The organism is Sinomonas terricola (assembly GCF_034931225.1).
Taxonomy (GTDB): domain Bacteria; phylum Actinomycetota; class Actinomycetes; order Actinomycetales; family Micrococcaceae; genus Sinomonas; species Sinomonas terricola.
On the sequence record NZ_JAYGGQ010000004.1, the window covers coordinates 167,031 to 222,176 of the forward strand.

General features: G+C 69.3%; 57 protein-coding genes, 3 tRNA genes, 1 pseudogene and 1 riboswitch (2 of these 62 running past the window's edge). Of the genes and pseudogenes, 20 read left to right on the forward strand and 41 right to left on the reverse strand.

All coding sequences use genetic code 11. The features are described from left to right. Positions 1-459 carry the 3' portion of a M23 family metallopeptidase gene (locus SPF06_RS07820; RefSeq protein ID WP_323278465.1) on the forward strand. Its footprint begins 108 nt before the window's first position, so the window shows 459 of its 567 coding nt (coding positions 109-567); its start codon lies beyond the left edge, outside the window; the stop codon is at positions 457-459. Positions 460-512: 53 nt separating this feature from the next. Here SPF06_RS07820 and SPF06_RS07825 read toward each other — a convergent pair whose 3' ends face one another. Next, a complete protein-coding gene (locus SPF06_RS07825; protein ID WP_323278467.1) occupies positions 513-1,697 on the reverse strand; it encodes an acyl-CoA dehydrogenase family protein in 1,185 nt (394 codons plus the stop codon). Positions 1,698-1,924: 227 nt separating this feature from the next. Between SPF06_RS07825 and SPF06_RS07830 the strand changes: the two genes are divergently transcribed. Then, positions 1,925-2,227 (forward strand): protease inhibitor I42 family protein, encoded by a 303-nt coding sequence (locus tag SPF06_RS07830; RefSeq protein WP_323278468.1) that lies wholly within the window; start codon positions 1,925-1,927, stop codon positions 2,225-2,227. Positions 2,228-2,374: 147 nt separating this feature from the next. On the opposite strand, the gene SPF06_RS07835 is transcribed toward SPF06_RS07830, so the two are convergent. From SPF06_RS07835 to SPF06_RS07855, 5 genes and pseudogenes are all read right to left on the reverse strand, one after another. Beyond that, on the reverse strand, positions 2,375-3,034 hold the full coding sequence (locus tag SPF06_RS07835; protein ID WP_323278469.1) for a hypothetical protein: 660 nt from the start codon (positions 3,032-3,034) through the stop codon (positions 2,375-2,377). Between the two features lie 41 nt (positions 3,035-3,075). Further along, positions 3,076-3,483, reverse strand: coding sequence for a hypothetical protein (locus SPF06_RS07840; RefSeq protein ID WP_323278470.1), 408 nt, complete (start codon positions 3,481-3,483; stop codon positions 3,076-3,078). Positions 3,484-3,500: 17 nt separating this feature from the next. Further along, entirely contained in the window at positions 3,501-4,553 is a 1,053-nt protein-coding gene (locus tag SPF06_RS07845; protein ID WP_323278471.1) for a hypothetical protein, read from the reverse strand. 10 nt (positions 4,554-4,563) lie between these two features. Then, on the reverse strand, positions 4,564-4,839 hold the full coding sequence (locus SPF06_RS07850; RefSeq protein ID WP_323278473.1) for a hypothetical protein: 276 nt from the start codon (positions 4,837-4,839) through the stop codon (positions 4,564-4,566). Between the two features lie 6 nt (positions 4,840-4,845). After that, a pseudogene (locus SPF06_RS07855) lies at positions 4,846-5,639 on the reverse strand (ABC transporter ATP-binding protein). 779 nt (positions 5,640-6,418) lie between these two features. Between SPF06_RS07855 and SPF06_RS07860 the strand changes: the two are divergent. After that, positions 6,419-6,922 carry a hypothetical protein gene (locus SPF06_RS07860; protein WP_323278474.1) on the forward strand — a complete coding sequence of 168 codons (504 nt, stop codon included), beginning with the start codon at positions 6,419-6,421 and terminating at the stop codon, positions 6,920-6,922. A 224-nt stretch (positions 6,923-7,146) separates the two neighbouring features. On the opposite strand, the gene SPF06_RS07865 is transcribed toward SPF06_RS07860, so the two are convergent. The 16 genes from SPF06_RS07865 to SPF06_RS07940 form a co-directional block, all read right to left on the reverse strand. Further along, positions 7,147-7,220 (reverse strand) — tRNA-Ile (locus tag SPF06_RS07865). A 68-nt stretch (positions 7,221-7,288) separates the two neighbouring features. Further along, positions 7,289-8,506 carry a glycosyltransferase gene (locus tag SPF06_RS07870; RefSeq protein WP_323278475.1) on the reverse strand — a complete coding sequence of 406 codons (1,218 nt, stop codon included), beginning with the start codon at positions 8,504-8,506 and terminating at the stop codon, positions 7,289-7,291. Between the two features lie 22 nt (positions 8,507-8,528). Beyond that, positions 8,529-9,446, reverse strand: coding sequence for a DMT family transporter (locus SPF06_RS07875; RefSeq protein WP_323278476.1), 918 nt, complete (start codon positions 9,444-9,446; stop codon positions 8,529-8,531). After that, positions 9,446-10,096 (reverse strand): CDP-alcohol phosphatidyltransferase family protein, encoded by a 651-nt coding sequence (locus SPF06_RS07880; protein ID WP_323278477.1) that lies wholly within the window; start codon positions 10,094-10,096, stop codon positions 9,446-9,448. Before SPF06_RS07880 ends, SPF06_RS07875 begins: the two co-directional genes overlap by 1 nt. A 31-nt stretch (positions 10,097-10,127) precedes the next feature. Then, positions 10,128-11,084: a phage holin family protein gene (locus SPF06_RS07885; RefSeq protein WP_323278478.1), complete on the reverse strand. Its 957-nt coding sequence runs from the start codon at positions 11,082-11,084 to the stop codon at positions 10,128-10,130. Positions 11,085-11,219: 135 nt separating this feature from the next. Then, on the reverse strand, positions 11,220-11,630 hold the full coding sequence (locus SPF06_RS07890; protein WP_323278479.1) for a hypothetical protein: 411 nt from the start codon (positions 11,628-11,630) through the stop codon (positions 11,220-11,222). A gap of 22 nt (positions 11,631-11,652) precedes the next feature. Then, positions 11,653-11,728 (reverse strand) — tRNA-Asn (locus SPF06_RS07895). A 39-nt stretch (positions 11,729-11,767) separates the two neighbouring features. Further along, positions 11,768-11,840: transfer RNA gene (locus SPF06_RS07900), tRNA-Asn, on the reverse strand. An 86-nt stretch (positions 11,841-11,926) separates the two neighbouring features. Beyond that, positions 11,927-13,819 carry a DNA primase gene (dnaG, locus tag SPF06_RS07905; RefSeq protein WP_323278480.1) on the reverse strand — a complete coding sequence of 631 codons (1,893 nt, stop codon included), beginning with the start codon at positions 13,817-13,819 and terminating at the stop codon, positions 11,927-11,929. 13 nt (positions 13,820-13,832) lie between these two features. Continuing rightward, positions 13,833-15,101 carry a deoxyguanosinetriphosphate triphosphohydrolase gene (locus SPF06_RS07910; protein WP_323278481.1) on the reverse strand — a complete coding sequence of 423 codons (1,269 nt, stop codon included), beginning with the start codon at positions 15,099-15,101 and terminating at the stop codon, positions 13,833-13,835. Positions 15,102-15,111: 10 nt separating this feature from the next. Continuing rightward, positions 15,112-16,320: a tRNA dihydrouridine synthase DusB gene (gene dusB, locus SPF06_RS07915; RefSeq protein WP_323278551.1), complete on the reverse strand. Its 1,209-nt coding sequence runs from the start codon at positions 16,318-16,320 to the stop codon at positions 15,112-15,114. A gap of 5 nt (positions 16,321-16,325) precedes the next feature. After that, a complete protein-coding gene (locus SPF06_RS07920) occupies positions 16,326-17,327 on the reverse strand; it encodes a hypothetical protein (RefSeq protein ID WP_323278482.1) in 1,002 nt (333 codons plus the stop codon). Between the two features lie 93 nt (positions 17,328-17,420). Beyond that, positions 17,421-17,939 carry a hypothetical protein gene (locus SPF06_RS07925; protein WP_323278483.1) on the reverse strand — a complete coding sequence of 173 codons (519 nt, stop codon included), beginning with the start codon at positions 17,937-17,939 and terminating at the stop codon, positions 17,421-17,423. Between the two features lie 110 nt (positions 17,940-18,049). Further along, positions 18,050-18,658 carry a response regulator transcription factor gene (locus SPF06_RS07930; protein WP_323278484.1) on the reverse strand — a complete coding sequence of 203 codons (609 nt, stop codon included), beginning with the start codon at positions 18,656-18,658 and terminating at the stop codon, positions 18,050-18,052. Further along, positions 18,655-19,821 (reverse strand): sensor histidine kinase, encoded by a 1,167-nt coding sequence (locus tag SPF06_RS07935; protein ID WP_323278485.1) that lies wholly within the window; start codon positions 19,819-19,821, stop codon positions 18,655-18,657. Before SPF06_RS07935 ends, SPF06_RS07930 begins: the two co-directional genes overlap by 4 nt. 120 nt (positions 19,822-19,941) lie before the next feature. After that, positions 19,942-20,994 (reverse strand): CobW family GTP-binding protein, encoded by a 1,053-nt coding sequence (locus SPF06_RS07940; RefSeq protein ID WP_323278486.1) that lies wholly within the window; start codon positions 20,992-20,994, stop codon positions 19,942-19,944. Positions 20,995-21,091: 97 nt separating this feature from the next. Between SPF06_RS07940 and SPF06_RS07945 the strand changes: the two genes are divergently transcribed. After that, positions 21,092-21,916: a lysophospholipid acyltransferase family protein gene (locus tag SPF06_RS07945; RefSeq protein ID WP_323278487.1), complete on the forward strand. Its 825-nt coding sequence runs from the start codon at positions 21,092-21,094 to the stop codon at positions 21,914-21,916. Positions 21,917-21,920: 4 nt separating this feature from the next. Here the strand turns inward: SPF06_RS07945 and SPF06_RS07950 are convergent, their stop codons facing one another. The 3 genes from SPF06_RS07950 to SPF06_RS07960 are packed head-to-tail and all read right to left on the reverse strand — an operon-like array spanning position 21,921 to position 25,659. Next, positions 21,921-23,195 (reverse strand): YibE/F family protein, encoded by a 1,275-nt coding sequence (locus SPF06_RS07950; RefSeq protein WP_323278488.1) that lies wholly within the window; start codon positions 23,193-23,195, stop codon positions 21,921-21,923. Between the two features lie 2 nt (positions 23,196-23,197). Then, positions 23,198-24,244 carry a GNAT family N-acetyltransferase gene (locus SPF06_RS07955; protein ID WP_323278489.1) on the reverse strand — a complete coding sequence of 349 codons (1,047 nt, stop codon included), beginning with the start codon at positions 24,242-24,244 and terminating at the stop codon, positions 23,198-23,200. A gap of 29 nt (positions 24,245-24,273) precedes the next feature. After that, positions 24,274-25,659, reverse strand: a complete 1,386-nt coding sequence (locus SPF06_RS07960; RefSeq protein ID WP_323278490.1) for a glycine--tRNA ligase — start codon at positions 25,657-25,659, stop codon at positions 24,274-24,276. A gap of 166 nt (positions 25,660-25,825) precedes the next feature. On the opposite strand from SPF06_RS07960, the gene SPF06_RS07965 reads away from it, so the two are divergent. Further along, positions 25,826-26,041: an RNA-binding S4 domain-containing protein gene (locus SPF06_RS07965; protein ID WP_323278491.1), complete on the forward strand. Its 216-nt coding sequence runs from the start codon at positions 25,826-25,828 to the stop codon at positions 26,039-26,041. Here the strand turns inward: SPF06_RS07965 and SPF06_RS07970 are convergent, their stop codons facing one another. Further along, positions 26,042-26,722 (reverse strand): alpha/beta hydrolase, encoded by a 681-nt coding sequence (locus tag SPF06_RS07970; RefSeq protein WP_323278492.1) that lies wholly within the window; start codon positions 26,720-26,722, stop codon positions 26,042-26,044. Positions 26,723-26,824: 102 nt separating this feature from the next. On the opposite strand from SPF06_RS07970, the gene SPF06_RS07975 reads away from it, so the two are divergent. Together SPF06_RS07975 and SPF06_RS07980 are read left to right on the forward strand one after the other, a co-directional pair. Then, positions 26,825-27,688 carry an SGNH/GDSL hydrolase family protein gene (locus SPF06_RS07975; RefSeq protein WP_323278493.1) on the forward strand — a complete coding sequence of 288 codons (864 nt, stop codon included), beginning with the start codon at positions 26,825-26,827 and terminating at the stop codon, positions 27,686-27,688. Positions 27,689-27,697: 9 nt separating this feature from the next. Next, positions 27,698-28,225 (forward strand): hypothetical protein, encoded by a 528-nt coding sequence (locus SPF06_RS07980; protein WP_323278494.1) that lies wholly within the window; start codon positions 27,698-27,700, stop codon positions 28,223-28,225. A gap of 9 nt (positions 28,226-28,234) precedes the next feature. On the opposite strand, the gene metX is transcribed toward SPF06_RS07980, so the two are convergent. From metX to SPF06_RS08000, 4 genes are all read right to left on the reverse strand, one after another. Further along, positions 28,235-29,410 (reverse strand): homoserine O-acetyltransferase MetX, encoded by a 1,176-nt coding sequence (gene metX / locus SPF06_RS07985; protein WP_323278495.1) that lies wholly within the window; start codon positions 29,408-29,410, stop codon positions 28,235-28,237. Beyond that, positions 29,407-30,780 (reverse strand): bifunctional o-acetylhomoserine/o-acetylserine sulfhydrylase, encoded by a 1,374-nt coding sequence (locus SPF06_RS07990; protein WP_323278496.1) that lies wholly within the window; start codon positions 30,778-30,780, stop codon positions 29,407-29,409. Before SPF06_RS07990 ends, metX begins: the two co-directional genes overlap by 4 nt. Before the next feature lie 10 nt (positions 30,781-30,790). Next, positions 30,791-30,903: riboswitch (SAM riboswitch) on the reverse strand. Between the two features lie 72 nt (positions 30,904-30,975). Further along, positions 30,976-32,196 (reverse strand): type II toxin-antitoxin system HipA family toxin, encoded by a 1,221-nt coding sequence (locus SPF06_RS07995; RefSeq protein WP_323278497.1) that lies wholly within the window; start codon positions 32,194-32,196, stop codon positions 30,976-30,978. Then, complete coding sequence (locus SPF06_RS08000) at positions 32,193-32,450, reverse strand: helix-turn-helix transcriptional regulator (RefSeq protein ID WP_323278498.1); 258 nt, start codon at positions 32,448-32,450, stop codon at positions 32,193-32,195. The genes SPF06_RS07995 and SPF06_RS08000 overlap by 4 nt, the downstream gene beginning before the upstream one ends. Positions 32,451-32,657: 207 nt before the next feature. On the opposite strand from SPF06_RS08000, the gene SPF06_RS08005 reads away from it, so the two are divergent. From SPF06_RS08005 to SPF06_RS08025, 5 genes are read left to right on the forward strand one after another with little or no spacing between them, the layout of a single operon-like run. Further along, positions 32,658-33,392, forward strand: coding sequence for a phosphatase PAP2 family protein (locus SPF06_RS08005; RefSeq protein ID WP_323278499.1), 735 nt, complete (start codon positions 32,658-32,660; stop codon positions 33,390-33,392). Positions 33,393-33,438: 46 nt separating this feature from the next. Beyond that, entirely contained in the window at positions 33,439-34,107 is a 669-nt protein-coding gene (locus tag SPF06_RS08010; RefSeq protein ID WP_323278500.1) for a DedA family protein, read from the forward strand. 47 nt (positions 34,108-34,154) lie between these two features. Then, on the forward strand, positions 34,155-34,838 hold the full coding sequence (locus SPF06_RS08015) for a response regulator transcription factor (RefSeq protein WP_323278501.1): 684 nt from the start codon (positions 34,155-34,157) through the stop codon (positions 34,836-34,838). Then, positions 34,835-35,917 carry a sensor histidine kinase gene (locus SPF06_RS08020; protein WP_323278502.1) on the forward strand — a complete coding sequence of 361 codons (1,083 nt, stop codon included), beginning with the start codon at positions 34,835-34,837 and terminating at the stop codon, positions 35,915-35,917. Before SPF06_RS08015 ends, SPF06_RS08020 begins: the two co-directional genes overlap by 4 nt. A 41-nt stretch (positions 35,918-35,958) precedes the next feature. Further along, positions 35,959-36,597: a VOC family protein gene (locus tag SPF06_RS08025; protein ID WP_323278503.1), complete on the forward strand. Its 639-nt coding sequence runs from the start codon at positions 35,959-35,961 to the stop codon at positions 36,595-36,597. Positions 36,598-36,703: 106 nt separating this feature from the next. Here the strand turns inward: SPF06_RS08025 and SPF06_RS08030 are convergent, their stop codons facing one another. Continuing rightward, positions 36,704-37,489, reverse strand: a complete 786-nt coding sequence (locus SPF06_RS08030; RefSeq protein WP_323278504.1) for a type II CAAX endopeptidase family protein — start codon at positions 37,487-37,489, stop codon at positions 36,704-36,706. A 27-nt stretch (positions 37,490-37,516) separates the two neighbouring features. Between SPF06_RS08030 and SPF06_RS08035 the strand changes: the two genes are divergently transcribed. Further along, complete coding sequence (locus SPF06_RS08035; RefSeq protein WP_323278505.1) at positions 37,517-38,197, forward strand: histidine phosphatase family protein; 681 nt, start codon at positions 37,517-37,519, stop codon at positions 38,195-38,197. Here SPF06_RS08035 and SPF06_RS08040 read toward each other — a convergent pair. Continuing rightward, positions 38,194-39,438 carry an amidohydrolase family protein gene (locus SPF06_RS08040; protein WP_323278506.1) on the reverse strand — a complete coding sequence of 415 codons (1,245 nt, stop codon included), beginning with the start codon at positions 39,436-39,438 and terminating at the stop codon, positions 38,194-38,196. The genes SPF06_RS08035 and SPF06_RS08040 overlap by 4 nt on opposite strands. Before the next feature lie 11 nt (positions 39,439-39,449). Further along, on the reverse strand, positions 39,450-40,574 hold the full coding sequence (locus tag SPF06_RS08045; protein WP_323278507.1) for an NAD(P)/FAD-dependent oxidoreductase: 1,125 nt from the start codon (positions 40,572-40,574) through the stop codon (positions 39,450-39,452). A gap of 395 nt (positions 40,575-40,969) precedes the next feature. Between SPF06_RS08045 and SPF06_RS08050 the strand changes: the two genes are divergently transcribed. The 3 genes from SPF06_RS08050 to SPF06_RS08060 all read left to right on the forward strand — a co-directional run bounded on the left by SPF06_RS08050 (position 40,970) and on the right by SPF06_RS08060 (position 42,175). Further along, a complete protein-coding gene (locus tag SPF06_RS08050) occupies positions 40,970-41,131 on the forward strand; it encodes a hypothetical protein (RefSeq protein ID WP_323278508.1) in 162 nt (53 codons plus the stop codon). Between the two features lies 1 nt (position 41,132). After that, complete coding sequence (locus tag SPF06_RS08055; protein ID WP_323278509.1) at positions 41,133-41,339, forward strand: hypothetical protein; 207 nt, start codon at positions 41,133-41,135, stop codon at positions 41,337-41,339. A 530-nt stretch (positions 41,340-41,869) separates the two neighbouring features. After that, a complete protein-coding gene (locus tag SPF06_RS08060) occupies positions 41,870-42,175 on the forward strand; it encodes a transcriptional regulator (RefSeq protein WP_323278510.1) in 306 nt (101 codons plus the stop codon). Here the strand turns inward: SPF06_RS08060 and SPF06_RS08065 are convergent. Both SPF06_RS08065 and tdh read right to left on the reverse strand, forming a co-directional pair. Continuing rightward, positions 42,162-43,382, reverse strand: coding sequence for a glycine C-acetyltransferase (locus SPF06_RS08065; protein WP_323278511.1), 1,221 nt, complete (start codon positions 43,380-43,382; stop codon positions 42,162-42,164). The genes SPF06_RS08060 and SPF06_RS08065 overlap by 14 nt on opposite strands. 25 nt (positions 43,383-43,407) lie before the next feature. After that, the gene (gene tdh, locus SPF06_RS08070) at positions 43,408-44,454 is read right to left on the reverse strand and encodes an L-threonine 3-dehydrogenase (protein ID WP_323278512.1); all 1,047 of its coding nucleotides are present in this window, start codon (positions 44,452-44,454) and stop codon (positions 43,408-43,410) included. Positions 44,455-44,889: 435 nt separating this feature from the next. Here tdh and SPF06_RS08075 point away from each other — a divergent pair, with 435 nt between their 5' ends. The 3 genes from SPF06_RS08075 to SPF06_RS08085 all read left to right on the forward strand — a co-directional run bounded on the left by SPF06_RS08075 (position 44,890) and on the right by SPF06_RS08085 (position 47,486). Then, on the forward strand, positions 44,890-45,942 hold the full coding sequence (locus SPF06_RS08075) for a hypothetical protein (RefSeq protein ID WP_323278513.1): 1,053 nt from the start codon (positions 44,890-44,892) through the stop codon (positions 45,940-45,942). Between the two features lie 190 nt (positions 45,943-46,132). Next, positions 46,133-46,399, forward strand: coding sequence for a hypothetical protein (locus tag SPF06_RS08080; RefSeq protein WP_323278514.1), 267 nt, complete (start codon positions 46,133-46,135; stop codon positions 46,397-46,399). A 139-nt stretch (positions 46,400-46,538) separates the two neighbouring features. After that, positions 46,539-47,486, forward strand: a complete 948-nt coding sequence (locus SPF06_RS08085) for a LysR family transcriptional regulator (RefSeq protein WP_323278515.1) — start codon at positions 46,539-46,541, stop codon at positions 47,484-47,486. A 7-nt stretch (positions 47,487-47,493) separates the two neighbouring features. Here SPF06_RS08085 and SPF06_RS08090 read toward each other — a convergent pair whose 3' ends face one another. The 5 genes from SPF06_RS08090 to gatC form a co-directional block, all read right to left on the reverse strand. Beyond that, entirely contained in the window at positions 47,494-48,162 is a 669-nt protein-coding gene (locus tag SPF06_RS08090) for a hypothetical protein (RefSeq protein WP_323278516.1), read from the reverse strand. Positions 48,163-48,251: 89 nt separating this feature from the next. Then, complete coding sequence (locus SPF06_RS08095; protein ID WP_323278517.1) at positions 48,252-48,623, reverse strand: VOC family protein; 372 nt, start codon at positions 48,621-48,623, stop codon at positions 48,252-48,254. Between the two features lie 211 nt (positions 48,624-48,834). Continuing rightward, entirely contained in the window at positions 48,835-50,340 is a 1,506-nt protein-coding gene (gene gatB / locus SPF06_RS08100; protein ID WP_323278518.1) for an Asp-tRNA(Asn)/Glu-tRNA(Gln) amidotransferase subunit GatB, read from the reverse strand. Beyond that, the gene (gene gatA / locus SPF06_RS08105) at positions 50,340-51,890 is read right to left on the reverse strand and encodes an Asp-tRNA(Asn)/Glu-tRNA(Gln) amidotransferase subunit GatA (RefSeq protein ID WP_323278519.1); all 1,551 of its coding nucleotides are present in this window, start codon (positions 51,888-51,890) and stop codon (positions 50,340-50,342) included. Before gatA ends, gatB begins: the two co-directional genes overlap by 1 nt. Before the next feature lie 8 nt (positions 51,891-51,898). Further along, the gene (gene gatC, locus SPF06_RS08110) at positions 51,899-52,195 is read right to left on the reverse strand and encodes an Asp-tRNA(Asn)/Glu-tRNA(Gln) amidotransferase subunit GatC (RefSeq protein ID WP_323278520.1); all 297 of its coding nucleotides are present in this window, start codon (positions 52,193-52,195) and stop codon (positions 51,899-51,901) included. Positions 52,196-52,468: 273 nt separating this feature from the next. On the opposite strand from gatC, the gene SPF06_RS08115 reads away from it, so the two are divergent. After that, entirely contained in the window at positions 52,469-53,617 is a 1,149-nt protein-coding gene (locus tag SPF06_RS08115; protein WP_323278521.1) for a Fic family protein, read from the forward strand. A gap of 118 nt (positions 53,618-53,735) precedes the next feature. On the opposite strand, the gene SPF06_RS08120 is transcribed toward SPF06_RS08115, so the two are convergent. After that, positions 53,736-55,146 carry the 3' portion of a CitMHS family transporter gene (locus tag SPF06_RS08120; protein WP_323278522.1) on the reverse strand. The gene runs 20 nt beyond the window's last position, so the window shows 1,411 of its 1,431 coding nt (coding positions 21-1,431); the start codon falls outside the window, past its right edge; its stop codon occupies positions 53,736-53,738.

Consider the following 55,146-nt stretch of genomic DNA (forward strand, 5'->3'; position numbering starts at 1 on the left):
GCGGCCCACTCGACACGGCTCGCAGCGCAGACCTCAGCGTGGGGCTGGCCCCTCGCCCCGCGGCCCGCCCTCGTGCGGGGCTTCGACCCGCCCGCGAGGCCGTGGCTGAGCGGCCACCGCGGCGTTGACCTTGCCGCGGCATCGGGGCAGCAGCTCCTCGCCCCCGAGGGTGGGACCGTGGTGTTCGCGGGCTGGGTCGTGGACCGACCGGTCCTGACGATCCGCCACCCGGATGGACACCGCAGCAGCTTCGAACCCGTCACGACGGAGCTCGCGGCCGGCGCGGAAGTCACCCGGGGTGAGCCCATCGGGAAGGTCGCGGCGGAGCCGCCCCACTGCGCTGAGGGGTGCGTGCACTGGGGCGTGCGGCGCGACGATGACTACGTCGATCCGCTCCGCCTCGTCGCGGACACGCGGCCGTCGATCCTGCTCCCGTGGACGGGCCGCGCGTCCCCATGACACGGAGCACAGAAGCTGCCCCCCGGGGAAGCTGCCTTACGGGGGAAGCTGTCCTAGACGATGGCGGAGATTCCTGTGATGGCGCGGCCGGCTACGAGCGTGTTGATCTCGTGCGTTCCCTCGTAGGAGTAGACGGCCTCGGCATCGGCGAAGACCTTGGCCATCCCGAAGTCGGTGACGATGCCGTTGCCGCCGAGAATGGCGCGGCCGAGAGCCACGGACTCACGCATGCGCGCCGTCGTGAAGGCCTTGGCGAGGGCAGACTGCTCGTCGCGGGCCCGGCCATCCTCGGCGAGCTGCGAGAGGCGCACCATGAGGCCCATCGAGCTCACGGTGTTGCCGAGCATCGTCACGAGGTGATCTTGGACGAGCTGGAAGGAAGCGATCGGCCGGCCGAACTGGAGGCGTTCCACCGAGTATTGGCGCGCAACGTCGAACGCGGCCATCATGAGCCCGACGGCCTGCCAGGCCACCGAGAGGCGCGTCGCCTTGAGCACCCGGTTGGTATCGCGGAACGAGTTGGCGTGCGCGAGCTTGAACTCTTCGGGGACCACCACGTTTTCGAGCGTGATATCGGCGTTCTGCACCGTCCGCAGGGAGATCTTGTTCTCGATCTTCGTGGCCGAATAGCCCTCGAGGCTCGTGTCCACCATGAAGGCTTTGACCTGATTGTCGTCGAGGTCCCGCGCGTAGACGACCACCCAGTCCGAGAAGGTCGCGTTGCCGATCCAGCGCTTGGCGCCGTTGAGCACCCAGGATGAGCCGTCGCGCCGCGCGGTCGTACGGGTGCCGCCGGCCACGTCGCTGCCCCCGAGCGGTTCGGTGAGGCCGAAGGCGCCGATCTTCCGGAGCGAGTAGACATCGGGGAGCCACTCCTCCTGCTGGTCGCGCGACGTGAGCAGTTCAAGTGAGCCTGTGAAGAGGCCGTCGTGGACGCCCATGAAGGTGGCGATCGAAGCATCGGCGCGCGTGAATTCGGCGTGCAGGAGGCCCGCCAGGAGGTTCGAATGGCCCTGTCGCCGCACGGGGCTCACGACATCCAGCTCGGCCAGCCGAGGAATGAGTGCGTGGGGGAACTCGGCACGGTTCCAGCAGTCGACTGCGATCGGGCGCACGTTGGCCGCGAGCCACTCGCGCACCTCGTGGAGGCGGTCGCGCTCCTTGGCCGAAAGCAGTGATTCGAAGGCGAAGAAGTCGCCATCCGCGTAAGGCAGCTCGGCCTGGCTCGTCGGGGCCATGTCTCCTCCTGGTTCTCCGCGGCCGTGCAATAGCCGCGCCGCGATGCTATGTTACTCATCAGTAACATAGCATCGCTCCGCCGGCTGGGACAAGACTCGGGCCGCGGCATTGCTCCCGAGGCGGCTCCGGGATCAGAATCGCTCGCGTGGGCAGCACTCGAGATTCAGAGGGTTCAGGAGACCCGGGACATGCGAGGCTTCCGAGGTACCCAAGGAATTCTCACGAGGTGCTCGAGGTACAGGCCGGCTCGGATTTCACCGTGGAACTGCAGTCGCCGAGTGGAACCGGATACCGCTGGGAAGTGGAGAGGACTCCGCCGGGAATCGCCGTCGTCGGCCGCGGGGCGAGCAGCGCCACAGACTCCGCGCCCCGCCCCGGCTCCCCCGTGACATACCGCTTCACGCTGCACGCCGACCCGAAAGCCCAGACCGGCGCGGCGATCGTCTTCGCGCTCAAACGGCCATGGGAAGCCGAGTCGGCGCGGACGCACACGGTGTCTCTCGCGCTCATGGTTGGCCCGGCGAACTGACGGGGCAAACGGCGCGCCCGGTGCTCTGCCCGTTGTGACCGGGCGCGCCGACGCACGCAACCCCCAAGGCGGCTATGCGCTGGATAACAGTAGCTCTCGCGACTATCCAACGACGACTTTCCACGGCTATGTTGCACACGTACAACGTCACGTCCGGGTATCGGCGGCGGCCCTCCGCTCCCGCCTGAGCTGGGCCAGCGCCACCCAGATGGTGAGACCGTCTCCCACCGGACAGAGCGCGCACAGGGCGTGGCCCAGCGCGATGGCGATCCATGCGGCAAAGGCCAACGGCGCGATCCACACCAGCGGCACGGCAGGGAGCACGAGGAGTCCGGGGGCGAGCGGCCCGGCGGCAGCCACGAGCAGGTCGCGCCGCGGCGAGAGGCGCCTCCGCACGAGATGGCACTTCATGCCCTTCGCGACCGCGATCGCCGGGGCGCCCGGACCGCCGGCCAGCCGATACGCCACCACGTGCCCGAGCTCATGGACCAGGGCGGAGCCCACCAGGAGCAGCCCGCCGAGTGCCAGACCGGCCAGCGACGTGGCTCCGGTTCCAAGGCCTGCGGCAAACACCAGCCCGAGAAGCCCGACGACGCGGGACATTGACAACCCGTAATGCACGAGAGCAGCCGCCACGGACGGGACCCAACCTCCGGGAAGCGCCTTGGCCCGGCTCGGACTCGCGCCGAAGACCAAGCGCAGCAGTCCATGTTCCGCAGTCTCGCTCGCGAGCCCGAGGTCAAGCAGGTCGCGGCGAAACGTGGACGACGTTGAAGACACCGCGATCGCGAGCGCAGGAAAGGCCACCTCCTCGCCCTCCCACCTGACCCCGGGGGGTGAGGACGACGTCAGACGTAGCGGGTCGCATTGTTCTCCTGCGACGCGGCGGTCATCGCCTGCAGGATGAGAAACAGCCCGGCGAGGATCACCTCGGTGAGCCCCGCCGCGGCGGTATCCGTGACGGACCCCACCCATGCGGTCAGGAGCGAGCACAGAATGATGGCGATCGCCGCGAGGAAGCCGGCCGCCGTGACGGAGAGCCCCTGATCCTCCGAGTAGGGCACGAGCGTTCCCGCGAGCAGGGCCACGGCGAAGACGAGGGCCACGCGGGCAACGACGCCGAACGCGTCACCGAGTTCGACCGTCCCCAGGCTGAGCTCGAGCGCATAGACGGGAGCAGCCAAGGCGAACCCGATGAGGGCATACGCGGCGATCTGCGGGCCGATCCACCATGACCATCGCCCGTGTGTGACCACGCCCAGCCATCGAAATCTCATCGTGCGCCCCACGGCATGCATGCCCAAGGCGAAAGGGACCGCGGGAAGGCCTGAGGCCAGCTTCTCGGCGGCCTCGGCGATGACCTCGATGGCGAGCATCCCTCGAACCGCCAGCACGAGCGGCACGCTCGCGAGAGCGGTGACAACGAATTGCGGGGTGCGGATGGCAATGAGGGCCTCGAACCAGGTTCCCGCCGCGAACTCGCCCGGCCGCGGGCTTGTGCGGGTGAGCAGCCGGATGCCGGCCGACGCATGGTCCTGTCGATGGGTGCGGCTTCCCGCGACGAACGCCACGACGCGGCCGCCCACCAGCCCGCGATGCCGACGACGGCGGTGCCATCCGCTCCCATGAGAAGCCGCGCCGTCAGACGGGGCGGGAGGAGGTCCGTGACGCTCCAGGCGTCGGGAGCGTAGCGGAATTCGAGGACGTCTCGGGAGAAGGCGAGCAGCGCCGCTGCCATGACGACGGCGGCCCCGACGGCTACCGCGTACTGATGCGGCAGCCTGAGATAGCGCTTGAGGAGATTGGCGAAAGCCTGGAAGACGCCCAACGCGATCATCTGCAGGGAGACCACGTTCCCCACGAGCAGGACACCCGCGAGGACCGTGGCTCCCGGGCTGAGGAGTCGCTGCGAGACCACCATCGCGGTGGCGGACAGGGCGAGCCCGAAGGTCGCAGCAATCGCCACGACGGGTACGAGCTGCCCCACCTGCCCCGCCGTGCGCCCGACAGGAAGGAGGTCGAGGAGCGATTGGAGTGAGGTCCTGGCCGGCAGCGAGACCGCGAGGACCACGACGATCAGCGTGCAGATCACCGCGCTCGAGGAGAACGCGGTGCGCAGCATCGTCGAGGCGAGCTCCTGCGGGATCGACCCCGCCGTCGTCTGAGCCGCGGCCAGCGCGAGGACGACGCCGAGCGCGAGTGCGGCCGCGAACGCTCCGCCCGCGGCCGCGACGATGGTCCGGCTCCGGGTGCGGAAGAGGCCCGCCAGTTCCCGGACCCATAGAACGCCGGCCGTTCGCGCCACCATGCCGAGCGCCGAACTCATCGGGGCTCCCCTATTCCGCGCGGCCGGCGGAACGCCGGCGGACCGAGGCGACGACGACGAGGGCCGCGACGCCGAGAACGACCGCGAGCATGCCCCACTGGTTCGGGATGAAATTGACGGCGGGCATGCCGTTCTCCTCGGTGAACCAGGCCTCGAACACGCCGGGAAGATAGGCGCGCGTCCCCGTTGCCCAGGCGAACGCAACGGACGCCGCGAGGCCGACGACGAGAACGGAGGCTCCGACGAACAGCCCTCCGAGGGCAGACAAGACAACTCTGGCAATCATGAGAACCTACCTCGTGGGGAGAGCTCGGCCGTGGGCGGCCGACGATGAGAAGACCGTTGATATTCGCGCCTCTCGCTCGCCGCTCGCGCGGCGGAGGCCCGTGATCGAGATGAAGACCTCTTCGAGGCTCGAACACTGCGGATGAGCCGCGAGGAGCTCCTGCGGCGATCCGCGGCCCACGATCTTCCCCTGGGAGAGGATAGTGACGTCATGGCAATCGCGTTCGGCGCGCAGCATGTCGTGGGTCGCGATGAGGACCGCACGACCGCTCGCGGCAAAACTCGAGAGAAGCTGCCTCAAGGCGGTCGACGCATCGGGGTCGAGGCCCCTGAAAGGCTCGTCGAGGATCACCAGCTCGGGACTGTGGCTCAATGCCGCGACAGCCTGAAGCTTGCGCTTCATCCCGTGCGAGTATTGGCCCACTTGTTTCTCGAGATCACCGGACAGCCCCAGGATGTCCACGAGCTCCTGAGCGCGCTCCCTGTCATCACGGCGGCGCATCGCGTCATAGAACGCGAGATACTCGCGGCCCGTGAGGGCCCCCGGCAACGGCAGATCATCTGGAGCGAAGCCGTAGAGATGCCGAGACCTCTTGTCCGCGACAGGAACGCCGAGGAGTTCGACCGTCCCTCGTCCGGGGCGAGGAGCCCGGTGAGGATGTGGAGGCCGGTGGTCTTCCCCGAGCCATTCGGCCCCAGCAGGCCATGGATCTTGCCAGCTTCAAGCTGCAGGTCGAAGCCGGAGAGCGCGGCGCGCTTTCCGTACCGTTTGCCGACTCTGGCCGCATCAAGGGTGAACATCACACCAGCCGCCACATCATCAGTCCGCTACTCCTTGCAATAGGCCTTGAACGTGCCGCCGCTGTTCCACGACGGGAAATCCAGGGCCGGATACATCCCCTTGTTCTGGCAGGTGATCCACCACGCCTAGGTGTGCGTTCTAGTCGTTCACGTCTGGCTCGGTCTGAGCGCCCTCACCTCCCTCTGTTCCGCGACGTTCTTCGCTCGCCGGGGAGGTTCGATCGCGAGTCTTCGACTTTCGATTCCCATTTTGACGAGCAGCACTAGGAGGCGGGGGCGTAAAAAAGACGTCGACGGGAACGTTGAGGGCCCGGCAGATGAGCCGAGCCGTCCGCGCCTGGTTGACCGACTGGGTCTTCCCTGAGATCAGGTTGTCGATCGTCCCCGGTGCGCAGCCGACGTACTCGGCCAAGCCCCGATTCGTCCAGCCCCGTCGATTCATCACGTCGATGAGGACGTCACGCGCCACAAGCTTGAACCGCATGTCGGCGTGCCACCCCCTCCGGTACGTCCGATGCCTCGTGCGTTCCTCCATTCAATCGAGTACGGGCGCGGTCGTCAAGTAGAAGGTAACGCATCCCGAATCAAAGTTAGGCACTTCTTAGGCACTTCTTAGGCACCGCACGCCGCTTGGCCAGTGATCACGCGGATCGTCGAGATCAAAAGTTAGGCACTTCTTAGGCACAACAGCCGCATGTGCCAGCACGCGGAGCCAAGAGATGCCTAAGATTCAGAGGTTGGGACCGTACCGTCCAGCAGCATGCGCATGAGGGAGAGAGATGAGCCAGCAGGATTTGGGAGCGCTACTCGCTGACGTGAAGGCCGCACGCGGCTGGTCGTTCGAGGCCATGTCGAGGGCCTGCGGAGGTGTGCCGACCGGCAAGCGCCTCTTCCAGCTCGTCAACTCCCCGCTCAAGAACTTCCCGGACCCGGACACGATCCGCGGCCTCCAGCGGGCCACAGGCGCGAGCACGACCGAGATCGTCATGGCGGCCGCCCGCTCCCTCGGACTCGAGGTAGCCGATACGGATCCGGACGCCCTGCACGTTCCCGGCATCTCGCACGCGCCGGACCCGGCCCGGGAGGCGCTCCTCGCCCTTGGCCGCGAGGTCGCGGCACTCGCGGAGGCTGCGTCGTCGTCGCCCGTCAGAAGTGCACGGGGCCGACGCAAGCCCACGGACCTTCCCTCAAACTGGCAGGACCTCGCCGCCTACCAGGGCCCCGAAGAGCATCTCCGCCGCGAAGACGAATGGGGCGCCCGCGGCGAGGAATCGCAGGGCTGACCCGGAAACGGCTGAGGGCCCCCAGAGTCGCAGGTTCAGGGGCCCTCATAAGCGGTTATTCGGTTGTAGCGGCTCCTCGCGGGGAACTCACTATCACCTTCACACGCACAGCCGCTCGCTCCAACACTTGCCTGTACTCGAATCTGGCGAAGCGAGTACCTGATCGGTGTGAGAACGCGGAACCGCCCCCACCACGTGGTGGGGGCGGTTCCGCGTTCGAGGTGTAGGGCTACTGGGACTTGAACCCAGGACCAAGGGATTATGAGTCCCCTGCTCTAACCGGCTGAGCTATAGCCCCTCGCCCCTGCCCGGCATGCACCGTTCGGGGCCATTCCATCCTAGTGGGTGCTGGGAGGGCTGCTTGCGTCACGCGTGGGTCGGGACGGAGTCCGCGCCGCGATACAGGGACTCGAACGTGTCGAGCGTGTAGGTGATGCTGTGCCGCTGCACCATCTCGTGGCTCACCTTGCCCATCGCGAGGCGTTCCGCATCGGGCAGCCGCAGGATGGACTCGATCTTCGCGGCGAGGTCGTCGCTGTCGTGGGGCCGGAACAGGTAGCCGTTCTCGCCGTCGCGCACGAGGTGCGGGAGAGCCATCGCGTCCGCGAGGACGACGGGCGTCGAGGCGCTCATCGCTTCAAGCGTGACGAGGGACTGGAGCTCGGCCGTTCCCGGCATGCAGAAGACGTCGGCCCGGAGATACGCCTCGCGCAGATCCTCATCGGACGCGAGCCCGAGGAACCGCACGCGGTCCCCGAGTCCCAGCCGGGCCACCTGGGCATCAAGGCGCGGCCGAATCTCGCCGTCGCCCACGATCTCGAGGTGCGCGTCGAGGTCCGCGGGAAGCTTCGACAGGGCGTCGATGAGGATGTCGATGTGCTTCTCCTCCGCGAGCCGGCCCGCGAAGAGCACAGTCGGCCACGGATTCCGCTCGACGCGCTCGTCGGGCGCGAGTTCATACGCGTGCGCATCAATCCCGTTCGAGAGCGGGATGACCTCGTGCAGGAACGCGTGGTCGCGCATGGCCTTCGCGGCGAGCGGGGTCGGCGTCGTCACGACGTTCGCCCGACCCATGACCTTGCCCATGTCCTTCCAGGACTGGCGGCCCACGATGTCGAGGAACCACTGCGGGAAGGGGAGGAACGGGTTGAGGTTCTCAGGCATGAAATGGTTCGTCGCGACGACGCGGATGCCCCGCCTCACCGCCTCGTACAGGACGTGCTCGCCGATCATGTAGTGGCTCTGGATGTGGACGACATCCGGCTTGACGCGGTCGAAGAGGAGGGCGATCTCCTTCTTGATCTCCCACGGGAGCACGATCCGGAAGTACGGATGCGTCGGCACCGAATGGGAGCGCAGGCGATGCACCGTCGCCTCGGGCCGGATCTCGCTGAAGCTCTTGCCCTTGTCGGAACGGCTCGCGAGGACGTGCACGTTGTGGCCGCGCGCCGTCATGCCCTTGGCCAGGCGGTAGCCGAACTGGGCGGCCCCGTTGACGTGGGGAGGATAGGTATCAGCGCCGATGAGGATCGTCAGCGGCTTCTGGCTCTGGGCACGGTCTGGCTCAGCGTCGGGCAGGGTCACAATTCCTCTTCTGGTCGGCCGGTCACTGCCCCGGTTCCGCGGATCCCCGGAGTTCGCGTGCCGCTTCGTTCCTGCGACTGGTGACTTCAGGATGATGGCGGGACAGGGCAATGACTCCCACGATAGCAACGAGCGCGGCCGCAGCCATGGCGATCCCCATCACGGGCGCGACATTCGGCCGCAATTCGCCGAGGATCGTGATGCCGATCGCCACGCCGACCATGGGGTCGATCACCGTGAGGCCTGCGATGACGAGATCCGGCGGTCCGGACGAGTAGGCGTTCTGCACGAACCAGGATCCGAGGCCTCCCGCAGCCGCGATCGCGAAGATCGAATACCACTGGACGTTGAGCAGGAAGAGCCCGTTGGGGTCGAGGATCTGGCGCCCGATGATGCGCGTGAGGACCGCCACGAAGCCGAAGAGGACGCCGGCTCCGAGGATGAAGACGAAGGCGTTGAGCCGCTGGCGGAACGCGAGGGCGAGGCCGCCGAAGATGCAGACCGCGAGCACGAGGAGCAGCACGATCGTGAGCTCCTCTCCGGAGGAGACGTGGTGGTTCTCCTCGGTGGCCGTCACGGCCAGGAGGACGAAGAGCGCCGAGCCGGTGACGCATGATGTGATCGCCACGACGGTCGGCCGGTTGAGCGTGATGCCCTGATCCTTCGAATTGACCACGGTCGTGATGACGAGCGCGATCGCGCCGATCGGCTGCACGACCGTGAGCGGCGCCGAGACGAGGGCCATCATGTTGCACACCATGCCGAGCCCGAGCAGGAGGAGCCCGAAGAGCCAGCGCGGATTGCGCAGGAGGCGGGCGAATCCGCTCGAGTTGACCCCGAGCCCGCCCGTGTCGAACTTCACGGCGCTGCCCTGGCGCTGGGCGCCGAGTGCGAGGAAGAGGGCGCCGAGCAAGGCGAGGACGACGGCGAACCACACCATCAGAGGCCTGCCTCCCCCGGGCCGCCCGCGCCGCGGGCCTGCCGTCCGCGGCGAACCCCGCGCCCCTTGCGGACGATCGCCCAAAAGTAGTTGTAGCCCGCGATCCAGTGGCCCACGAGTCCGAGGACGAGGAGGACCCACGCGAGAGCGAGATACGCCGCGGCGCCGGGGATGGGAAGCTTCGAGAGGACGAGCAGCGGGGTGCCGACGAGCAGGAGCGCCGTGCGCAGCTTGCCGATGCGGCTCACGGGGAGGTCGGGGTGGCTTCGGAAGTAGAACAGCGACGTCACGCCCAGGACGATGTCGGGCACGATGAACGCCGCGAGGTACCACCATTGGACGACTCCGGCGAGGACAAGCGTCAGGGCGACGGCCATGAGCGCGAGCCGATCCGCTGCCGGGTCGAGCACGCGACCGAGCTTGGATGTCTGGTCGAATCGCCGCGCCACGTAGCCGTCGACCCAGTCAGTGCCGCCCATGATGCCGAGCACGAGGACGGCCCACCCGTATTCACGAGGCCCCAGGACGAGCCACATGAAGAGCGGCACGCCCATGAAGCGGACGACCGTGAGGACGTTCGGGACGGTCAGCACTCGGTCGTGGTGCTCGGGCGACTCTCCCGGCCGTGCACCCGCGCCGAACACCCTCATCGGATCCCCCGAATGGCGGCCTTGGGTCGCCTCAGCTCTTCACCAGCTTGCGCAGGAAGACCACGAACGCCGTCGCGGACACCGCGAACGCCGCGATGGGGGCCCACCGCTCCTTGACGGCGTCCCCGACGGCCGAGGCGTTCGGCCCCGCGTCAGACGACGCCGCGGCGGACGACGCACGGGGCCCGCCTCCCGCCGTCGTGCTTCCCGCCGTCGTGCCCGCCCCTGTGCGGGGCGACCCCGCGCCCGCGGCGCGGGTCGCAGACTGGGCCTTTGCGAAGGCCGCGGCGCGTACTCGGTTGAACGCGTGGGCCGCGTCCTCGGCGAGGCCCTCGGCCTGGCGCTTGACATCGAGCTCTTCTACGAGGCCGTCGCGGACGTCGAGGATATGCTCGCGCCGCTTGGCGAGGCGCTCACGCAGCTCGGCCTCGCTCGGCGTCGGCGGCTTGAGGCGGCCATGAGCGCGGTCCTCGGCGGCCTTATCCATCTTGGCCTTGGCCTCCGCGGCCTCCTTGGCCGCCTTCGCGCGCTTGTACTGGATCGTCGAGGGATCGAGGACGCGCGGATCGAAGTTCCGACCCTCCGTGATGACCCCGAGATCGTGCCGCATGCCGCGGATCGCGTCGGCGGGGATGAGCGGCATGGCCTTCTTGACGCGGCTCAGGCCGATGAGAACGGCAATGAGCAGGATGATCAGGCACGCCGCGCCGACTACGAGGGCCGCGAGCCAGCCGGGCATGACGGTCGCAAGGCCGAGGATCGCCGCCACCACGAGCGCGATCACGAGGAGGCCGAGGAAGATGAGTGCGACCACGAAGAGCGCCGCGCCGATTCCGGCCTGGACTCCGCGGCTCTTGAGCTCGTACTTCGCGAGGGCGAGCTCGTCGTTGAGCTGCCTCGGTGCAAGGCGTGCCGCCTGGCCGACGAGGTCCGGCAGGGCGGCAAGGCGCGGGCGCCTCCCCGCAGGCGAGCTGTGGCGACCACTCATCGCTGGGCCCCTTCCCCTTCTGGCCAGATTGCTGGGCAGGACCGCGCGGCGGTCCGTCACCAAAGCTACCATTGACCCCCGCCATTCCGGGGCAAGAGCGGTGGGGAGGGGTACTCCGACGGCGTCGGGGCCTTCTCAGCCGAGGGCGCCGAACGCGGCTTCCGCGACGAGGAACTGCTCGGCCGCTGCGACGGCGGCGGCAAACGCGTCGGCGTCGGTCGTCGAGCCGCGAGGGCCGCGCGGCTGCCATTCGTGGCGCGCCGTGAGAACCGGCTCGAGGCCGTCGCCGGGCGGGGCGTAGTAGATCGCGAAGCGCTGAACGGGCCATGCCGCGGGGGTCTCGGGGGCAACGAGAATGGCCGATTTGGCGGAGTAATTGATCCACTGGGCGATCGGCCGGCGATGGTCGCGGACGAACATGCCATCGGCGTAGTGCTCGGCGGACCCTTCGCCGTAGATCCGCTCGTAGCGCACACGCCAGATGGTCAGCAGAGGACCTTCGTAGCGGGTCCATCCGGCGGGCAATGCGACCTTTCGCGCTGCCATGGATCCATGATATTCCGGGGCGTGGCTCCCCCGACTGGACTCGAACCAGTAACCCTTCGATTAACAGTCGAATGCTCTGCCAATTGAGCTACGGGGGAATGGCGCCATCCGTCCACTGAGGGCACAGAGGCTCCAAGCTCCCCCGACTGGACTCGAACCAGTAACCCTTCGATTAACAGTCGAATGCTCTGCCAATTGAGCTACGGGGGAAGGCGCAACGCGGTCCAGATTAGCAGGGAGCCGGGCCGGATACGAAATCAGGACCCGCTCCTCCTCAGTCCCGCCGAGGTCTCGGCTCAGTCCCGGTGCCGCAGCTCGCGGCGGCGCAGCTCGAGCTCCATGAGCTCGCGGTTGAGCCGCTGGCGCTCCTCGGGCGGCGCCGTGGGGTCGAGGCGCTGGAGCTGCCCCATGAGCTCGGCCTTGCGATGGGTGATCTGGAGCTCGAAGAGGCCCGCGAGGATGTCCCGGCAATAGCGCTCAAGCGATTCCTGGGTCGAGGCCGGAAGCGGCGTGACAGCGAGTTCGGCGAGCAGGGGCCGCAGCGGCTCGGGCGCCTCATCGCGCACCCTCTCGACCCACGCGGCATGCCCCTCTCCCCCGTGCCCTAGCGGGCCAGCCGCGCCGATCGCGGCGTGAACCGCCTGATACGCCGGAGCCGTGAAGTGGGACTCGCCGAAATGGCGCCACGCGTCCTCGTCGAGCGTCGCGGGGTACTGGAGCACCACCTCGAGCGCCTGCCGCTCCATCGTCGCCACGGGATCGCGCGGATCGGGGCGTTCCGGGCGGCTGCCGCGGAACCCCGGGGACGGCTCACCCGCCGGAATCTGCGGGGATCCGGCCGCGCCGCCAGGAGCGGACGACGGCGCGCGCCGGCTCGCCGCGCCGACAGCCCTCGCGACGTCGTCGGGCGACATCCCGAGCCACTTCGCGAGCTCGCGCGTGTAGGCGGGACGGATCGAATGGTCGCGGATCTGGGCCACGACGGGGGCCGCCTCGCGCAGCGCGGAGACCCGACCCTCGACCGTGTTGAGATCATGCTTGCGGAGCGTCGCCTGGATTGCGAACTCGAAGAGCGGCCGCCGGCTGTCGATGAGCGCCTGCACGGCCGCGTCACCACGGTGCTGCCGGAGCTCGCACGGGTCCATCCCACTCGGCTCGACGGCGACGAACGTCTGGGCGACGAAGCGCTGGTCCTCCTCGAAGGCCTTGAGGGCCGCCTTCTGGCCGGCCGCATCGCCGTCGAACGTGAAGACGACCTCTCCCCCGGTGCCGTCGTCGGAGAGGAGCCGGCGGGCAATCTTGATGTGGTCGCTGCCGAACGCCGTGCCACAGCTCGCGACCGCGGTGTCGATCCCCGAGAGATGGCAGGCCATGACGTCGGTGTAGCCCTCGACGACCACGAGCTGTCTCTTCTTCGCGATGTTCCGCTTCGCGAGGTCGATGCCGTAGAGGACCTGGGACTTCTTATAGAGCGTCGTCTCAGGGGTGTTGAGGTACTTGGGGCCCTGGTCGTCGTCGAACAGGCGGCGCGCCCCGAAGCCGATGACGTCCCCCGCGATGTCCTTGATGGGCCACACGAGGCGGCCTCGGAAGCGGTCGTAGAGGCCCCTGTTGCCCTCGGAGAACATGCCCGTGAGCTTGAGCTCGTCCTCCCGGAATCCGCGGCCCCGGAGGTGCTTGAGCAGCCCGTCCCAGCCCTGCGGGGCAAAGCCCACGCCGAACCGCTCGGCCACGCCCCGGTCGAAGCCGCGCTCGAACAGGAACTGGCGCCCGGCCGCGGCCTGCGGCGTGAGGAGCTGGTCCCGGAAGAACTCGGACGCGATCTTGTGGGCGTCGAGGAGACGCTGACGCCGCCCGACGTCCTCTCGCCGAGGACCCGCGCCCTCCTCGTAGGTGAGCTCGTAGCTGATCCGGGCCGCGAGCTTCTCGACGGTCTCAGCGAATCCGGTGTGGTCGAGCTTCATGACGAAGCTGATGACGTCACCGCTCTCGCCGCAGCCGAAGCAGTGGTAGGTGCCGACCTGGGGGCGGACGTGGAAGGACGGCGTCCGCTCGTCGTGGAACGGGCACAGTCCCTTCCACGAGCCGATTCCGGCGCTCTTGAGGGTCACGTACCCTTCGACGACTTCCCTGATGTCCGTCCTCGCGCGCACCTCGGCGATGTCTTCGGGTTTGATCAGGCCAGCCACGCCACCACCTTAGTCACCACAGGCTCGGAAGGCTCCCCACGAGGCGTTCATACCAGGCCAGGGCCGAGGAGTCTGTGAGCGAGGCCACTTGGTCGATCACGACGCGCAAGCGCGCCGCCTCGTCCTCGGCGGCGCGCCAATCGGCGGCGAACATGGGCTCGAGATGGCGGTCCCCCGTCGCGCTGAGCGCCGTGACGAGGGCGTGGAGCACCTCGCGCTGACGCTCGTAGATCGGCTGGCGGTGATCGGTCGTCATGACGAACGTCGTCGCGAGGCCCTTCATGACGGCGATCTCCATGACCGTCTCCTCGGGCACGACGACCTGGGCCGCGTAGCGGGTGAGCGGAGCGTCCCCGAAGGCCGCCCGGGTCAGGCCCAGGGCGCTGTCGCAGAACCGGCCGATGAGCTGGCTCGTCATGTTCTTGAGGGCCGCCATGGACTTGCGCGAGCCATCCGCTTCGAGGACCCACACCGGCGTGGCCTCGAGGCGCGCGAGGGCCGCGTCGATCCCCTCGGGGTCGCTGTGCGGGAGGTACCACTGCTGCGTGTAGCCGACGACGCGCGCGCGGTGGTCCGGGTTGGCCATCCACCGGAGCTGGAACTTGCCCGCGACAATCGCGTCCTCGACGTCGTGGACCGAGTAGGCGATGTCATCCGACAGATCCATGATCTGGGCCTCGAGGCAGCTCCTCCCGGCCGGGGCGCCCTCGCGGATCCATTCGAAGATCGCGAGATCGTCCTCGTACGCGCCGAACTTGCTCGTGCGCTGGCCGTGCACGAGCGGCGCATCGGGAGCCGTCCACGGGTACTTGCACGCGGCGTCGAGGCTCGCGCGGGTGAGGTTGAGGCCCGCAGGGCGACCCTCGGCATCTAGAACCTTGGGCTCGAGCCGGGTCAGAAGCCGCAGTGTCTGCGCGTTGCCCTCGAAGCCGCCGATGCGGTGGGCGATCTCGTTGAGGGCGCTCTCGCCGTTGTGGCCGAACGGCGGGTGGCCGAGGTCGTGGCTCAGGCACGCGGCGTCGACGACGTCCGGGTCGCATCCGAGGACGCGGCCCAGCTCGCGGCCCACCTGGGCGACCTCGAGCGAGTGCGTGAGACGGGTGCGCACGAAGTCGTCGGTGTCCGGTGCGACGACCTGGGTCTTGGCCCCCAGGCGGCGGAGGGCCGAGGAGTGCAGGACGCGCGCGCGGTCACGCTCGAAATCACTGCGGTAGCCCTTCTTGGGCGGCTCCGCGACCCACCGCCGGCTGTCCTCGGCCGTGTAGTGGCTGCCCTTCGTCATCTCACGCGCCTCAGCCACCGGACACGTCCAGCTCGGCCGCGGCGATGTCCCGGGTCTGGTCCGCATTCATCGAGCGGCTTTCAAGCCAGCGGTCCGGGAGGGCGGGCCGTTTCGGCGATCCGGCACGCCCCCGAGGGCCCTCGGCGTCGACACCAGGGTACGGCGCGGCGGCGTCGAGCTCGCCGAGGAGTTCGCGCAGGACGGCAAGGGTCGGGACCTGGGCGAGCTTCGCCCGCAGCTCGCCGCCCACCGTGTAGCCCTTGAAGTACCACGCGACGTGCTTGCGGATGTCCCGCAGCGCCTTGCCCTCGTCCTCGAAGTAGTCCACGAGGAGCTCGGCGTGCCGGCCGAACGCCTCCGCGACCTCGCCGAGCCCCGGGCGGATGCGGTCCTCGCGCCCCTCGAACGCCGCCTGGAGGTCGCCGAAGAGCCACGGCCGGCCCTGGCACCCCCGCCCGACGACGACGCCGTCGACGCCGGTCCGCTGGACCATGCGGATCGCGTCCTCAGCGCTCCAGATGTCCCCGTTGCCGAGGACCGGAATATCGGGAAGCGCGTCGCGCAGTCTCGCGATGGCATCCCAGTCGGCCGTGCCCGAGTAGAACTGGGCGCACGTCCGGCCGTGGAGCGCCACCGCGGCCACGCCCGCATCCCGGGCGATCCGGCCCGCCTCGAGGTACGTCAGATGATCGTCGTCGATGCCCTTGCGCATCTTGATCGTGAGCGGGATGTCGCCGCGCTGCGCCTCGCGGACGGCTGTCGTGACGATCGAGGTGAACAGGTCCGTCTTCCACGGGAGCGCCGAGCCCCCGCCGCGCTTCGTGACCTTGGGCACGGGGCAGCCGAAGTTGAGGTCGATGTGGTCGGCCCGTTCCTCGTCGACGAGCATGCGGACGGCACGGCCGACCGTCACCGGGTCGACGCCGTACAGCTGGACTGAGCGGACCTTCTCGTCGTCGTCGTGCGAAATGATGCGGAGCGACTCGGGGTGCCTTTCGACGAGCGCGCGCGACGTGACCATCTCGGCGACGTAGAGGCCACCGCCGAACTCGCGACACAGTCTGCGGAACGCGGTATTCGTGATGCCTGCCATAGGTGCCAGGACCACCGGGGTCTTGATCGTGAGGCGGCCGAGGCGGAGCGGCGGAAGCTCGAGCTTGGGAGGCGTCGCCGCGGCGTCGGAAGGCGCCGCCGAAAGCTCGACGGGGGCGGTGGGCACAGCAGTCACCCATCCATTGTGTCAAAGATGGGATTCACGCCCCGCGTCCCGACCGAGCCGGCGGCCTTGAGCGCCTCGCCGACGTCGGGCGGAAGACCGAGCCGCTCTTGGTCGAGGCCCGCCGCCTGCGCGGTCAGGACCTCCTCCCCCGGCCGCCACCAGAAGAGTTCGCGGCTCAGCGGCGCGACCTCGCCCTCGCCGAGGATGCCCGCGAGCTGGAGCATCCGTTCGACCTCCTTGCTTGTCGTGTCCTCGCGCACGGGCTGGATGCCCAACAGGCGGTGCGCGGGGACGCAGAACAGGGCGCCGAGAGGCCCGACGTCGAGCCCGAGCGTCTCGACAAGCCGCTCGGGGTACGCGAGCCACGCGGCTTGCCGCGGATGCTCGGATTCGAAGACGATGACGCTCGATCCGTTCGGAGCCGCGTAGATCGCGGGATCGCCGAGGCCTGCGGCGACGAGGTTGGCCTCTGCCGCACTCCACGCCTCCTCGACGCCGCCGGCCTTCGCGAGATGGATGTCGGCGAGGAAGGCAGAAGCCTGGTCGTGCCGGACCGCTACGAGCAAGGGCATGCCCGCAACCCGGCGCGCGTACGTGTAGTCCTCCGCGAGCAGCTCCTCGGGGATGCGCCCCGGCGCCGAGAAGCGAGGGAACAGCCCTTCGCGGAGCTGCGTCCTGTCCAGATGCGGCGGGGCGGCGAGGGCACTCGCGATGAGCCGCCCGATGACCTCCGCGGCCAGAGGCCCCCATTGGTCTTCCGGCACGCGGGCCGCCTCGCGGGAGATGGTCGAGAACCCCAGGATGGCCCCCGGCGCCGTGAACGGCCCTCCCGTGACGACGATATGGCTTCCCCGGTCCCAGGCCCGATATCCGAGCGCACGGACAGCCTCCGCGCAGTGGCCCCGGAGGGCTTCGGCGCGCCGGGTCGTGAATCCCGGAATGAAGCGGTCGGACCCGTCCGGCCCTTTATATGTGCGCGAGCGCTTGAGGCGTGCAGCCTTGCCCATGTAATCCCCCCATGACAGATGTGTGCGATGGCCCCGACGCTACCGGAGCCATCGCACCCAGAGGAGGCGCTCGCCGTCGTATGTGGATAACTCCTACGCGACGGACTCGCGGACCGGCATCGAGGCGCCCGCGAGCGCGGCGGCCCGGCGGGCCACGACGCCGCTCTGGATCCCCAGCGTGACCGCGATGTAGAGCATGATCGAGGCGCTCGAGACGGGGCTCGGACCCCGCACGCCGTCGAGCGCAGACCCGAGGACGTCGACGGCGACGTGGGTCCCGATCGCGGCCATCCACAGGCCGACTGCGGGCCAACCACCCCGGCGGTAGGCGACGCCGTCCTGAATCCAGACCGCCGCCGCACGGCCGCGGAGCCAGCCGAACCCGGCAGCCAGCCCGAGGGACAGCGCGAGCGCGAGGGCCTCAGCCGGGGCGATTCCGCGCGAATCGGCGAGCTGGGCGAGCTGCCACACGCCAATCGCGCCGAGGATGAGGAACACGCCCACCTTGAGGGGACCGACCGGGCGCGTCTGGAATTGGCGCACGACGGCCCACGCGAGGACGCCGACGGCGAGGACGACGTTCGCGTAGGAGAGGCTGCTCGTGAGGTTCATGGATTGGCTCCTGGACTCGGTGGACGCCGCCTTCGGCGGCCTGTATCCATCGTTCCGCCGCGACGCTGGCCGGGCCCCGTGCACGTGTCACGTTCTGGGCATGACATTTGTCAGATGAGCCAGCCGTTCTCCTCCGCGATCCTCGCCGCTTCGGCGCGTGTATTTGCGCCGGTCTTCCCCATGGCGTTCGAGAGATAGTTCCGGACGGTGCCTTCCGAGAGGAACAGCTCGCGGGCGATGCCCGCGATCGTCGCCCCGCCCGCGGCCGCGCGGAGGACGTCCGTCTCGCGCTCGGTGAGCGGGCTGTCCCCGGCCGTGAGGGATTCCGCCGCGAGCACCGGGTCGACGACGCGGAGGCCGGATGCGACGCGCCGGACGGCGTCCGCGAGCTGGCGCGCCGGGGTGTCCTTGACGACGAAGCCCGCGGCACCCGCCAGCATCGCGCGCCGGAGGTACCCGGGCCGCCCGAATGTCGTGACCATGAGCACGCGGCACTCGGGCGCGGCGTCGCGGACTGCCGCGGCGGCGGCGATCCCGTCGAGGCCAGGCATCTCGACGTCGAGGATCGCGACGTCGGGCCTGTGCTGGGCCACCGCGGCGAGGACCTCATCCCCGCGTCCCACCTCGGCAACGACCTCGAGGTCCGGCTCGAGGCCGAGAAGTGCAGCGAGCGCGCCGCGGACGAGCGCCTGATCGTCGGCGATGAGCAGCCGGATCACGCCGAGACCCTCAGTCTGAATCCGCCCAGCTCCGAACGGCCAAGGGACAGCACGAAGCCTGCCGCCTCCGCTCGCTCGGCGAGGCCGTCGAGCCCGTGCCCCCGTGCGGGCGCGGAGCCCGCGCTCCCCGGGCCCACGCCGTCGTCGTCGATCTGGATCCAGTCCTCGCCCATCGCCACCTCGCACACGGAGGCCCGCGAATGCCGCACGACGTTCGTGATGCCCTCCCGCAGAACCCATCCGAAGAGCTCGCGATGCGCGGCGGAGACGGCGTCGGCCGCCGTCGGCAGGTGCGCGGCGACGCCGGCCGATCCGAGCGACGCGCGGGCCTCGGCAAGCTCGGTCGCGACGCTCACCCCGCGGAACCCCTGGACCGTGGCCCGCACGTCGGCGAGCGCGCCGCGCGCGAGCTCCTCGAGATCCGCCGCCTCGCGCTCGGCGCGGTCCGGGTCGAGGCGCACGAGGCGCCCGGCCAGCTCGGCCTTGACCGCGATGACGGTGAGCGAATGCCCGAGGATGTCGTGGAGGTCGCGGGCCACGCGGTTGCGCTCCTCGGCGACGGCGAGATCGGCGAGCTCGTGCTGCGCCGCGCGCAGGGCGCGCAGGGTCTGCGCCTGGCGTCCGAGGGCGGCGAGCAGAAGGCCGATCGACGCGATGAGCGCAGGCTGGTTGATCGCCTCGACGAACGTGAGGTCGTGGGCGAGCTCGATCGAGAACGATGCGACGAAAAGAGCCGCGATGAAGCTCAGAAACGCCGGGCGGGGAAGCTGCTGCAGTCCCGCCGCGACGGCGACAAATGTCCAGTACCAGCCGGGCTGGGGGTCGTAGAGGAAGAAGCCGATGCTCAAGCCCACGAGCACCGCCAGGAGCGCGATCTTGCGCACGAGCGAGCTCCCCCAGCTGTACGGGGGCACGAGGAGGAATGCGAGCATGAAGAGGGCCAGGTGCGCGACGCGAAGGGGAAGCTGCCCCGCAGCGATGGCCGCGGCCGCGAAATGGCCCCAGTTCCCCGCGGTCCACAGGGCGACGGCGACGCTCGCCCCGGCGAACCAGCGGCGCGCCGCGCGCGCCCCGAGCACGCCGAGGGTGCCGAGGCCCGAAAGGTCCTGCCCGAAGATCTCGCCCGCGCCCGGCTGGCCGGGACGCTCGATCGTGGGGCTCATGGATTCACTGTAGTGCTGGCCCGCATCCGAGAAGGCCTGCGGGCGAGACGACGAGGAGCGCGCAGGCAATCCGCCGTCCTCCCAAAGCGTGTGCCCGATCTCGCCGAGCCCAGCATCCGCTCACGCACTCGCCCGGGCAAGGCGCCGCAGGCGCGCGAGGCCCACCTGGCCAACCCCAGCGGAAGGCTCGAGCGCGCGCTCAAGGCTTGGCCGCGCGTCGTCCTCGTCGAGATGCAGACCGACGGCGACGAGCTCGCTCGCCGGTTCGCCCGAGCGGGCTGCCCGCGCCACATGGATCGACCTGCCCACGACGTTCACAACATACACGGCGACTCCGCGCCCGGTGCGCACAGCGATACGGCCCTTGAGCCGATACGCCCCCGCGGGCGGCGCTTCGAGCACATCGACGACACGGCCGGGATCGGCCGTGCCCACCGAGCGCGCGGACACGGCGCGCGCATGCTCATGGGAGCCATGCCTGTGGGAGCCGTGCCCGTCGACGCTCTGCGCCGCGCGGAGCAGCGCCCCGATCGGAAGCTGATCGTCGGGGTCCTCGAGCGAGGCGACGTCGTAGACGAGCGAAGGGTCCACGCGGCCGAGCGACGTCCGCACGATGTGCACATCCGGATTGGCCCCGCGGATGCGGCGCTCGATGCGGCTCAGGGTCTCCTCGCGGTCGGAGTCGGGAAGCTGATCGCACTTGTTGAGCACGACGAGCGACGCGACGGAGAATCTCGCGGGCACGAGCGCGCCCGTATCGACCGTGCGGAAGTACTCGACGGCGTCGACGACGTCGACCACCCCGCCCACCCGCACGCGCTCGACGCCGCTGTACTGGATGAGCCGGGCGAGCGAGCCGGGCTGCGCGATCCCGCTCGCCTCGACGATGACGACGTCGAGCGCGAGCCGGGGGTGCGCGAGCTTCCGGAGGGCCTCGTCGAGTCCGCCGCCGTCCGGCAGGCAGCACACGCAGCCGCCGGAGATCGAGGCTGGCTCGTCGATCTGGCCGCGCACGAGCGCCGCGTCCACATTGATGTCGCCGAAGTCGTTGACGACGACGCCGACGCGCGCGCCGGGCTGCCGCAGGAGATGGTTGAGCAGCGTCGTCTTCCCCGCGCCCAGATAGCCCGTGAGCGCGATCACCGGAATCCGCTCCCCTGCCCACACGCTCACACCGTCGCCCCCTCCACGCCGCTCCATTGTTGACACCGATTCTCATCATCACTCATCCCTCGGCCCGGGGCCACTTTTGCCCCTACGCTGGGGTCTCATGGCGAGGGCATCGGACGCTGCGGCACGCACGGCCCCTCGCGGCCTGCCGCTCTACGACCTCGCCCGGTTCCTCTTCGCGTGGCTTGCACGACGCCTCCGCACCGACGTCGCCGCGAGTGGGCTCGAGAACATCCCGCCGGGCCAGGTCGTGCTCGCCATCACGCACTTCGGCTACATCGACTTCGTGCCCGTGGGCCTCGTCTGGTGGCAGCGGCGGCGCGAGCGGCTCCGCTTCCTCGTCGGCCCACGGCCGTACCGCAGCCGCATCCTCGGCGCGGCGATCACAGCGTGCGGAGGGCTCGCCGTGCTCGGCGCGCCGAACCACGCAAGCCTCGCCGCCTCGCTCAGAGCGCTCGACGGCGGCTGGAGCGTCGCGCTGTTCCCCGAGGCCGGGGTGAGCCGCAGCTTCACCGTGCGTCGGTGCCACACCGGCGCCGTGCGGATCGCCGTGCAGACCGCGGTCCCGCTCGTGCCCGTGGCCGTGTGGGGCGGACATCGGGTGACGACGCGAGGGCACGGCACCTTCGGCGACACGGGCAGCGGCTCGCTCCGGGATCTCTGGGAGGCGCCGATCCGGGTGCATTTCGGCCCGCCGCTCGCCCTCGATCCGGCCGACGACCCGGAGGCCTCAGCCGAGCAGCTCCAGGCGGCCATGCAGGCCGCTGCGGACGTCGCCGTCCGCTCCTTCCGGCTTGGCGCCCCGCCGGGCGCGTGGTGGCTGCCCGCGAAGTTCGGCGGGGGCGCCCCGACCGAGGCCGAACGCGACATCTGGGACGCGCGGGACGCGATGAACGGGATGCGGCCGGACCGCGACAAGATGTGACGCGTTACCGCGTTTCGGACAGCTCGGCGTGGCCGGGCTCGCGGGCCTCGAGCCGGGCCGCCCCGGCGGCCTTGACCACGGCGACGGCGATCGCCGTCGTCATCGGGATCGCGAGCACGAGCCCGATCGAGCCGACGAGCGTGCGCACGACTTCCTCCACGAGTTCAGACCCCGTGAGGGCGTCGAGGAGCGGGCGATCGTAGAGCATGACCATGATGAGGATCGGGAGGGCGGCTCCGGCGTAGGCGAACGTGATCGTGTAGACCGTCGAGGCGAGATGGTCGCGGCCGATCCGCAAGGCGGACGCGAACAGCTTCCGAGCCGGCGTGTGCGGGGCGAGCTCGTAGAGCTCCCACACCGCGGAGGCCTGCGTGATGGTGACGTCGTTGAGGGCCCCGAGGCTCGCGATGATGAGCCCGCACAGGATGATCCCAGAGATCGAGAGCTTCCCGCCGAGGTTCACGAGGGACGCCGCGTCGTGCGGGCCTACCCCCGTGAGGTTCCCCGCATCCGTCGCCCAGGCCGCGAGGACGGCCGTGACGCCGAGCCCGAAGATCGTCCCGAGCAGCGCCGTCGACGTGCGCGCCGAGACACCGTGGGCGAAATACAGGACCGCCATCATGATCACGATGGAGCCAACGAGGGCGAGCAGGAGCGGCGGCTTCCCCTCGACGAGTCCCGGGAGGACGAAGACGGCAAGCACCACGCACGCGCCCACGAGGCCGACGAGCGCGCGGAACCCCCGCCAGCGCCCCACCGCGATGACGACGACGGCGTACAGGCCCGCGAGCAGGAGGATCGGGACCGTGCGCACGAAGTCGACGAAGACATACGACGGCGGCTGCGGGCCGGAGGCACCCTGCGACTGGGCCTGCTGGACCTTCGAGAGGTTGAGGTACCGCACCTTGTCCCCCGGCTTCACGCCGTGGGACACCATGACGTCCGGGTTCATGAGCACCTGCACGGGGGCCCCGCCCGAGTCGGGCTGCGTCACCGCGATCGTGCATTGGGACGGCTGCTGGCCCCGCTCACATCCCGACTGCATGACCTGCTGCACGGTGCCGGTCTCTATCGTCACACCCTGGGCCACGGCGTAGGGGTTCGCGAGCTTGAGGTCGCCGCGGTCGCCCGTGGGCCACAGGAGCACCATCGCGACGAGCGTCACGATGCCGAGCGGCACGAGGACCGCGGCGAGGATCCACGTCGCACGGCGCCGGGCCACGGCCGCGGCCGGGCTCGGCGCCGTGGCCGGTCCTGCGTGGCTGTGCCCGGCGCCCACGGTCAGTCCCCGAGGATGAGTGTGTCCGGCCCGAGCTGGGCCGCGAGCCCCGCGTCGAGGAGCGGGTCGACGGCGGCCCGGAGGGCCTCCATCGAGTCGTCCACTTCGAGCAGCACGGGATGCTGATACGCGACGAGCGCGAGCAGGCCGCGCACGGCGTCCCGCGCGTCGTCCGCGTCGAGGGCCGGGTCGTGGCCCAGCAGGACCTCGGTGGGCTGCTCGTCGTCGCCCGCCCGCATCGCCTGCTGCGCGGCCGCGGGGTTCGCGTAGCTCACGGCGAACGCCCGGAGCCGGCCCTTCTTCCCCGCAGGCACTGACGAGCCGAACGCGCTGTGCGCGGGCGCGCGCAGCACGACGGCGCCGTGCGCGCCCGAGGCGTCGGAGAGGAAGAGCTGCTGGGCCTTGCCGACGCTCAGCGGGGCGGGCGGATCCCATGCATGGACGGCCGTGTAGTAGCGGCCGACGGCGTCGCTCAGCTCGACCGAGCCCGTCGCCAGATCCTGGACGAGCTGCGAGCTCTGCTGCTCGGAGCCATCGCCGAACACGGGCAGCTTGAGCGTGCCCGGCCGGACGACGACGTGCCGCGAGCGTTCGAGCGCCGCGAAGCCCGATGCGCGGGCGAAGGCCTCCCCCGCGCTCCCGGCCGCCGTCTTCGTGCGGAGGCACTTCGGTCCGCCCGGCGCCGTGAGGGCCGCCTCGCGCAGGCGCCTCAGGAGCTCCGTTCCGACGCCGTGACCCCGGTGATCCCGCGCGACCTCGACATACGCCCACAGGCGCCGGGGATGCAGTGTGCTCGCATAGGCAACCCCGGCCGCGACCGGGATGCCCTCGTCCACGGCGACGACGCAGCGCCGCCACAGTCTGCCGGCCGTTTCCGGGCCTGCGCCCGCGCTGGCGGCACCCGCGCCGCCCGAGCCCGCGTCGGCGTCGTCGTCCGGCCCCAGCTGGCCGCGGAACTGCTCCGCGGCCGGGCCTTCGGCGTCACCCCAGATCTGCAGCAGGATCTGATCGTCGCCCTCGCGCCACGCGCGGTAGTTCAGCTCGGCCACGCCCCGTGAGCTCCCTTCGACCTTGCCCGTCAGTTCTTCTCGAGCCGCTCGGCCAGGTAACCCTGGACCTTGTCGAGGGAGACGCGCTCCTGCGTCATGGTGTCCCGCTCGCGGATCGTGACGGCCTGGTCCTCGAGCGTGTCGAAGTCCACCGTGACGCAGAACGGCGTGCCGACCTCGTCCTGGCGACGGTACCGGCGGCCGATAGCGCCCGCGTCGTCGAAGTCGATGTTCCAGCGCTTGCGCAGCTCCGCGCCGAGGGCGCGCGCTTTGGGCGAGAGGTCCTCGTTGCGACTGAGTGGGAGAACGGCCGCCTTGATCGGCGCGAGGCGCGGGTCGAGTCGCAGCACCGTGCGCTTGTCGACGCCGCCCTTCGTGTTCGGCGCCTCGTCCTCCGAGTATGCGTCGACGAGGAACGCCATCATCGAGCGCGTGAGGCCGAACGAGGGCTCGATCACGAACGGGATGTACCGCTCGTTGGTGGTCTGGTCGAAGTACGCGAGCTCGTGGCCCGAGGCCCTCGTGTGGCTCCCGAGGTCGAAGTCGGTGCGGTTGGCGATGCCCATGAGCTCGCCCCACTCGTTGCCCTGGAAGCCGAAGCGGTATTCGACGTCGATCGTCCCGGCCGAATAGTGCGCCCGCTCGTCTTCGGGAACCTCGAAGCGCCGCATGTTGTCCGGGTTGATGCCGAGGCCGACGAACCAGTTCCAGCACGCGTCGACCCAGTGGCGGAACCACTCGTCGGCCTCGGCGGGGGCCGTGAAGAACTCGATCTCCATCTGCTCGAACTCGCGCGTGCGGAAGATGAAGTTGCCGGGCGTGATCTCGTTGCGGAAGGCCTTGCCGATCTGGCCGATGCCGAACGGAGGCTTCCTGCGGGACGTGGTGACGACGTTGTTGAAGTTCACGAAGATGCCCTGGGCGGTCTCGGGGCGCATGTAGTGCAGGCCCTCCGCGTTGTCCACGGGGCCGAGGAACGTCTTCATGAGGCCCGAGAACATCTGGGGCTCGGTCCACTGGCCCGTCACACCGCAGTCCGGGCACGTGATGGACTCCATGCCGTTCTCGGGAGCGCGGCCCTTCTTGGCCTCATAGGCCTCGACGAGGTGGTCCTGGCGGTGGCGCTTGTGGCAGTTGAGGCACTCGACGAGGGGATCGGTGAACGTCGCGACGTGCCCCGATGCCTCCCACACCTTCTTGGGGAGGATGACGGCGGAGTCAAGCCCAACCATGTCCTCGCGGCCACGCACGAACGTCTGCCACCACTGGGCCTTGATGTTCTCCTTGAGCTCGACGCCGAGGGGGCCGTAGTCCCACGCCGAGCGCGAGCCGCCGTAGATCTCGCCCGCCTGGAAGACGAATCCGCGGCGCTTGGCCAGGGAGACGATTGCGTCCAGTTGGGATTTGGGTGCCAAGGCATGTCCTCCATACTGATCAGGCCGCTGGGTGCGGTCCGCTAAGTCCAGAGTCAAGAGTACCGGGACGGGTGGTGGGGCGGGTGCATGCGGGTGGTGGGGCGGGTGCATGCGGGTGGTGGGGCGGGTGCATGCGGGTGGTGGGGCGGGTGCATAGAGTAAGGGCATGCACGACATCGAAATCCGCGAGGGCACCATCCGGCTCGGCCAGCTCCTCAAGCTGGCCTCGCTCGTGGAGGACGGCGTCGAGGCCGCCGAGCTCATCCGCCATGGCCTCGTCAAGGTCAACGGGGACATCGAGGAGCGGCGTGGCCGCCAGCTCGCGGCGGGGGATGTCGTCGAGGTCGGCGGCCAGCGCGTCCGCCTCGTCACGCAGGGCTGACTAGGCTCCCGCGAGGACCTTGTAGGTGAGGAACTCCGCGACGTGGGCCATCTCCGGCCCGCTGATGCTGTGCATGATGCCGTCGTAGACGATCTTCGTGAGGTCGACGCGCTCCCGCACCCAGCCGAGCGTGTACGCGATCTTGTCCTGCGTGATGATGGGGTCGGCCTGGTCGCGGCCCCAGAAGAACGGCACGGTTCCGTCGAGCTCGCCGTCGCGCGCGTAGTCCCAGCCGCCCGGGCCGGCGGCGCGGGGGTCGATCGCGAACCCCGAGAGGCCGACGACGGCCGCGAAGTCGCGCGGGCGGCGGCGCAGGAGCGTCGTCGCCATGGCCATGCCCATCGAGAAGCCGAGAAGGGTGACTGAGGTGTGCTGGGCCCGGATCCCGTCGAGCCATGCGAGGACGTAATTGCCGGCGGCCTCGACCTGGGCGACGTCGAAGTCGTCGGCGCCCATGAGGGGGAACCACTGGTAGGCACCGGGGGCGAGCGTCTGGGGCGCGCGGAGGGAGACGGCGGTGAACTCCTCGGGGAGCAGCGGCACGAGCCCCATGAGGTCGGCCTCGTTGGCGCCGTAGCCGTGGAGCAGGACGACGAGCGGAGTGCCCGTGCGTTCGCCCTCGGGGCGGCTCCAGATGGCGTGGGGTGCCGGGTACTCTGCGTGTGCCGTGGGTTCCGTCATGCGCCCCATTCTTCCACACAGTTGAACCGTCAACTAAATGGGTGGGCACGGTCCGGCGGCTGCCCGCGTTAACTCCCGATAGATAATGCAGGAGTGACGGACATGACCCAGACCAGTCAACACGACGCGCAGCTTGCGGACGGCCACCGCCATCCGTGGCACCGCTACGTCGCCATGGGCGACTCGTTCACCGAGGGCATCGGCGACCCCGACGACGCAGCCCCCGGCGGCCACCGCGGCTGGGCCGATCGGCTCGCCGAAGAGCTCTCCCGCGGAAACGACGGCTTCGCCTACGCCAACCTCGCGATCCGCGGGCGTCTCCTCGGCCAGATCCTCGACGAGCAGCTCGAGCCGGCCCGCGCCCTCTCCCCCGACCTCGTCTCGATCTCGGCGGGCGGCAACGACCTCCTCCGCCCCGGGAGCGATCCCGACGCGCTCGCGGTGAGGCTCGACGACGCCGTCGGACTCCTCGCCGAAGCCGGCGCGACGGTGCTGCTCTTCAACGGCCCCGATGTTGGCTCGACCCCCGTGCTCAGCGCAATCCGCGGGAAGGTCGCCATCTACAACGAGAACCTCCGCACGGTCGCGGCCCGGCACGACGCGATCATCGCGGACATGTGGAGCCTGAGGAAGCTCTCCGACCCGCGGATGTGGGCGAGCGACCGCCTCCACTTCTCGCCCCTCGGGCACCACACGATCACGATCATGGCCCTTGAAGCCCTCAACGTCCCGCACAGCCTCTCCCCACTCGAGCCGGCGCCGCTTCCCGCGCGCTCGTGGCGCGGAGCCCGGGCCGAAGACCTCGTGTGGGCCCGCGAGTATTTCGTGCCGTGGGTCATCCGGCGGCTTCGGCACAAGTCGAGCGGGGACGGCATCTCCGCGAAGCGCCCGACGGCGGAGCCCGTGTTCGGCGTCGGCGTCCCCCTGGGCACGGGCGATGCTCCGGGAACAGCGGCATTCGAGTAGGAGACGGACATGAGCTGGTTCTTCTGGGTGATCGTCTTCGCGTGGGTCATCCCGATCATCATGCGGAGGATGGGGCAAAGCCAGCGCGGACGCCAGATCCCGCCGCGGGACCGCGGCTACAACCGGTACGGAGGCTACCCCGGGAACCCGTACCCTCGCGGGGTCCCGGGAACACGCCCGCCACAGACGGGCCAGCGCCCAGCGGGCCAGCAACCGGCTGGCCAGAATCCCGGGACCCAGCAAGGGCAGCTGCCCCCGCCGGGCGGGGAGAACTGGTGGGAGCACCCCATTCCCCCCGGGAGCTTCCCGGGGCAGCAGATCCCCCGGCAGCCGTCGCCCCAGGCACCCCGGCAGCAGGCGCCCGCGCCCCAAAGGGCGGGGACCCCGCCGTCGTCCGCCGCGAAGCCCCCGCCCCCGGTTCCCGAGGCTCAGGGCTACCGCGCGCGCAAGCTCGCGGAGCTCGACCAGCAGTTCACGGACCAGAAGATCTCCCTCGAGGAGTACATGAAGGCCCGCAACGAGATCATGCGCGGCTGACGCGCCGCCTCAGAGCGTGAAGACCCGCCGTCTGAGCTCGGGGCCGAGCTGCCCGATCTCGGTGAGGAACCCGTCGTGCCCGATCTTCGCGTCGATCGTGTACACGGGGACCTCTCCAGGGAGCCATCTCGCGAGCTGCTCGCTCTGCTCGGGGAAGTAGAGCCGATCCGACGTGACCGACGCGATGAAGAACTCTGATCCGGCCGCCGAGAGCGCACGCTCCGCGCCGCCGCGCCCGCGCCCCACATCGTGGCTCATGAGAGCCTCGGTGAGGATCACGTAGCTGTTCGCGTCGAACCGGCGCACGAGCTTGTCGGCCTGATGGTCGAGGTAGCTTTCCACCTGGTAGCGCCCCCGCGTGGCCGCGCCGTCCGAGGCCTCGATGGGGTTCTCCGCGCCCTGGCCGCGGCGCCCGAAGCGAAACGAGAACTCTGGTTCCGAACGGTAGCTGATGTGCGCGATGCGGCGTGCGAGGCCGAGGCCCGCGTTCGGCGGGACCGCGCCGTAGTAGTCGCCGTCCCGGTAGTTCGGATCCTGCCGGATCGCGAGCACCTGAGCCTGTGCGAGCGCGATCTGCTCGGCGGTGCTGTAGGCGCCGATCGCGACGACGACGCAGTGCCGCACGCGGTGCGGGTACGTCAAGCCCCATTCGAGCGCGCGCGCACCGCCCATCGAGCCGCCGACGACGGCGTGCCAGCGCCGGATGCCGAGCCGATCGGCGAGCCGGGCCTCGGCGCGCACCGAATCGCGGATGGTCACGAACGGGAAGCGCGAGCCCCACGGCAGGCCGTCCGGATCGGGCGAGGCCGGCCCCGTGCTCCCGTAGCAGCCGCCGATCATGTTGGCCGCGACCACGAAATACCGGTCGGTGTCCACGGGCTTGCCCGGCCCGACGAGCGAGTCCCACCAGCCCGGCTGGTCCGCGTGCCCTTGGGCCACGTGCGTGTCGCCGGTGAGGGCGTGCTGGATGAGGACGGCGTTCGAGGCGTCCGCGTTGAGCGTGCCCCACGTCTCGTACGCGAGCTCGACCTCGGGCAGGGCGCCGCCGGCTTCGAGCTGGAGGGCACCGATCGAACACGTGCGCAGCACGCCGTCGCGCTCAAGGCCGGGCGCGGCCTCGCCACGCTCGCGCGGAGCGCTCGCAGGTGCTTCGGCCGGGGCTGCGACTCGGTCCACGACCGTCATGCGACCGGCTCGCCGACGCCGGCCGGCTCGAGCGCCCGGGTTGCCGCGACCGCAGCGAATCCGGCCTCGAGGTCCGCGAGGATGTCCGCGATGTTCTCGATCCCGACTGCGAGGCGTACGAGGCCCGGCGTCACGCCCGCGGCGCGCTGCTGCTCCTCGGTCAGCTGGGCGTGCGTGGTCGACGCCGGGTGGATGACAAGCGAGCGGACGTCGCCGATGTTGGCGACGTGCGAGTGCAGCGCGAGCGCGTCGACGAAGGCCTTCCCCGCGTCCGCCGCCGAGAGGCCCTCGCCGCCCGCAAGCTCGAACGAGACGATTGCCCCTGTGCCCTTCGGCGCGTACTTCTTCCCGAGCCCGAACCACGGGCTCGATTCGAGCCCCGCGTAGGCGACCGATTCGACGTCGTCGCGCGCCTCGAGCCAGCGCGCCACCGCGAGCGCGTTCTCGACGTGCCGCTCGACGCGGAGGCTGAGCGTCTCGAGGCCCTGGGCTATAAGGAACGCGTTGAACGGCGAGACGGCCGAGCCGAGGTCCCGGAGGAGCTGGACGCGCGCCTTGAGGATGTACGCGAGGTTGGCCCCGAGGATGCCGCCGACGCCGAGGTCGCGCGCAAAGACGAGCCCGTTGTAGGTCTCGTCCGGCGTGTTGAAGCCCGGGAACTTCTCGGGGTCCTTCCCGTAGTCGAACGTGCCGCCATCCACGATCACGCCCGCGATGGCCGAGCCGTGCCCGCCGAGGTACTTGGTCGCGGAGTGCACGACGACGTCGGCGCCGTGCTCGAGCGGGCGCAGAAGATATGGGGTCGCGACCGTGTTGTCCACGATGAGCGGGACGCCGGCCTCATGGGCGACGGCGGCGACGGCCTCGAGGTCGAGGATGTTCTGGCGCGGGTTCGAGATCGACTCCGCGAAGAACGCCTTCGTGTTCGGGCGGACGGCGGTCTGCCACTCCGCGAGGCTGTCCGGATCCTCGACGAAGGTCGTCTCGATGCCGAACTTCTTGAGCGTGTGCTTGAGGAGGTTGTAGGTTCCGCCGTACAGGCTCGCGCTCGCCACGACGTGGTCGCCCGACTCGGCGACTGTGAGGATCGCGTACGTCGTCGCGGCCTGCCCCGAGGAGAGCAGAAGCGCGCCGACGCCGCCTTCGAGGCTCGCGATGCGCTGCTCGACGGCGTCCTGGGTCGGGTTGCCGATCCGCGTGTAGATGGGCGCGAGCTCGGCGAGGGCGAACCGCTTGGCCGCGCTCTCCGCGCTCGGGAAGACGAACGAGGTCGTCTGGTAGATGGGCAGGGCCCGCGCTCCGGTCTCGGAATCGGGGGTTTGGCCGACGTGGATCTGACGGGTCTCGAAAGACCATTGGGTGCTGGACATAGCATTCCCTCCGCTGCGCTTGACCGACGGCTCTCGCCGGTCCAGGTCTTCACCCGGGGCACCCCACCGCGGCGGGAGGGTTGCCGGCCAGCAAGCCGGGGCTGTGTGCTGGCACTCATGACCTGATGCGAGTGTAGGAGGCCCACGATTCGCGTCGGCAAATGTATGACCGTGTATGAAGCCCGGTGCCGTGAGTCACCCCTCGAACAGGCGGCGACGGTGCTTGAGCTCCTTGACCCACGCGCGCGTCGGGCCGACGGCGAAGGGAGACGCGCCGCCGTCGTCCGCTTCGAGGGCCGCCACGAGCGGAGCCGAGGCCTTGAGCGCCGTCTCGACCACGGACGCCGCCGCCCGCGCGGGCAGGCCCAGCTCCGTGGCCCACGCGAGGAAGTGCCGCCGCGAGATCCCCGTGCGCTTGCCGCCGATCGGAAGCGCGAGGGACTTGTCCCCATAGGGAACTGTGGAGGGGATGTCGTAGACGGGCGCGACGGCCCACTCCCCCGGCGCGGCGAGGCCGCGGACGACCGAGACATTCTTCGCATGGAGGTCGCCGTTGCCGACGAGCCACGCGAACGCTCCCTGGAGGGCGAGGTTGCGGAGGGCGGGTAGCGGGGCCGAGCAGTGCGCCGCGACCGTCCGGCACAGCTCCTCGAAGCTCACGTTGTACTTGTCCGCGGGGTACAGGCCGAGGAGCTGCGACCCGTCCTCGACCGCGAGCCGCACGGTGCCGCCACCCGAACGCACGGGGCGGTCGAAGCGCTCGACGAGAAGCCCCGCGCGCCCCGCGACGTCATGCACAAGCCGGACGCCGCACACCGGCACGCGGAGCCGCGCAGCGAAGCGGTACATGAGGAACTCGTTCTCGACGACGTGCGGGAATTCGGGCGCGTTGAGCTTCAGGATGTACCGCCGCCCGGCCTCGGCCGCGGGAAGCGAGATCATGCCCGCGCTCACCTTGTCCTGGACGCCCGCGAGCGCCTTCGGGTCGACGAGCGTCGGGTCGTCGACGAGGGCCGCGAAGTCGGGGAGGCGCCGCGCGTCAAACTCGACGGCGTGCTCCGCATCCTCGGCGGGCCCGCCGAGGGGCTCGCCGTGCGGGACAATCTGCACGTCGCCGACCGGGTCAGCTCCCGCGGCCATGAGGAGGCCCAGCTCGTCGTCCGCGCTCGTCTTGACGGCCCGGCGCAGCGACGCGAGGCGCCGCCCCTCCGGAAGGAGGCCCGTGAAGAACGGCGGAACGGCGCCCGCCGGCGTGTCGACCGGGCGGGGCGTGGGCGGGAGGGTGCTCGCGACCCCGTCGCCGCCCGCCGCGAGATAGGCCGGGAGGTAGGTGAACCGCGTGCCGCCCTCGAAGCGCTCGAGCCGCGCGGCGAGCACGCCGCCCTTGTAGACGTCCGCGATGCGGTGCCGCGTCATAGCTGCCTGGTCAGGCTGGTCCTGAGAGCACCCGCGCCTGAGCTGCTGCCGTGGGCGACGACGTCGAGCTCGAGCCCGAGCGCGCCGAGCACCGCCGAGAGCGCGTCGAGGCGCACGCTCGGCTTGCCCTGCTCGACGAAGCGGACGAAGCGCTCCGAGACGCCCGCGAGGTCCGCGAGGTCCTGCTGGGTGAGGGAGAGCGCACGACGGCGCGCGCGGACTTTCGAGGCGATGCCCGCGATGATGTCGTCCACCGTTCGAGGCCTTCCAACTTTCGGTACGTTCGTTCCGATTCCATGCTCGCGCGCGGCGTCGATGTGAGTCAAGCAACTGACGATCCTCGACTTCGGTACGATCGTACCGATTCCGTTTCGTGGGGCGCGAGGATCATCCGCACCTGCCCCGGCCACGCCCAGGCGGTTCTTAGAGCCGTCTTAGACGGGGCAGGGCAGGATAAGCACATGACGTCCTCCGACTTCGCGCCGCGCAGCGCCCCGGCCAGATCTCCGCGCAGCCGCCTCGCCACGCTTCCGAGCCTCCGCCACTGGATCATCGTGCCCGCGGTGATGAGCGTCGTCGTGCTCGCCCTCGGGTTCATCGCCTCGACCTCCGGCGTCACGGCGACGGAACTCACGATCAACCAGACCATGAGCACACAGCACGTCGGCTGGCTCAACGCGGTCTCCCTCGCGGTCGAGAAGATCCTCGGGCCCTCGGGCGCCGTCGTCATCCTCCTCGTGCTCATCGTCCTGCTGTGGTTCGTGCGGCGTACCCCCATCGATGCCCTCGCGGTCGCCTCGATCACCGGATTCGGCTGGGTCTTCAGCCTCATCTTCAAGTACGCCGTCCACCGCCACCGGCCGGACCCGAGCCTCCTTGCGAACCCACTCTCCCCGGACATGGATCCCAACAGCTTCCCGAGCGGCCACGTGTGCTTCGCGGTCTCGCTCACGATCGCGCTCTACTTCCTCTTCCGGGACAGGCGCTGGGGTTCGTGGATCCTCGTCGGCGGCATGGTCGCCTCGGGCCTCGTGGCGATTTCCCGTGTGTACGTCGGCGTGCACTACCCGATCGACGTCATCGCCTCCTTCCCGGCGTCCGTGGCCGGGATCCTGCTCTGGTGCGGCCTCTGGAACCGCTTCGCCATGCCCCTCCTGAGCCGCGTGCCGTTCATCACCCGGCTCGAGTACCGCTGAGCCGCATCACCCGGCCGGCCTTTCCGACTACCCGACAGGACACCGCATGCTCGACCCGACCTCCCTCCTCGTGGACGCCGGACCCTGGGTCCTCGGCGTCGTCGGCCTCATCGTCTTCATCGAATCGGGGCTCCTGTTCCCGTTCCTGCCGGGCGATTCGCTCCTCTTCACGGTCGGGCTCCTCCACGGGAGGCTCGGACTCTCGCTTCCGGCTCTTATCCTCGTCGTGATGGCCGCGGCGATCGCGGGCGACCAGGCGGGCTACCTGATCGGCAAGGCCGTGGGCCGGAGGTGGTTCCGGGAGGACGCGAAAATCCTCAAGCTGAGCCACCTCGAAAGCGCCGAGTCCTTCTTCTCGCGCTACGGCGGGCGGGCGCTCGTCCTCGCGCGATTCGTCCCGATCGTGCGCACGTACACGCCGCTCGTCGCCGGGATGGCGCGCTACCCCTATCGGCGCTTCCTCGCGTGGAACGTGCTCGGGGCGATTGCGTGGGCGGTATCCATCACGATGCTCGGCGTGTGGCTCGGGAACGTGGAATTCATCGCTAAGAACATCGACGTGCTCTCAATCGTCATCGTCCTCGCCTCGGTCATCCCCATCGGCCTCGAGGCGCTGCGGCACCGCCGCGCGGCGAAGAGCACGACGTCCGGCGCCCCCGCGCCCGCCGCGAGCCCGGAAGGACAGCACGAATACGCCGAGGCCTCGGCGGAATGATGACGGATGCCCGCGGAATGTCGGGGGCCCTTGGCACAATGTGAGCCATGGACCCCAGACCTCGCGTGCTCCTCGTCGAGGACGACCGGCAGCTCGGCCCGCTCGTCGCCCAGCTGCTCGGGACCGACTTCGACGTAACCCTGACCCGGGACGGGCGCGAAGGCCTCGACCTCGCGCTCTCGCGCGACTGGGACGCCCTCATCGTCGACCGCGGGCTCCCCGGGCTCGACGGGATCGGCCTCGTCCAGGCCGTCCGCTCGCGGCGCGTTGCGACGCCCGTACTCCTGCTCACCGCGCTCGGGACCGTGCCCGACAAGGTCGAAGGGCTCGACGCCGGCGCGAACGACTACCTCGTGAAGCCGTTCGACGCCGACGAGCTCGCCGCCCGCGTGCGCGCGCTCACGCGGAGCTACGCGCCCGATGCGCGTGGCACGTCCGGACGCGAGCTCCTCGCCGTGGGCGCATGGGAGCTCGACGCCGCCGCCCGCACTCTGTCCTCCCCCTACGGCGGGCGCGTTGAGCTCTCGGCGACCGAAACCGCCCTCCTCGCGATCCTCGCGCGCGAGCCCGAGCGCGTCTTCTCGCGCACCGAGCTCGTGGCGGCAGCCTTTGGCGCTGGCGAGACTCCCGGCGTCGTCGACACCTACGTGCACTACCTCCGGAAGAAGACGGAGAGATCCGTGATCAGAACGGTCCACGGCGTGGGCTATCAGCTTGGCGGCCTCGAATGAGCTGGATTCGGCAGCGGAAACAGCGCACCGCGCGACTCCCCCGCAACTCGGACGAGCTCGCCGTCCGCCGCGCCGCGCTCCGCGTCGGGGCCCAGGTCGCCGGCGCCGTCGCCGTCGTCGTCGTCCTCTTGCTCGCAGGAGCCGCCGTCTTCCTCTGGGTCAAGTCCCAGCCCGCGGAAGTCCTCGCGCATCTCGACCGCTCGGAGCCTCAGGTCGTCCTCGACGCTGTCGACGTGCTCGGGGCCCTGCTCGCGGGAGGAGTTGCCGGCATCCTGCTCGGCGGCGTCGTCGGCCTCGTGAGCGCACGGCGCGCGGTCAAGCCGCTCGGCGAGGCCCTCGCGCTCCAGCGGCGCTTCGTCCAGGACGCGAGCCACGAGCTCCGCACACCGCTCGCCGTCCTCGACACGCGCATCCAGCTCGCGCAGAAGCAGCTCGGAGCGGAGAGCGAGGCGGCTCCCGTGCTTGCCGAGCTGCGCTCCGACGCCCGCGCGCTCGCGTCCGTCATCACCGACCTCCTGCACAGCGCGGCGCGCCCCGGCCCGGACCTGCCCGAGGCGCCCACCGAGCTCGGGCGGCTCGCGCGCGACGCCGTCGCCGACCTCGGCGTGCTCGCGGCCGAGAAGGGCGTCGAGCTCGTCGCGGACGCGGGCCTCGAGCCGGTGGCCGTCGCGGTCGAGGAGGCGTCGCTCCGACGCGTCGTCGTGGCGCTCGTGGACAACGCGCTCAAGTACACGCCCGAGGGAGGGCGCGTGGTCGTCGGGGTCCGCGCGGTGCCCGGCGGCGGAAGGGCGACGACGGCGCTCCTCACCGTGAGCGACACGGGCCCCGGGATCGCGGGGCCCTCGCCCGAGCGGGTGTTCGAGCGGCACGCGGGAGGCGCGGGGACCGCTGCCGGATCAGGGGCGGAATCGAACGTCGAATCGGACGCCGCAGGGCCACGCCGAAGCTATGGGCTCGGCCTCGCGCTCGTCCGAGAGATCGCCGTGCGCAACGGCGGGGCCGTGCGGATCGCCGAAACCGGCACGGGCGGGACGACGATGGAGGTCTCGTTTCCGACCTCACCCATGAGGTTAGGTTAACCTAAGCTGAGAGGCCAATCACAAAGTGCCAAGATGACAGCATGCGTATGGACCATGTTTCTTATGCTTGCGAACCTGACGGCTTGGCAGCCACGACGGAGAGAATTGCCAGCGCACTCGGGGTTGAGGCTGTCAAAGGCGGAGTCCACCCTCGGTTCGGCACCCGCAATATGATCATCCCTCTCACGGGCCACCACTATCTCGAGGTCGTCGAAGTACTCGACCACCCCGCCTCGGACAAGGCGCCGTTCGGCCAGGCGGTCCGCGCGCGCTCCGCCGCCGGCGGCGGATGGATGGGCTGGTGCGTCGAGGTCGACGATCTGGTGCCGTTCGAAGAGCGCCTCGGCCGCAAGGCCGTTCCGGGCAACCGCAAGTTCCCGGATGGCCGCGAGCTCGTGTGGAAGCAGATCGGCATCCTAGGGCTCATCGCCGACCCTCAGGTCCCGTACATGCTCAAGTGGGAGGGCGATCCGGGCCTCCACCCCTCGAACGCGTATCTCGGCACTGTGTCGGTCACGAAGCTCACGATCGCGGGCTCCGCCGAGCGCGTGACGGAATGGCTCGGCGAGCCCGTCGAGCGCCCGCTCGAGGACGTCGCGGTCGAGTGGGTCTCCCCCAAGGGAACGCCGGGGATCATGTCGGTCACGTTCGGCACCGCGAACGGGTCGGTCACGATCTGACCGTTTGAGGCCTGGCCACGCGTCGGCGAGAGGTGGCCACGCGTCGGCGAGAGGTGGCCACGCGTCGGCGAGAGGTGGCCACGCGTCGGCGAGAGGTGGCCACTTCTCACCCCAGGCCGATGGACTTCCCGACGAGGCTGAAGCCCACGAACGCGACGACGTCGAGCAGGGCGTGGGCGACGACGAGCGGCATGACTCGCCCGTACCGCCGGTACACCCAGCAGAAGATGAGCCCCATGACGGCGTTCCCGACGAACGGCCCGATGCCCTGGTAGAGGTGGTAGCTGCCGCGGAGGATCGCGCTCGCAGCGACAATCGCGGGCGTGCGCCACCCCAGCCGGCCGAGCCACCCCATGAGGAAGCCGACCACGATCGTCTCCTCAAGGACGGCGTGCCTCAGGGCCGAGAGAACGAGCACGGGGACCGTCCACCAGTACTGGTCGAGGCCGCTCGGGATGATCGACGTCGTGATGCCGAGGGCACGGCCCGCCCAATACAGTCCCAACGAGGGGATGCCGATCGCGAGGAAGAGGCCGACGCCATAGAGCACGTCGCGGCCTGGCCGGCGAAGGTCGAAGCCAAGCCGTGCGAACGGCACCCGCCAGGCCCCGCGCCCCGAGGCCTCCCACACGAAATACAGCACGAGCGCGACCGGAACCAACGAGAACACGATGTCGAGCAGCTGGTACGCAAGATCGAAGTACTCGCGCGAGCTCAGGGACTGGTTGAGCGTCGACTTGCCCTGCGAGAGCGGCGCGCGCGTCGCCTTGTCGAGCAGCTGCACGACCGAGTACACGGCCGACTGGCCGAGCGAGAGCCCCAACACGATGAGGAGCTGGGCTCCCCAGCGCGTACGGGAGCCTGAACGGACGACGGCGGGTGCATCGGGCATGCCTCAATCCTCCCCTACGCTGGGGCTATGAGCGCGCCGCGGCAGATCATCATGGTCCGGCACGGCCAATCGGCCGCCAACATGGACACGAGCATCTACGAACGCGTGCCCGACTACCGCATCCCGCTGACCGAGCTTGGCCTCCAGCAGGCCCGCGAGGCGGGCCGGGCTCTCCGGGAAAAGCTCGACGGCGAGAAGGTGTGCGTGTACGTCTCCCCGTATCTCAGGGCGTACCAGACGTTCGACGCGCTCGGCATCGCCGACCTCGCCGAACGCGTGATCGAGGAGCCTCGGCTGCGGGAGCAGGACTGGGCGAACTATCAGGTTCCCGAGGACATCGAGGTGCAGAAGGGGCTCCGCGATTCCTACGGCCACTTCTTCTTCCGCTTCCGCGAAGGAGAATCCGGCAGCGACGTCTACGACCGAGTCTCGAGCTTCATGGAGACCCTGTACCGGCACTGGGACAAGCCGGCCTACGCGCCGAACACCCTCCTCGTGACCCATGGCCTCACGATGCGGCTCTTCTGCATGCGCTGGTTCCACTGGACCGTCGAATACTTCGAGTCGCTCAACAACCCGGAGAACGGCGCGGTGCACACCCTCGTCCGGCAGCCCGACGGCAAGTACGCCCTCGACCGTCCGTTCAGCCAGTGGGCCGTTCGGACCTCGACGGATACGGTCCTCTCGACGCTCGAGGGCCGCCCCTAGCGCACCCGTTCCCCCGCGCGCCACACGGCGAACGTGAGCGGCATCCCCGGTCGGTACGCGAGGTGGGTCGCCGAGGGCGCGTCGAGGAGCTGGATGTCGGCGCGGTGGCCGACCGCGATCGAGCCCACCGCGCGCTGGCCGTCCTCGTCCAGCCCCACGTGGCGGCGCAAGGCGAGGGCGCCGCCGAACGTCGCGGCGCGGACCGCTTCCTGGACGCTCAGCCCCATCTGGAGGACCGCCGTCGTGACGCAGAACGCGACCGAGCTCGTGTAGCTCGTGCCCGGGTTGCAGTTCGACGCGATGGCGATCTGAACGCCCGCATCGAGGAGGCGCCGGGCGGGAGCCAGAGGCGCGCGCGTCGAGAGGTCGCAGGCCGGAAGGACGGTCGCGACAGTTCCCATCCGGCCTACGAACTGCGGCCCTGGCCACTTCCCCCACGAACCCGCGAGCGCCTCGACGTCGGCGTCGTCGAGGAAGTTCACGTGGTCCACGCTCGCGGCGCCGACCTCGACCGCGAGCTGCACGCCGGCGCCCGGCCCGAGCTGATTCCCGTGCACCCGCAGGCCGAGGCCCGCTTCGCGGCATGCGAGGAGCACCCGGCGGGATTGTTCCTCGGTGAACGCGCCGCGCTCGCAGAAGACATCGGCCCAGCGGACGTAGGGGCGAACGGCGTCGAGCATCTCGCCGCACACGAGCTCGGTGTAGGCCTCGGGGTCCGCCCCGGCCGGCACGAGATGCGCGCCGAGATAGGTCACCTCGTCGACAGCTTCGGCCGCGAGCGCGGCGCTCCGGCGCTCGTTCTCGACGTCGAGCCCGTAGCCCGTCTTCGTCTCGAGGTACGTCGTCCCCCATGCCGCCGCCTCCGCGACGCGCGCTGCGAGCAGGCGCCGCAGGTCGCCGTCGGACGCAGCCCGCGTCGCCGCCGTCGTCACGCCGATGCCGCCCGCGGCGTACGCCTGCCCGGCCATGCGCGCCTCGAACTCGGCTGTGCGGTCGCCCGCGAAGACGAGGTGGCTGTGGGAGTCCACCCAGCCCGGCAGCGCGGTGCGGCCTTCGGCGTCGTACCGCTCGTCTGCCGCAGGGGCCGACGACGACGGGCCCACCCAGGCGATCCGCTCGCCGTCGAACACGACGGCGGCGTCCCGGAGGACGCTCGCGGCCGCGGCGTCGGCAGATCCATCCTGCCAATCCTGGGTCGAGAGCTCGCCGATGTTGTCGATGAGGAGGGTTGCGGGGCTCATGCAGCAATCATCTATCGGCGCACCGACAGCCGATGCGGATCGAGCGCCCGCTCCGTCTCGGATACCGGACGGGCACCCGTGCGCAGCGCGTCCTGCCCGGCGAGAAGCTGCCCCGCGGCGTCGTCCGCCAAGGCCGTCGATGTCTGGAATCCATACCCGCCCTGGCCCGCGAGCCAGAAGAACCCTGGGCCTTCGGGGTCGAAGCCGAGCACGGGGAGCCCGTCCGCGGGCGAGGTCCGCAGGCCAGTCCACGAGCGGACGATGCCCGTCACCTGCAGGTCCGCAACCTCGGCGATGAGGCCCAGGGTGCGCTCGACGACCCCGGGGTAGGGCACGGCGTCCTCCGCGCGGCTCGGCTCCGTCTCGGACGGCGACACGAGGGCACCGGCCTCGTCGGGGCGGAAGTACCACGAATCGTCGGCGGCCGCGATCATCGGCATCTCGGGGTCGAGGGGCTCTGCGAGCGAGACGAGCGCCGCCGTCCGCCGGAACGGCTGGAGGCCGAGGCGCTCGACGCCGAAGAGGATCGCGAGATCGTCGGCCCACGCTCCCGCGGCGTTGACGATGCTCGTCGCGTGGAAGCCCTCGGCTCCGGCGCCGACGAGCCAGCCCGCGCCGATGCGCTGAGCCGTGTGGACGGGGCTCCCGAGGTGGATCGCGACGCCGCCCGCCCGCGCGCGGGCTTCGTGGTGGGCGAGAAGGGCGAGGGCATCGGTGCGGACCGAATCCGTGTCCAGCGCGGCAGACTCGAACGCGCCCTCCCGGAGCACGGGCGCCATCGCCCGCGCCTCCTCGGGGGTGAGGTGGCGCATTGCCGCATGCGCCTCGGCCGCCACCTCCGCGCCCGACCCCACGAGCATGAAGCGGCTCGGCCACGCGAGCCGCCGCCCGTCGTCGTCCACCGCGTCGCGGAGCGTCGCGAGCGTGCGGCGCGTGAGCTCCTGGATGGGCGGCGGGCCATAGCTCGGGATGAGCTGCTGGGCAGAGCGCGACGACGTGTGGTACCCGAGGCTCTGCTCAGCCTCGACGAGCGCGACGCGGCACTTACCTGCGAGCGCAGAGGCGAGCGAGAGGCCGGCGATGCCGCCTCCCACGATGAGGACGTCGACGTCGTGGGTGCTGTCGGTGGTGGCCATGCGGCCACGATACCGCGCGGAAGAAGAGTGTTCCCGCGGTGTTGCGAGGTGCCTAAGTAGTAGGTCGGAGCGCGCCTAAGATATGCCTGACAATTTCCCAAATTCAGAAGTGTCACTTGACAATCGCGAAGCGAGACGCAAGGATCGTCAGCATGGTTCGCCGTAACGGGCGCACCACGACGCACGTATTGGGGGTACATGTGACAACTCGATCCTTCCCACCTACAGCAGACCTTGCCCCGGACCTGGGCGATACCAGAGGACAACGACCCTGGCGACCGAGCCGCAAGGGAACACCGGCGAGCGCAAGGCCTTCACACGGCACTCCCGCACGCGCCAAGGTGTCGGCGACGCCCGTGCAGGCGGCGCCCATCGGGGTGGAAAGGTAGAAGGCTGTGGCAGACGGCGAGAAGACGCTGACGATCGGGCTGTCGCAGCAGCTTCATCGTGAACTCAAGATGGCTTCTGTGGTCACCGACTGCTCAATGAAGGAGATCGTGCTGCGGGCAATACGCCGCGAACTGCAGAAAATTAGGTCCGACAGGAGAGGGGAATAGGATGAAGTTGAACCCTAAACACTACATCGGCACGGGAATCGCCGCCGGGATCGCCGCAATATCATTTGTCGTCATGATTTTCGAGAATGGTGAGCACATCTTGGTCAAATCACTAGCTGCAATCGCATTCGCGGCGATCTCAGCGATTCTCATAGTTCGTGGCATCGCAAAAGCACGATCTGGGCGTACAACTCAGGATCCTCTGTGACATCCAGTCAGTAGCCAAGGCAACCCGCGGTCGAGATAGCCCCGCCAACGAGACCGCCCCAAATATTTCCCATCATAAGAGACCACATGCTGGTCGCCGCACCAATTTTGCAGGTGAGCGGAACCGCCGGCGCAGGCGGGCCATACCAACCGCAAGCCGGCGTGTCATGGTTCCATGAATAGCAATTTTCACTGGCGTAGGCAGGGGCCGCCACTGAGAAAGTCCCGCCACCGATGAGTGCTGCAGAAAGTATAAGAGAGGCACCGAAACGACGGATCTTCACGGCCTTGTCCCTTCCTAGATTTGCGGATGCCCGTGGAGCATAGGCAAATAGCCAGGAAGTGGAACAACCTTTTTACAGCTGAAACTGTTGAATTTAAATCATGATCCAAGTGAAGCCGGTCAAATTGGGTCCATACCTAGTGGAAAACATCATTTAATGGGGTCGAATCGCGGCTACTTTCACTTGACACGCCGGGCAGGATCTCGGAAGAATCACGCTCAACCGACCATCACTCTTTGGGGGAACGATGACAGTCACCAAGCATTCTTCGCCATGGATCTGGACGAGCCTCACCGCTGTCCTTCTATGGGCCTTCGCCGTTCTGATCGGCGGGCTCGGCTTCGTCATGGCGAGCGAAACGGCGCGCGAGTCCACCGCCGACGGCACTTTCCTTCAATCGCTCTTCGGGATCCCCTTCTTCGAGGGGTTCCGCGCCGACGGACGCTTCGGAGTTCACCTCCAATGGGGGTTGGTGCCACTTCTCGCACTCCCGGCCGCCGCGACGGCCGCCGCCGCGATCATTGGGAAGCAGCGCGCCGTCAGGCAGGGCTGACGAGCGCGTCCCTCGCGGCGACGAACGCCGCCACGGCGGTCTCGACGTCGTCCGCAGTGTGCGCCGCGGAGAGCTGGACCCGAATGCGCGCAAGCCCCTTCGGGACGACGGGATACGAGAATGCCGTGACGTAGACGCCGTGGGCGAGCATCTCCGCGGCGATCCGCCCGGCGAGGGCCGCGTCGCCGAACATCACCGGGACGATCGCGTGCTCGCCGGGGAGTAGCTCGAAGCCCTCCTCGGCCATGCGCCGCCGGAAATGGGCCGCGTTCTCGAAGAGCCGTTCACGCAGGTCGCCCGAGCCGGCCACGAGGTCGAGGGCGCGCATCGTCGCGGCGACGATTGACGGCGCGACCGAGTTGGAGAACAGGTACGGCCGGGCCTTCTGGCGGAGGATCGCGACGATCTCGGACCGTCCCGAGACGTAGCCTCCGGACGCCCCGCCGAGCGCTTTGCCGAACGTACCCGTGTAGATGTCGATCCGATCGGAGACCCCAGCGTGCTCGGGGGTCCCCGCGCCGGTCGAGCCCATGAAGCCGACGGCGTGCGAATCGTCCACCATGACCATCGCGCCGTAGCGCTCGGCCAGCTCGCAGATCTCCCGCAGCGGCGCGAGGTAGCCGTCCATCGAGAAGACGCCGTCGGTGACGACGAGCACGCGCCGCGCTCCGGCGCCGTCGTTCATTGCCGCGGCCTCGCGCAGGCGCTCCTCAAGCTCGCCCATGTCCCGGTTCGCGTAGCGGAGGCGGGCCGCCTTGCACAAGCGGATGCCGTCGATGATCGACGCGTGGTTGAGGGCGTCGGAGATGACGGCGTCCTGGGGGCCGAGGAGAGCCTCGAACACGCCGCCGTTGGCGTCGAAGCAGCTCGAGAACAGGATCGTGTCCTCGGTGCCCAGGAACTCGGAGACGCGGCGCTCGAGGGCGAGGTGCGCGTCTTGCGTGCCGCAGATGAAGCGCACGGACGCCATGCCGAAGCCGCGCTCGTCGAGCGCCCGCTTCGCGGCGGCGATGAGCTCGGGATGGTCGGCGAGGCCCAGATAGTTGTTGGCGCAGAAGTTGAGCACCTCCCCCGCCGGGGCGTTGAGCGGTCCGGCCTGGATGTGGGCCGACTGCGGCGAGTCGATGTGCCGCTCCTCCTTGAACGTCCCGGCGGCGCGGATCTCCGCGAGCTCCGCGGCGAGCTGCTCCCTGACTGCGGTGAACATGTGGTTCCCTCTTCTTCCGTTCGCCCTAAACGCCCGACCAGTCCAGCACCACTTTGCCGCCCCGGCCAGAGCGGGCGACGGCGAAGCCCTCCTCCCAGCGCGAGGCCGGGAGGACGTCGGTCACCACAGCGGCGACGTTGCGGTGCAGCACCGGGTCGGAGGAGAGCATGGCGCTCATCGCGTACCAGGTCTCGAACATCTCGCGGCCATAGATCCCTTTGAGGGTGAGCATGTGCGTGACGATCTTGCCCCAGTCCACCTCGATCGGCTGGGCCGGGAGGCCGAGCATAGCGATCCGGCCGCCGTGGTTCATGTTCTCGATCATCTCGGGGAGCGCGGACGGGTGGCCGGACATCTCGAAGCCCACGTCGAAGCCCTCGCGCATGCCGAGCTCGCGCTGCGCCTCGCGGACGCTCATCGTGGAGACGTCGACGGCCAGGTCCACGCCCATCTGGCGCGCGAGCTGGAGGCGCGGCGCCGAGACGTCCGTGATCGCAATCTTGCGCGCGCCCGCGTGCCGGGCAACGGAAATGGCCATGAGGCCGATCGGGCCGGCGCCCGTGATGAGCACGTCCTCGCCCACGAGCGGGAAGCTCAGGGCGGTGTGGACTGCGTTGCCGAACGGGTCGAAGATCGCGCCGAGCTCGGGCGTGATCGAGGGATCGTGGTGGACCCAGACGTTCGTCTCCGGGATGACGACGTACTCGGCGAACGCGCCGTCGCGCTGTACCCCGACGCTCTGGACGTTGATGCACATCTGACGCCGGCCCGCGCGACAGTTCCTGCACATCCCGCACACGATGTGGCCCTCGCCCGAGACGCGGTCGCCGACCTTGACCTCGCGCACCTCATCGCCGATCTCGACGACCTCGCCGTAGAACTCGTGGCCCGGGATGAGCGGAACGCGAATCATGGACTGCGCCGTTGCGTCCATCGCCTGGATGTGGAGGTCGGTGCCGCAGATGCCGGTCGCGAGGACGCGGATTTTGACGTCGGCCAGCCCGGCCTGCGGCTCAGGGCGCTCGACGAGCTCGAAGCCGGGCTGGGGGCCGGCCTTGAAGAGGGCTTTCATGATGCCATTCAAGGGCAGCCGATGGCTTAGAACAACAGCAGGTGTCTCAAGGGATGGTTTAGGGATTGCTTACGTCGGAGCTTCCCCGCGCCCGACCGCTGCGGTGGGTTTTCGAGTTTCGCGGGCTCCGTCGGCATTGGTCATGTAAATTCTGGCGTGATGGGGATCGCCACGTGTCGCCATCCGCGCGTACAGAGGAGTGGGGACGGCATGGGGTACACACGGGTCTTGCGTCGGGTCGTTGCACGCGTTGACATGGTCCTGGGGGCGAGCGGTCGCGGATTGCGAGCCTCATTCCGACGGCTCGCATTGGCGGCAGTCCTCATCGCCGGGTCTTGCCTGGTCCCTCAGGTGGGTGCTGAGGCCGCAACGCTCCCACCACCGCCGACCGGCACGACCGCGCAGCCTCAGCTCACCTACGGCGGTGGGGCGATCGTGAGTGACATCCAGGTGGTCCAGGTGCTGTGGGGCCCCGGAACGTACCTGCCGCAGGTGCAGCGCACGACGGCGCCCAGCATCGCATCGTTCTATGCCTCGGTCCTCGGCGGGCCCTCGCCGCTGAACACGTGGCTCGACGCCGACTACAACACGGTCGGCGGCACGAACCAGCACTTCGGCACGGGCACCTTCGCGGGGCAATACCTGATCAGCCCCTCAACAGGCACGATGGTGGACGACTCACAGATCCAGTCCGAACTGCGCGCCCAGATCGCGGCAGGAAACCTGCCGAGTCCGGCAGTCGACGCCGCTGGCCGGGACAGGACCTACTATGCGATCTTCTTCCCAGCAGGGACAGCGGTCACGCTGCGCGGGATGAGCTCGTGCACGTACTTCGGCGGCTACCACAACGCCGTTCCGGGGACCGCCGGCACGCCGACCTTCGCCTACGGTGTCCACCCGGACATGACCGCATGCCCGTACTACGGGCCGTCGGCATGGGAGAGTACGACCATCATCGCCTGGCATGAACTTGCGGAAACAATGACCAATCCTGGGACCCTCGCGACAGGGTACGGCTGGGTCAACTCCAACGGCGGCGGCAGCGAGATCGCCGATATCTGCACCGGAACCGTTGGCACCACCACCGGGACCGACGGGCTCAGCTACACCGTGCAATACCTGTGGAGCAATTCCCGGAATGCCTGTTACCTGCCCGACGACTTCGCGATCTCCACGCCGCTCACCGCACCGCTCCAGGCGGGATCCAGACCATCGTCCGTCTCGATCTCCACGAGGGTGACCTCGGGTGGCCCTGCCACGATCACCTTGTCGGTCAGCGGCGTCCCTCGGGGCCTCGCGGCATCAATCGCCGCCTCGGCAACCAGCGGGGATACCGTCCAGTTGAGCCTCAGGGCCGACGGCAGCGTCTCCGCGGGGACCTACCCGCTGACGATCAGCGGAACCTCGTCCGACGGCATCAGCCATGCCGCGGTCGTTACCGTGGTCGTCACCGCAGCGGCACAGCACGGACGGGCCCCCGGACGCTGACCGCGCCGATCTCAACCACGGCCCCGATGAATCACCGAGGCCAGATTGTCCGGGCCGTGAGCTAGGGTCGAATCCTGGGCGTCACAGGGGGTGGTGCCGGATGGGGGGCAGTGGAATGTTCACAAGATATCGACGTTTGGGCGCGCTCTGGAGCGCGATCTTCTGCGGACTGAGCCTGATTCTGAGCGCCATGAGGCCCAGCAGCTACGGAGCGGTCGTCTGGACGACGGCGGCACTCGCCATGGTCGTTCTGGCAGCCGTCTGTGTCCTGGCACGGCGCCCACGAATCGGTGCGATCGGCTTCATCATCGTCGGAATGAGCGGTGCCGTCTTCCTGTCCGCGAGCAGGCTCGACTTTCCCGCGTCGTCCTCAGTGTGGGTTTGGATCGTCGTGGCCCTGGGGATGGCAACTTTGGGCCTCGTCGAGAGCGTCGATGCCCGGAAGGACCCGGACTAGAGGTCCCCGTTCAGGTCGGCCGCCGCCAACGCCGGCGAAGGAGGCCGCGGGCAGTCGAACCGCTCGAAGAATTTCGTTCAATCAGTTTTCTCCATTTAGCAAGTCCTCCGCATTGAAGAGAACACTTTAGGATTTGCTTATGGATGTCCGGCAGCTGCAGATCCTTCGCGAGCTCGGGGAACTCGGGAGCGTCAAGGCCGTTGCGGAGGAACTACTCGTCACGCCGTCCGCGGTGTCGCAGCAGCTCGCTCTCCTGACCCGCAGCGCGGGGGTGCCCCTCACGCGCAAGGAGGGCCGCAACCTCGTCCTCACCGACGCCGGCAAGGTGCTCGCCGAGGCGGGCGGCGCCGTCGTCCGCGCGATGGCCGACGCACGCGCCGCCATCGGCGCCTACCACGAGGATCCGGCCGGGACGGTCTCGGTGAGCGCATTCCATTCGGCGGGGCAAGCTCTGTTCGGGCGGCTCATCGCGCGCCTCGCCGCAGGGAAGGACGACGACGGTACCGCCCCGCGCCTCAGGCTCGCCGACGAAGACGTCCCCCAGCACAGCTTCCCAGCGCTCACAGCACGATACGACCTCGTGCTCGCGCACCGGATGGCGCACAGCGAGGCGTGGCCGACCGACCGGCTCGTCGTGGTGCCCCTCGTGCGCGAGCCCTTCGACGTCGCGGTCCCGGTGGGCCACCCGCTCGGCGAGAGGACTTCGCTCACGCCCGAGGAGGTCGCGCGCGAGGCCTGGGTCTCAAGCCGTCCGGGCTACTCCCCCGCGGACGTGCTCGCTGCGATCGGCGCCGTCGCGAGCCATGCGCCCGAGGTGGCCCACCGGATCAACGACTACTCGACGGTCGCGGCCGTCGTCGCGGGCGGAGGGGTGCTCGGGCTGCTGCCCCGGTACACCGCCGCGATCGGGCTGCCGCCCGGCGTCGTCCTCCGCCCCCTCGAAGGCATTGCGACGCGAAGGAGCATCGACCTGCTCGTGCGCCCCGAGAACGCGCGACGACGCTCAGTGCAGATCGTAGCTGAGGCGCTGCGCGCGCTCATCGACGAACTCGTCGAGGCCGCCGAAAACCGCGGCCACGACCGCTGACCTCAGCTCAGGACGTGCTCGACGGGGACGCCTGCGTGCTCGGCTTCGTGCTGCCAGGGGGCGCCGGCTTGGACGACGGCGAGCCTGGCTGCCCCTTCTCGCGATGTTGGCCCGGGGCCTGGTGCATCATGCGTGTGAACGGACCCTTCTTGACCTGTTCGGCGACGAAATCGCTGCCGGACTGCTCGGCGCGGACCAAGATCGTGTCGCCCTTCGCGACGTCGCCGGGCTTGATCGGGGCGCCCCGCGGCTGGTTCTGTCCGAAGAACTTCGTCGAGGTGTTGAGGACGTAAGTCTGGGTGAAGCCGTCGTCGCTCTTGACTGTGACCTTCGTGTCACTCACGTCGGTGACCGTTCCGCGCTGGACGAAGATCGTCTGAATTGTGCCGTCTGGCTTCTTGACGGTCATCTGGCCGTGGAGCGTTTCGGCGCCGACTTGGCCCGCGCCCGGCTTGCCGAGGTGCTTGCCCGGGTGCGGGCTCGCCGACGCGCTCGCGCTCGCGCTCGGCGTCGCGCTGCCCGTCGCGTCGGCTGCCCACACCGCCGCGCCTCCCGCCCCGGCCAAGCCGAGGGCGACCACTCCGATGACCAAGCCGCGCCGGAATCGCCGCGGCGGAAGCTGCGAGGTGGGCGGCCTCGGGGGAACCGGAGGAAGGGGCGGGAACGTGTTGCTCATGACTCCATCATCGCGCGACACGCCGAGGCCGGCGCCAATCCTCAGGCATTCGGAGGCGGATTCACAGGCTTGTCAAAGTCGCGGCGCGATCAGTTCTCGAAGAGGCAGAAGGGATGCCCCGCCGGGTCGAAGAAGACGATGACGTCGTCCTGCGGCTGATGCCCGGCCCGCTTCGCGCCGCACTCCCTCGCGTGCGCGGCGGCCCTCTCGAGGTCGTCGACCCTGAGGTCGAGGTGCATCATCATCTGCTGCTCCCCCGGCTTCTCGGGCCAGACCGGCCGCTTGTAGTCCTCTTCGAACTGGAACGAGAGCTTCGGGCCGCCCGCGGGGTTCACGACGGTGGCCCATTCGCGTTCGTCGTCGCCGAGCTCCCAGCCGAGCAGGTTCGCGTAGAACCGCGCGAGCTGCTGTGGATCGGGGGCGCCGAGGACGGTTGCGTGGAGACTGATCGGGGTCTTCATGCGCTCAGAGTAGGACGACAGCGGGCCGCGCCGGGAGGGCTCGCAGGCTCGCGCTGGCCGCGCGTCACAGCATGAGTGCTGCTTCGCCGCTATTGGGCTGCTGCCCCGCAGCACATTTGCGGGGAAGCGGCACCGGTGCTCATGCCCGGGGAAGCTAAGGGCCGCGGGGATCCGGATGGAGCCCCGCGGCCCTGCGACCGCTGGTCTTGGCCTACGCCTCGACGCCGAGCCTCTCGAGGATGAGCTCCTTCACGCGGCCGGCGTCGGCCTGGCCACGGGTGGCCTTCATGACGGCGCCAACGATCGCGCCGACCGCCTGAACTTTGCCGCCCCGGATCTTGTCGGCGACATCGGGCTGCGCCGCGAGGGCGGCGTCGATCGCCTCGAGGAGGGGGCCGTCGTCGGACACGAGCACGAGCCCGCGGGCCTCCATGACCTGGGTGGGCATCCCCTCGCCGGCGATGACGCCGTCGAGCACCTGCCCTGCCATCTTGTTGTTGAGCTTGCCGTCCTCGACGAGGCCGTTGAGCTCGACGATGGCCGCGGGGCTCACGCCCAGCTCGGCGGGGTCGACATCGGCGACCTTCGCCCGGCCCACGATCTCCCCCATCCACCATTTGCGCGCGGCGGCAGGGGTCGCGCCAGCCGCAATGGTCTCCTCGATCGAGTCCATAACCCCCGCGTTGACGACGTCGCGGAACTCCGGATCGGAGTAGCCCCACGCGGCCTTGAGGCGCTTGCGGCGCTCGGCTGGGGGCTCCGGGAGCTGGGCGCGGAGCGACTCGACCCACTCGCGGGTGGCGACGATCGGAACCAGATCGGGCTCTGGGAAGTAGCGGTAGTCGTCGGCGTCGCTCTTGGGGCGGCCCGCCGTCGTCGTCCGCGTGTCCTCGTGCCAGTGGCGCGTCTCCTGGGTGACCGGCCGCCCGGCCGCGAGGACGGCGGCGTGGCGCTGGATCTCGAAGCGGACCGCGTGCTCAACCGAGCGCAGCGAGTTGACGTTCTTCGTCTCCGAGCGGATGCCGAACTTCGTGGCACCCTTCGGCATGAGCGAGACGTTCGCGTCGCAGCGGACGTTGCCGCGCTCCATGCGGGCGTCGGAGACGCCGAGGTTCTTCACGATCTCGCGGATCGCGGCGACGTACGCGCGCGCGAGCTCGGGAGCGCGGCGGCCGGCACCCACGATCGGCTTCGTGACGATCTCGACGAGCGGCACGCCCGCGCGGTTGTAGTCCACAAGCGAGTAGTCGGCGCCCTGGATGCGGCCAGCGGCGCCGCCGAGGTGGGTGAGCTTGCCCGCGTCCTCCTCCATGTGCGCGCGCTCGATCTCGACGCGGAACACCTCGCCGTCCTCGAGCTCGATGTCGATCCAGCCGTTGTGGGCGATCGGCTCGTCGTACTGCGAGGTCTGGAAGTTCTTCGGCGTGTCCGGGTAGAAGTAGTTCTTCCGGGCGAAGCGGCAGTTCTCGGCGATCTCGCAGTTGAGCGCGAGGCCTATCTTGATCGAGGACTCGACGGCGGCCTTGTTCACGACCGGGAGGACGCCGGGCATGCCGAGGTCGACCTCGTTGACGTTCGTGTTCGGGTCGTCGCCGAAGACGTTCGGTGCCGAGGAGAACATCTTGGTCTTCGTGTTGAGCTCGACGTGGACCTCGAAGCCGAGGACCGGATCGAACTGCTCCATGGCCTCGTCGAAGGTCAGGACTGCGTCACTCATTACTTCACCTCTCCGAGAGCCGTGGCCTGGCTGCCGAGCGCGGGAGCCTTCGCGAGCAGCGGGCCGCCCCACTGCGCTTCGAGGAGCGACTCGAGCGCGGCGCCCACACGGTACAGGCGGGCATCCTCGCGCGCCGGCGCGAGGAGCTGGATCCCGACCGGTAGGCCGTCCTCGTCCGCGAGGCCACCCGGGAGGGACAGGCCGGGGACGCCCGCGAGGTTCGCGGGGATCGTCGCGACGTCATTGAGGTACATCGCCAGGGGATCGTCGAGCTTCTCGCCGAGCTTGAACGCCGTCGTGGGCGCCGTCGGGGAGATGAGCACGTCCGCCTGCGCGAACGCGGCGTCGAAGTCGCGCTGGATCAGGGTGCGCACCTTCTGCGCCGAGCCGTAGTAGGCGTCGTAATAGCCAGCCGAAAGTGCGTACGTGCCGAGGATGATGCGGCGCTTCGCCTCGTCGCCGAAGCCGGCCGCACGCGTCGCGCCCATGACGCGCTCGATGGTCAGCGGGCCGTCCTTCGGCAGGACGCGCAGGCCGTAGCGCACGCCGTCGAACTTCGCGAGGTTCGAGGAGACCTCGGACGGCATGATGAGGTAGTACGCGCCGAGAGCGTACTTGAAGTTCGGGCACGACACCTCGACAATCTGCGCGCCCGCGCCCCGGAGCAGCTCGACGGCGTCGCGGAAGCGGGCCTCGACGCCGGCCTGGTAGCCCTCGCCGCCGAGCTCCTTGACGACGCCGATGCGCAGGCCCTCGACGCTCCCGTTGCGGGCCGCGGCGACGAGCGTGTCGAACGGATCGGTGAGCGAGGTCGAATCGAACGGGTCGTGGCCGCCGATGAGCTCCTGGAGGAGCGCGGCGTCGAGCACCGACCGCGAGACGGGGCCGATCTGGTCGAGGCTCGAGGCCATCGCGATCGCGCCGTAGCGGGACACCGCGCCATAGGTGGGCTTGACGCCGACGGTTCCGGTGACGGCGCCGGGCTGGCGGATCGAGCCGCCCGTGTCCGTGCCAAGGGCAAGCGGCGCCTCGAACGCGGCGACGGCGGCCGCGGAGCCACCGCCCGAGCCGCCCGGAATGCGGTCGAGGTCCCACGGGTTGCGAGTCGGGCCGAACGCCGAGTGCTCCGTCGAGGAGCCCATCGCGAACTCGTCGAGGTTCGTCTTGCCGAGGATCGGGAGCTTCGCGGCCCGGATCTTCTTGATGACCGTCGCGTCGTAGGGGCTCATCCAGCCCTCGAGGATGCGTGAGCCCGCCGTCGTCGGCTGCCCGACCGTGACGATCAGGTCCTTGATCGCGATGGGGACACCCGCGAGCGGATGGAGGGCTTCGGCGTCGTCCCCGCCGTTCGCACGGGTCGCGTCGACTTCGCGGGCGACGGCGAGCGCCTCCTCCGTGTTGACGTGCAGGAAGGCATGGACTCCTCGGTCCCCACCGTCGATCTCGGCGATGCGGTCGAGGTGCGCCTGCGTGACCTCCTCGGAGGAGACCTCCCGGGCGGACAGCTTCTCGGCCAGCTGCGCGGCCGTGCTCGTGATCAGCTCGCTCATGGGGGCGCTCACTCCTCGTCCAGGATGGCCGGGACCTTGAATCGGTCGTCTTCGGAGTCGGGGGCGCCCGAGAGCGCCGCCTCGGGCGTGAGGACGTGACCCACGACGTCCTCGCGGAACACGTTGCTGAGCGCGATCGGGTGCGACGTGGCCGGGACGTCGGGCCCCGCGACCTCGCTCACCGACTTGACGGCGTCGACGATGTGGGCGAGCTCGCCCGCCATCTTGTCGAGTTCCTCTGGGCTCATCTCGATGCGCGCGAGCTGCGCAAGGTGCGCAACGTCGTCGCGCGTGATCTCGGCCATGGGTCTCCCCTGTGCGGTGGATAGGTATCGCCGTCCAGTCTAGTGCGGCGAGGCGGGCGACGGCGGCGGGCGGCTCGCGCGAAACACCTTCCCGTGCGAGCCACACTCCGGAGAGGCACTCGGGTGTCTTGCGAGGCCTGCCGGGTTAACATCCTGTTTCGGCACTAGTTAACATCTTTGGCCGACACGCTGATCCTACTTCCTTGCAAACACTGGGATGCACGGGGGAAGATGGAAAATGTTCCGCCTCCCTGGTGCAAATCTGGAGAATTTTTGCTGCCCATCAGCTTTCCCGACTTCCCCTTCAACTCGCCCCTCGCCAAAACCATCATCGAACTCGAGAGGGTTCGTGGAGATCTCGGGCTGGGGACAACGCATCCGGCTCTCTTCGAGCAGCTACGCTCAATGGTCCAGCTGATGTCGACGATCACAAGCGCCCGAATCGAGGGCAACCGCACCTCGATCGTCGATGCCGTCGCGGGAGTTGCACGCTCACGGCGCCTCGATGGGATGCGGCAGTCTGACCAAGTGCAGGAGATCGTCCAGCTGCACGCGGCCACTGCCTTCGTTGACGAAACAATCAGCACAGGAACGCCGCTCACCCATGCCTTGGTGCGCGAGCTGCACCGCGTCAGTGTCGAAGGGCTTCAGCGCGAGGGCGATCGAACACCGGGATCGTATAGGACTGGAGACGTGTCCATCAGCGGGTCGCGACACGCACCTCCTGGCCCGAACAGTGTCCATGGAGACATGACGGAATTGCTTGAGTTCCTCAACCGCGACGTCGACCGAAGTCTCCAATTGCTCAAGATCGCTATCGCGCACCACCGCTTCGTATGGATCCATCCGTTTGGCAACGGGAACGGCCGAGTGGGCCGTCTTCTGACCTACGCCGCGATGCGCCGTGAGGGCTTCACCGATGACTCTGGATACCGAGTACTCAACCCAACAGCCGTGTTTGGCGCCAACCGCGCGCTCTACTACGAGCGCCTTGAAGATGCTGATTCTCTGGCACCGGATGCCATCATCAGGTGGTGCGAGTACGTTCTCAACGGACTCGTTGACGATCTGGAACGAATGCGGCGGCTGAGCCAGAGCGAGTTCGTAACGCAGGGCGTCCTCTTGCCCTCGATCCGTCGGGGGCTTCGCAGCGCCCAGTTCGATCAGGCCGATGCGCACGCCTTGGCAATCATCGCGGAGCGGCTCGAGGCGAAGTCGGCGGATCTGGAACCGGCTTACCCCGGCAGCAGTACTTGGCGAAGCAAGAAAATCCGCACCTTGCTGGATCGGGGCCTCATCGAACCTGTCACCGAGGGCGGTCGAATCTACCGACTCCGGCTCGCGCCGAGTGAGCTCACCCCTCTCGTGTTCCGGCAGCTTGATGACATTCGGTTCCTGCCGAGGATTCTCCGCGACGAGTAATGCCGCGATATCGAAACGCCCCCGGTTTCGGAATCTGCCCTGCGCCGAAGCGCGAGGAGAATTCCGAAACCGGGGGCGGAGATACACCCGCGGGAGGTGGCCGCCAAACGGAGCCGGGCTACCCGATCCCGATGACCCCGATCAGCATCGCCACCGCGAGCATCACGAGCGAGATCACGGCCGTGCGCCACAGGACGAGCTTGTGGTGGTCGCCGAGCTCGACCTTCGAGAGGGAGACGAGCAGGAGAATCGCCGGGACGAGCGGGCTCTGGAGGTGGAACGGCTGGCCCGTGATGGAGGCCCGCGCCATCTCTGCGGCGCCGACGCCGTAGTGCCCGGCGGTCTCGGACAGGATCGGCAGGACGCCGAAGTAGAACGCGTCGTTGCTCATGAAGAACGTCATGGGGATGGACAGGATGCCCGTGATGACGGCCATGAACGGGCCCGCATCAGCAGGGATGATCGAGACGAGCCACGAGGACATCTCCTGCACGATCGTCGTCCCGTTGATCTTGCCCGTGAGCACGCCCGTGAGGACCGCGGCGGCCATGACCATCGAGACGACGGCAACGATCGACGGCGCGTGCGCCACGAGCTGCGCGGCCTGATCCTTGACCCGCGGGAAATTGACGACCAGCGCGACAGCGGCGCCCACCATGAACACGTAGGGCAGGGGCAGCACGTTCGCGACGAGGAGCACCATGATGCCGACGGTCAGGGCGAGGTTGAACCAGAACAGCTTCGGGCGGAGGGTCGTGCGCGTCGGGTCGAGGGCGGTGCCGGCCATGGACTCGTTCTCGATGGTGTGCACGACGGCGGGTGCGTCGGCGAGCGCGAGCCCGCCAGCCGGCGTCGTCCGCCTGCCGCCGGAGGCACCGCCCGAGCCGAACCCGGTGAAGCCCGAGCCGCCCGGGCCCCACACCTCGGGGCGCTCGACGGCGAGGCGGCGACGCTCGCGGAGACCGAGGCGCCACGCGAAGAGGAACACGAGCACGAGGCCTGCGAGGAGGGACGGGATCATGGGCACGAAGACGTCGTTGACGTCGATCTTGAGCGCCGCCGCGGCGCGCGCGGTCGGCCCGCCCCACGGGAGGATGTTCATGGTGCCGTTCGCGAGGCCCGCGACACACGTGAGCACGACGGGGCTCAAGCCGAGCCGCAGGTAGACGGGGAGCATCGCGGCGGTCGTGAGGATGAACGTCGTCGAGCCGTCGCCGTCGAGGGAGACGGCGGCCGCGAGCAGCGCGGTGCCGAGGACCACCTTGGCCGGGTCGTTGCCGAGCTTGCGGAGGATGAACCTCACAAGCGGGTCGAAGAGCCCGACGTCGATCATGAGCCCGAAGTAGATGATCGCGAACATGAGCAGCGCGGCCGTCGAGGCCATGGACTTCATCGAGGTGAGGACCATGTCCCCGATGCCGAGGCCCGCGCCGGCGAACAGGCCGAAGATGGTGGGCACGATGATGAGTGCGAGCACCGGGGTGAGCTTCTTGGTCATGATGAGCACCATGAACGCGGCGATCATCGCG

Bases quoted from the DNA above. Each gene is read 5' to 3' on its own strand.
- SPF06_RS07825 (WP_323278467.1), bottom strand. From the start codon at position 1,697: ATGGCCCCGACGAGCCAGGCCGAGCTGCCTTACGCGGATGGCGACTTC.
- SPF06_RS07845 (WP_323278471.1), bottom strand. From the start codon at position 4,553: ATGAGTTCGGCGCTCGGCATGGTGGCGCGAACGGCCGGCGTTCTATGG.
- SPF06_RS07850 (WP_323278473.1), bottom strand. From the start codon at position 4,839: ATGATTGCCAGAGTTGTCTTGTCTGCCCTCGGAGGGCTGTTCGTCGGA.
- SPF06_RS07860 (WP_323278474.1), top strand. From the start codon at position 6,419: ATGAGCCAGCAGGATTTGGGAGCGCTACTCGCTGACGTGAAGGCCGCA.
- SPF06_RS07875 (WP_323278476.1), bottom strand. From the start codon at position 9,446: ATGGTGTGGTTCGCCGTCGTCCTCGCCTTGCTCGGCGCCCTCTTCCTC.
- SPF06_RS07880 (WP_323278477.1), bottom strand. From the start codon at position 10,096: ATGAGGGTGTTCGGCGCGGGTGCACGGCCGGGAGAGTCGCCCGAGCAC.
- SPF06_RS07885 (WP_323278478.1), bottom strand. From the start codon at position 11,084: ATGAGTGGTCGCCACAGCTCGCCTGCGGGGAGGCGCCCGCGCCTTGCC.
- SPF06_RS07890 (WP_323278479.1), bottom strand. From the start codon at position 11,630: ATGGCAGCGCGAAAGGTCGCATTGCCCGCCGGATGGACCCGCTACGAA.
- SPF06_RS07910 (WP_323278481.1), bottom strand. From the start codon at position 15,101: ATGACGAAGGGCAGCCACTACACGGCCGAGGACAGCCGGCGGTGGGTC.
- SPF06_RS07920 (WP_323278482.1), bottom strand. From the start codon at position 17,327: ATGGGCAAGGCTGCACGCCTCAAGCGCTCGCGCACATATAAAGGGCCG.
- SPF06_RS07925 (WP_323278483.1), bottom strand. From the start codon at position 17,939: ATGAACCTCACGAGCAGCCTCTCCTACGCGAACGTCGTCCTCGCCGTC.
- SPF06_RS07935 (WP_323278485.1), bottom strand. From the start codon at position 19,821: ATGAGCCCCACGATCGAGCGTCCCGGCCAGCCGGGCGCGGGCGAGATC.
- SPF06_RS07945 (WP_323278487.1), top strand. From the start codon at position 21,092: ATGGCGAGGGCATCGGACGCTGCGGCACGCACGGCCCCTCGCGGCCTG.
- SPF06_RS07965 (WP_323278491.1), top strand. From the start codon at position 25,826: ATGCACGACATCGAAATCCGCGAGGGCACCATCCGGCTCGGCCAGCTC.
- SPF06_RS07970 (WP_323278492.1), bottom strand. From the start codon at position 26,722: ATGACGGAACCCACGGCACACGCAGAGTACCCGGCACCCCACGCCATC.
- SPF06_RS07975 (WP_323278493.1), top strand. From the start codon at position 26,825: ATGACCCAGACCAGTCAACACGACGCGCAGCTTGCGGACGGCCACCGC.
- SPF06_RS07980 (WP_323278494.1), top strand. From the start codon at position 27,698: ATGAGCTGGTTCTTCTGGGTGATCGTCTTCGCGTGGGTCATCCCGATC.
- metX (WP_323278495.1), bottom strand. From the start codon at position 29,410: ATGACGGTCGTGGACCGAGTCGCAGCCCCGGCCGAAGCACCTGCGAGC.
- SPF06_RS07990 (WP_323278496.1), bottom strand. From the start codon at position 30,780: ATGTCCAGCACCCAATGGTCTTTCGAGACCCGTCAGATCCACGTCGGC.
- SPF06_RS07995 (WP_323278497.1), bottom strand. From the start codon at position 32,196: ATGACGCGGCACCGCATCGCGGACGTCTACAAGGGCGGCGTGCTCGCC.
- SPF06_RS08005 (WP_323278499.1), top strand. From the start codon at position 32,658: ATGACGTCCTCCGACTTCGCGCCGCGCAGCGCCCCGGCCAGATCTCCG.
- SPF06_RS08010 (WP_323278500.1), top strand. From the start codon at position 33,439: ATGCTCGACCCGACCTCCCTCCTCGTGGACGCCGGACCCTGGGTCCTC.
- SPF06_RS08015 (WP_323278501.1), top strand. From the start codon at position 34,155: ATGGACCCCAGACCTCGCGTGCTCCTCGTCGAGGACGACCGGCAGCTC.
- SPF06_RS08020 (WP_323278502.1), top strand. From the start codon at position 34,835: ATGAGCTGGATTCGGCAGCGGAAACAGCGCACCGCGCGACTCCCCCGC.
- SPF06_RS08025 (WP_323278503.1), top strand. From the start codon at position 35,959: ATGCGTATGGACCATGTTTCTTATGCTTGCGAACCTGACGGCTTGGCA.
- SPF06_RS08030 (WP_323278504.1), bottom strand. From the start codon at position 37,489: ATGCCCGATGCACCCGCCGTCGTCCGTTCAGGCTCCCGTACGCGCTGG.
- SPF06_RS08035 (WP_323278505.1), top strand. From the start codon at position 37,517: ATGAGCGCGCCGCGGCAGATCATCATGGTCCGGCACGGCCAATCGGCC.
- SPF06_RS08040 (WP_323278506.1), bottom strand. From the start codon at position 39,438: ATGAGCCCCGCAACCCTCCTCATCGACAACATCGGCGAGCTCTCGACC.
- SPF06_RS08045 (WP_323278507.1), bottom strand. From the start codon at position 40,574: ATGGCCACCACCGACAGCACCCACGACGTCGACGTCCTCATCGTGGGA.
- SPF06_RS08055 (WP_323278509.1), top strand. From the start codon at position 41,133: ATGAAGTTGAACCCTAAACACTACATCGGCACGGGAATCGCCGCCGGG.
- SPF06_RS08060 (WP_323278510.1), top strand. From the start codon at position 41,870: ATGACAGTCACCAAGCATTCTTCGCCATGGATCTGGACGAGCCTCACC.
- SPF06_RS08065 (WP_323278511.1), bottom strand. From the start codon at position 43,382: ATGTTCACCGCAGTCAGGGAGCAGCTCGCCGCGGAGCTCGCGGAGATC.
- tdh (WP_323278512.1), bottom strand. From the start codon at position 44,454: ATGAAAGCCCTCTTCAAGGCCGGCCCCCAGCCCGGCTTCGAGCTCGTC.
- SPF06_RS08080 (WP_323278514.1), top strand. From the start codon at position 46,133: ATGAGGCCCAGCAGCTACGGAGCGGTCGTCTGGACGACGGCGGCACTC.
- SPF06_RS08085 (WP_323278515.1), top strand. From the start codon at position 46,539: ATGGATGTCCGGCAGCTGCAGATCCTTCGCGAGCTCGGGGAACTCGGG.
- SPF06_RS08090 (WP_323278516.1), bottom strand. From the start codon at position 48,162: ATGAGCAACACGTTCCCGCCCCTTCCTCCGGTTCCCCCGAGGCCGCCC.
- SPF06_RS08095 (WP_323278517.1), bottom strand. From the start codon at position 48,623: ATGAAGACCCCGATCAGTCTCCACGCAACCGTCCTCGGCGCCCCCGAT.
- gatB (WP_323278518.1), bottom strand. From the start codon at position 50,340: ATGAGTGACGCAGTCCTGACCTTCGACGAGGCCATGGAGCAGTTCGAT.
- gatA (WP_323278519.1), bottom strand. From the start codon at position 51,890: ATGAGCGAGCTGATCACGAGCACGGCCGCGCAGCTGGCCGAGAAGCTG.
- gatC (WP_323278520.1), bottom strand. From the start codon at position 52,195: ATGGCCGAGATCACGCGCGACGACGTTGCGCACCTTGCGCAGCTCGCG.